This window comes from Anabaena sp. UHCC 0399 (genome assembly GCF_034931465.1).
Lineage (GTDB): Bacteria > Cyanobacteriota > Cyanobacteriia > Cyanobacteriales > Nostocaceae > Trichormus > Trichormus minutissimus.
The window spans coordinates 101,481-159,151 of sequence record NZ_JAYGGZ010000007.1; the positions used below are offsets into that span (position 1 = coordinate 101,481).

General features: G+C 40.0%; 44 protein-coding genes (1 of these 44 only partly in view). 29 read left to right on the forward strand and 15 right to left on the reverse strand.

Annotated features, from left to right (window positions below):
• Positions 1–191 (forward strand): tetratricopeptide repeat protein (locus VB693_RS06000; RefSeq protein WP_323265451.1); only part of this gene is annotated, 191 nt, incomplete at its 5' end.
• Here VB693_RS06000 and VB693_RS06005 read toward each other — a convergent pair.
• Positions 177–353, reverse strand: coding sequence for a hypothetical protein (locus VB693_RS06005; protein WP_323265452.1), 177 nt, complete (start codon positions 351–353; stop codon positions 177–179). The two genes, VB693_RS06000 and VB693_RS06005, sit on opposite strands and share 15 nt — an antisense overlap.
• 594 nt (positions 354–947) lie before the next feature.
• Entirely contained in the window at positions 948–2,486 is a 1,539-nt protein-coding gene (gene purH / locus VB693_RS06015; RefSeq protein ID WP_323265453.1) for a bifunctional phosphoribosylaminoimidazolecarboxamide formyltransferase/IMP cyclohydrolase, read from the reverse strand.
• A 208-nt stretch (positions 2,487–2,694) separates the two neighbouring features.
• Here purH and VB693_RS06020 point away from each other — a divergent pair, with 208 nt between their 5' ends.
• From VB693_RS06020 to VB693_RS06040, 5 genes are all read left to right on the forward strand, one after another.
• Complete coding sequence (locus VB693_RS06020; protein ID WP_323265454.1) at positions 2,695–3,507, forward strand: DUF4351 domain-containing protein; 813 nt, start codon at positions 2,695–2,697, stop codon at positions 3,505–3,507.
• Positions 3,508–3,697: 190 nt separating this feature from the next.
• Positions 3,698–4,309 (forward strand): alpha/beta hydrolase, encoded by a 612-nt coding sequence (locus VB693_RS06025; RefSeq protein WP_323265455.1) that lies wholly within the window; start codon positions 3,698–3,700, stop codon positions 4,307–4,309.
• 155 nt (positions 4,310–4,464) lie between these two features.
• Entirely contained in the window at positions 4,465–4,677 is a 213-nt protein-coding gene (locus VB693_RS06030) for a DUF2555 domain-containing protein (protein ID WP_190706429.1), read from the forward strand.
• 196 nt (positions 4,678–4,873) lie between these two features.
• On the forward strand, positions 4,874–6,130 hold the full coding sequence (gene coaBC, locus VB693_RS06035) for a bifunctional phosphopantothenoylcysteine decarboxylase/phosphopantothenate--cysteine ligase CoaBC (RefSeq protein ID WP_323265456.1): 1,257 nt from the start codon (positions 4,874–4,876) through the stop codon (positions 6,128–6,130).
• Between the two features lie 503 nt (positions 6,131–6,633).
• The gene (locus VB693_RS06040; protein ID WP_323265457.1) at positions 6,634–8,607 is read left to right on the forward strand and encodes a tetratricopeptide repeat protein; all 1,974 of its coding nucleotides are present in this window, start codon (positions 6,634–6,636) and stop codon (positions 8,605–8,607) included.
• 182 nt (positions 8,608–8,789) lie between these two features.
• Here VB693_RS06040 and VB693_RS06045 read toward each other — a convergent pair whose 3' ends face one another.
• The 6 genes from VB693_RS06045 to VB693_RS06070 form a co-directional block, all read right to left on the reverse strand.
• Positions 8,790–9,101, reverse strand: a complete 312-nt coding sequence (locus tag VB693_RS06045) for a protein kinase domain-containing protein (RefSeq protein ID WP_416233368.1) — start codon at positions 9,099–9,101, stop codon at positions 8,790–8,792.
• Positions 9,102–9,210: 109 nt separating this feature from the next.
• Positions 9,211–9,438, reverse strand: coding sequence for a hypothetical protein (locus VB693_RS06050; protein WP_190706438.1), 228 nt, complete (start codon positions 9,436–9,438; stop codon positions 9,211–9,213).
• A 255-nt stretch (positions 9,439–9,693) separates the two neighbouring features.
• Complete coding sequence (locus VB693_RS06055) at positions 9,694–10,491, reverse strand: alpha/beta fold hydrolase (RefSeq protein WP_190706440.1); 798 nt, start codon at positions 10,489–10,491, stop codon at positions 9,694–9,696.
• Positions 10,492–10,576: 85 nt separating this feature from the next.
• The gene (locus VB693_RS06060; RefSeq protein ID WP_323265458.1) at positions 10,577–11,281 is read right to left on the reverse strand and encodes a DevA family ABC transporter ATP-binding protein; all 705 of its coding nucleotides are present in this window, start codon (positions 11,279–11,281) and stop codon (positions 10,577–10,579) included.
• 17 nt (positions 11,282–11,298) lie between these two features.
• Positions 11,299–12,471 (reverse strand): ABC transporter permease DevC, encoded by a 1,173-nt coding sequence (gene devC, locus VB693_RS06065; protein WP_323265459.1) that lies wholly within the window; start codon positions 12,469–12,471, stop codon positions 11,299–11,301.
• Between the two features lie 82 nt (positions 12,472–12,553).
• Complete coding sequence (locus VB693_RS06070; protein ID WP_323265460.1) at positions 12,554–13,747, reverse strand: ABC exporter membrane fusion protein; 1,194 nt, start codon at positions 13,745–13,747, stop codon at positions 12,554–12,556.
• Between the two features lie 796 nt (positions 13,748–14,543).
• On the opposite strand from VB693_RS06070, the gene VB693_RS06075 reads away from it, so the two are divergent.
• The 16 genes from VB693_RS06075 to VB693_RS06150 all read left to right on the forward strand — a co-directional run bounded on the left by VB693_RS06075 (position 14,544) and on the right by VB693_RS06150 (position 41,710).
• Positions 14,544–14,894 carry a hypothetical protein gene (locus VB693_RS06075; protein ID WP_416233369.1) on the forward strand — a complete coding sequence of 117 codons (351 nt, stop codon included), beginning with the start codon at positions 14,544–14,546 and terminating at the stop codon, positions 14,892–14,894.
• Positions 14,895–15,288: 394 nt separating this feature from the next.
• Positions 15,289–20,649 carry a polyketide synthase gene (locus tag VB693_RS06080; protein WP_323265461.1) on the forward strand — a complete coding sequence of 1,787 codons (5,361 nt, stop codon included), beginning with the start codon at positions 15,289–15,291 and terminating at the stop codon, positions 20,647–20,649.
• A gap of 83 nt (positions 20,650–20,732) precedes the next feature.
• On the forward strand, positions 20,733–22,436 hold the full coding sequence (locus VB693_RS06085) for an SDR family NAD(P)-dependent oxidoreductase (protein ID WP_323265462.1): 1,704 nt from the start codon (positions 20,733–20,735) through the stop codon (positions 22,434–22,436).
• Positions 22,437–22,489: 53 nt separating this feature from the next.
• A complete protein-coding gene (locus VB693_RS06090; protein WP_323265463.1) occupies positions 22,490–25,795 on the forward strand; it encodes a type I polyketide synthase in 3,306 nt (1,101 codons plus the stop codon).
• A gap of 4 nt (positions 25,796–25,799) precedes the next feature.
• Positions 25,800–27,464: a PfaD family polyunsaturated fatty acid/polyketide biosynthesis protein gene (locus VB693_RS06095; RefSeq protein WP_323265464.1), complete on the forward strand. Its 1,665-nt coding sequence runs from the start codon at positions 25,800–25,802 to the stop codon at positions 27,462–27,464.
• Between the two features lie 160 nt (positions 27,465–27,624).
• Positions 27,625–28,989: a phthiocerol/phthiodiolone dimycocerosyl transferase family protein gene (locus tag VB693_RS06100; protein ID WP_323265465.1), complete on the forward strand. Its 1,365-nt coding sequence runs from the start codon at positions 27,625–27,627 to the stop codon at positions 28,987–28,989.
• 123 nt (positions 28,990–29,112) lie between these two features.
• Complete coding sequence (locus tag VB693_RS06105) at positions 29,113–29,421, forward strand: acyl carrier protein (RefSeq protein WP_323265466.1); 309 nt, start codon at positions 29,113–29,115, stop codon at positions 29,419–29,421.
• 247 nt (positions 29,422–29,668) lie between these two features.
• Positions 29,669–31,546: a hypothetical protein gene (locus tag VB693_RS06110; RefSeq protein WP_323265467.1), complete on the forward strand. Its 1,878-nt coding sequence runs from the start codon at positions 29,669–29,671 to the stop codon at positions 31,544–31,546.
• A 447-nt stretch (positions 31,547–31,993) separates the two neighbouring features.
• Positions 31,994–33,139 carry a VOC family protein gene (locus VB693_RS06115; RefSeq protein ID WP_323265468.1) on the forward strand — a complete coding sequence of 382 codons (1,146 nt, stop codon included), beginning with the start codon at positions 31,994–31,996 and terminating at the stop codon, positions 33,137–33,139.
• Between the two features lie 214 nt (positions 33,140–33,353).
• Complete coding sequence (locus tag VB693_RS06120) at positions 33,354–35,051, forward strand: NAD-dependent aldehyde dehydrogenase (protein ID WP_323265469.1); 1,698 nt, start codon at positions 33,354–33,356, stop codon at positions 35,049–35,051.
• 27 nt (positions 35,052–35,078) lie between these two features.
• Complete coding sequence (locus VB693_RS06125) at positions 35,079–36,089, forward strand: TauD/TfdA family dioxygenase (protein WP_323265470.1); 1,011 nt, start codon at positions 35,079–35,081, stop codon at positions 36,087–36,089.
• 219 nt (positions 36,090–36,308) lie between these two features.
• Complete coding sequence (locus VB693_RS06130) at positions 36,309–37,313, forward strand: NAD-dependent epimerase/dehydratase family protein (RefSeq protein ID WP_323265471.1); 1,005 nt, start codon at positions 36,309–36,311, stop codon at positions 37,311–37,313.
• 166 nt (positions 37,314–37,479) lie between these two features.
• Entirely contained in the window at positions 37,480–37,716 is a 237-nt protein-coding gene (locus VB693_RS06135; protein ID WP_323265472.1) for a hypothetical protein, read from the forward strand.
• A gap of 25 nt (positions 37,717–37,741) precedes the next feature.
• Entirely contained in the window at positions 37,742–38,008 is a 267-nt protein-coding gene (locus VB693_RS06140; protein WP_323265502.1) for a hypothetical protein, read from the forward strand.
• 158 nt (positions 38,009–38,166) lie between these two features.
• Positions 38,167–39,249, forward strand: a complete 1,083-nt coding sequence (locus VB693_RS06145; protein ID WP_323265473.1) for a class I fructose-bisphosphate aldolase — start codon at positions 38,167–38,169, stop codon at positions 39,247–39,249.
• A 292-nt stretch (positions 39,250–39,541) separates the two neighbouring features.
• The gene (locus VB693_RS06150; RefSeq protein ID WP_323265474.1) at positions 39,542–41,710 is read left to right on the forward strand and encodes a GUN4 domain-containing protein; all 2,169 of its coding nucleotides are present in this window, start codon (positions 39,542–39,544) and stop codon (positions 41,708–41,710) included.
• Here VB693_RS06150 and VB693_RS06155 read toward each other — a convergent pair.
• On the reverse strand, positions 41,697–43,022 hold the full coding sequence (locus VB693_RS06155; protein ID WP_323265475.1) for an NAD(P)/FAD-dependent oxidoreductase: 1,326 nt from the start codon (positions 43,020–43,022) through the stop codon (positions 41,697–41,699). The two genes, VB693_RS06150 and VB693_RS06155, sit on opposite strands and share 14 nt — an antisense overlap.
• Before the next feature lie 410 nt (positions 43,023–43,432).
• Here VB693_RS06155 and VB693_RS06160 point away from each other — a divergent pair, with 410 nt between their 5' ends.
• Positions 43,433–44,233, forward strand: coding sequence for an RMD1 family protein (locus tag VB693_RS06160; RefSeq protein WP_323265476.1), 801 nt, complete (start codon positions 43,433–43,435; stop codon positions 44,231–44,233).
• A 3-nt stretch (positions 44,234–44,236) separates the two neighbouring features.
• Here the strand turns inward: VB693_RS06160 and VB693_RS06165 are convergent, their stop codons facing one another.
• Positions 44,237–45,007 (reverse strand): MBL fold metallo-hydrolase, encoded by a 771-nt coding sequence (locus VB693_RS06165; RefSeq protein WP_323265503.1) that lies wholly within the window; start codon positions 45,005–45,007, stop codon positions 44,237–44,239.
• 210 nt (positions 45,008–45,217) lie between these two features.
• Positions 45,218–46,015, reverse strand: coding sequence for a molybdate ABC transporter substrate-binding protein (modA, locus tag VB693_RS06170; RefSeq protein WP_323265477.1), 798 nt, complete (start codon positions 46,013–46,015; stop codon positions 45,218–45,220).
• A gap of 85 nt (positions 46,016–46,100) precedes the next feature.
• Here modA and VB693_RS06175 point away from each other — a divergent pair, with 85 nt between their 5' ends.
• Positions 46,101–46,547, forward strand: coding sequence for a molybdopterin-binding protein (locus VB693_RS06175; RefSeq protein WP_323265478.1), 447 nt, complete (start codon positions 46,101–46,103; stop codon positions 46,545–46,547).
• A 213-nt stretch (positions 46,548–46,760) separates the two neighbouring features.
• On the opposite strand, the gene VB693_RS06180 is transcribed toward VB693_RS06175, so the two are convergent.
• Complete coding sequence (locus tag VB693_RS06180; RefSeq protein WP_190706500.1) at positions 46,761–47,084, reverse strand: RNA recognition motif domain-containing protein; 324 nt, start codon at positions 47,082–47,084, stop codon at positions 46,761–46,763.
• Positions 47,085–47,778: 694 nt separating this feature from the next.
• Here VB693_RS06180 and modB point away from each other — a divergent pair.
• On the forward strand, positions 47,779–49,641 hold the full coding sequence (gene modB / locus VB693_RS06185) for a molybdate ABC transporter permease subunit (RefSeq protein ID WP_323265479.1): 1,863 nt from the start codon (positions 47,779–47,781) through the stop codon (positions 49,639–49,641).
• A 181-nt stretch (positions 49,642–49,822) separates the two neighbouring features.
• Complete coding sequence (locus tag VB693_RS06190) at positions 49,823–51,013, forward strand: MFS transporter (protein ID WP_323265480.1); 1,191 nt, start codon at positions 49,823–49,825, stop codon at positions 51,011–51,013.
• Positions 51,014–51,114: 101 nt separating this feature from the next.
• Here VB693_RS06190 and VB693_RS06195 read toward each other — a convergent pair whose 3' ends face one another.
• Positions 51,115–51,618: a 2TM domain-containing protein gene (locus VB693_RS06195; RefSeq protein WP_190706508.1), complete on the reverse strand. Its 504-nt coding sequence runs from the start codon at positions 51,616–51,618 to the stop codon at positions 51,115–51,117.
• A gap of 205 nt (positions 51,619–51,823) precedes the next feature.
• Between VB693_RS06195 and VB693_RS06200 the strand changes: the two genes are divergently transcribed.
• Positions 51,824–53,491 carry an ArnT family glycosyltransferase gene (locus VB693_RS06200; protein WP_323265481.1) on the forward strand — a complete coding sequence of 556 codons (1,668 nt, stop codon included), beginning with the start codon at positions 51,824–51,826 and terminating at the stop codon, positions 53,489–53,491.
• A 27-nt stretch (positions 53,492–53,518) separates the two neighbouring features.
• Here the strand turns inward: VB693_RS06200 and VB693_RS06205 are convergent, their stop codons facing one another.
• The gene (locus VB693_RS06205) at positions 53,519–54,316 is read right to left on the reverse strand and encodes a creatininase family protein (protein WP_323265482.1); all 798 of its coding nucleotides are present in this window, start codon (positions 54,314–54,316) and stop codon (positions 53,519–53,521) included.
• Positions 54,317–54,695: 379 nt separating this feature from the next.
• On the opposite strand from VB693_RS06205, the gene VB693_RS06210 reads away from it, so the two are divergent.
• Positions 54,696–55,403: an ROK family protein gene (locus VB693_RS06210; protein ID WP_323265483.1), complete on the forward strand. Its 708-nt coding sequence runs from the start codon at positions 54,696–54,698 to the stop codon at positions 55,401–55,403.
• Between the two features lie 281 nt (positions 55,404–55,684).
• Here the strand turns inward: VB693_RS06210 and VB693_RS06215 are convergent, their stop codons facing one another.
• A complete protein-coding gene (locus VB693_RS06215) occupies positions 55,685–57,022 on the reverse strand; it encodes a hypothetical protein (RefSeq protein WP_323265484.1) in 1,338 nt (445 codons plus the stop codon).
• A 435-nt stretch (positions 57,023–57,457) separates the two neighbouring features.
• Between VB693_RS06215 and VB693_RS06220 the strand changes: the two genes are divergently transcribed.
• Positions 57,458–57,671, forward strand: the 5' portion of a protein-coding gene (locus VB693_RS06220; RefSeq protein WP_323265485.1) for an acetyl ornithine aminotransferase family protein. 1,094 nt of this gene lie beyond the right edge of the window; 214 of the gene's 1,308 nt are visible here — the first part of the coding sequence; the start codon lies at positions 57,458–57,460; the stop codon falls past the right edge of the window.

Here is a 57,671-nt window from a genome sequence, read left to right on the forward strand (position 1 = left end):
TCAAACCCAATGATGCAACCCATCACAATAGCCTGGGAAATGCGCTGTATGCTCAGGGAAAACTAGAAGAGGCGATCGCAGAGCTAGAAATAGCTGTTCGCCTTGATCCTAATAGAACTCTCTTTCGTGAAGACTTAGAGCGTTATAAAAATAAGAAGAAAGGTTTTTTCAGGCGTTTATTTGGTAGTTAACATCACCTGTTGTTGCATAAATACTACTAGGGTTTTGGTTGAAGATGCGATCTCTACTGCAAAAATGCTGGTAAGGTTTTGTTTGGGGGTGCGATGGCGTAACCGCCCAGCGTAGCTGATCACCTGAAACTTTACAAACACCTTATAGTAGTTGTAGTTCAAAAATATTGACTTGTGCAAATTTTTATGAGCGTAGCGGATTTATTTCCCACCTTACAAAAGCTATCTCGTGCAGATAAACTTAAGGTGATGGAGTTTTTAATTCAGGAACTAGCTACTGAGTAAGAAACTTTATCGCTACAGCCAGGAGTTACTTATCATGTTTGGTCTGCCTATAATTCCCATAAAGCTGCTCATAAACTAGCTGCACTACTTGCTATCCCTGAAATTAGAGCATAGCTGATGATGCGATCGCCATCGCACGAATACAGCATGGAAATTAATCACCAGTCTTCTAGCTCAAGTCTTTTCAAGAAGACTAAGAAATATTTAAGTGGACTAAAATATTAAAAAGTGCCTGGACGTGTGACCGTGTTTCCACTCCAAGCACTCTTAATTTTCAATTTGCTCCTCACACTCCTAGAGAGTAACACTGCTTTGAAATAAAAGCTAGTGTTATTAGTGACACTTTGTAAACTGGATAGGTGACAGGGGACAGGTGACAGGGGACAGGTGACAGGTGACAGGTGACAGGTGACAAGCTAAACAGGGGAGTTAAATCAGTGAACAGTGAACAGTGATCACTGATGATGCCCACTAGTGTAAAAAGTGACGTGTACCAGTCAACACCATGACCAAACCCAGTTCGTTAGCGGCTTTGATGGAATCTTGATCACGTAAACTTCCCCCTGGTTGTACAATGGCGGTGATACCGGCGGCGGCGGCGATTCTGACGGAATCATCAAAGGGGAAAAATCCGTCACTGGCGAGAGTTGCACCTTGAGCTTTGTCTCCAGCTTGTTCTAGGGCGATTTTAGTTGAACCAACGCGGTTCATTTGCCCAGCACCGACACCTAGAGTAGTGCGATCGCTTGTGAGTACAATGGCATTAGATTTAACGTGTTTGCAAACCTTCCAAGCAAACAGCATTTCGGCTAACTCGTCGGGTGTGGGTTGGCGTTCTGTGACAACTTGCCATTTACTAGAATCTGCAATGATATCATCGGCAGCTTGGACTAAGAAACCACCTGCAATTTGTTTGACTAGAGTTTTAGCCCCACTGCTCAAATCTGCTAAAGTCAAAACCCGCACATTAGATTTTTTAGACAGAATTTTTTGAGCTTCTGCATCACAATCAGGTGCAACTACACATTCTAGAAATGTCTTAGTTAATTCGCTGGCGGTAGCTGCATCTATGGAACGGTTGAGGGCGACAATTCCACCAAACGCAGAGATAGAATCAGCATTGAAAGCCTTTTGATAGGCTTCAACAATGGTGTTTCCTAACGCTGTACCGCAGGGATTGGTATGTTTGATGATGGTAGCGGCTGGTGTATCTGGAAATTCAGTAATAATGCGCCGGGCGGCTTCTAAGTCTACCAAGTTATTGTAACTGAGTTCTTTACCTTGCAATTTCGTAGCCGCAGCCCATCCACTGGGAGTAGAGCCGGTTTGATACCAAGCAGCAGTTTGATGGGGGTTTTCACCGTAACGCAGAGATTGTAATTGTGTGCCGCTTAGGGTGTGCTGTTGGGGAAGGGATGCTGAAGATTGTTGAGAGAGGTAAGATGCGATCGCTTGATCATAACTACCAGTATGCAAAAATCCTTTTAAAGCCGCCTTCTGGCGAAACTCTAGGGATGCTTCCCCGTTATTTTGTCGTAATTCCTCTAAATATTCGTCATACTGCGCTGGGTCACATAATACCGTCAGATGAGCAAAATTTTTCGATGATGCCCGTAACATCGCCGGGCCACCAATATCAATATTTTCCACAGCTTCTGCTAATGTTACCCCTGGTTTAGCGATCGTCGCCTCAAAGGGATAAAGATTCACCACCACCAAATCAATCGGGCGAATTTGGTTATTTTCCAAATCTGTGACATCGCTAGCCACATCCCGCCGCGCCAAAATCCCGCCATGAATGCGGGGATGTAGTGTTTTGACTCGCCCACCTAAAATTTCTGGTGAACCTGTGTAATCAGAAACCTTGGTAACTGGTATTCCCGCATCTTTGAGGGCTTTCGCTGTTCCCCCACTGCTGATTAAGTCAAATGCAAATTCTTCCACCAAACTACGGGCTAGATCAATTAAACCAGTTTTGTTAGATACACTCAGCAGTGCTAGACGCGCCATGTCTCAATTCCTCAGATGCGAAAGACCCCAATTTTTACATAACCCAGGGTTCACTTCAAGACCATGTGGGATAATAGCGTTCAGTAACCCTTATGAACTGCTTACACCATAAGAGAGAAAAATGGGCATAGATATTGCTCTAAATAGTATTTTCAAGTCACCTAATCAGGGAAGAAAGCACAACCAAATATGAAAAGGAAGAAAAATTTTGAGTTTCGATAATGTTGGGAAATATTTGGCAGAACAATATCCACTAGAATTTGCTAAATGGTTACTCTCAAATGAACCAAAAAAAGTTAAAGTGCTGAAAACTGAACTTTCTATTGAGCCAATTCGTGCAGATTCAGTGATATTTCTCCAAACAGAAAGCCGCATCATCCATATAGAATTTCAAACTCTGACTAAATCTAATCCACCAGTTCCACTTCGGATACTAGATTACTATGTGAGATTGAAACGACAATATCGTACATCAGTAACACAAGTGGTAATTTTCTTACAAGAAACAGATAATGAAATTGCTTTTACTGAAGAATATACAGATGAAGTAACCATTCACCGCTACCGTGTTGTCCGTTTATGGGAACAGGATTCAGCCTTATTTCTAGAAAATCCCGCTCTTTTGCCTCTAGCGTCCCTAGCTCAGACGGATTCACCTCCAAGTTTATTGGCACAGATTGCCGAAAAAATAGCTAAAATTCAAGATAGAGTTGAAAAACAGAATATCGCTGGGTGTACTGAAATTTTGGCTGGTTTGAGATTTGGAAAAAACTTAATTCGTCAATTTTTACAGGAGGAGATTATGCAAGAATCTGTTATTTATCAAGATATTGTACAAAGTGCTGAATTTAAGTTTTTTTATCGCCTGCTAAATCGGCGTTTTGGTGCAATTGACAGTTCAATCATTGCACAAATTCGGGAATTATCTACTGAACAATTAGAGATATTAGGAGAAGCATTTTTGGATTTTTCGTCAATTGCTGATTTAGAAGCTTGGTTAGACCAAGCAACAAACAAGTAGCCAATACAGTAGGGTGAGTGGAATTTAACAAACTTCTGAGGAATAGGGAATAGGCAAATAAACCCCACTCCCTATTCTCACTTCCTTACCTATCGCGCTTGCGCTGCGCTTCCCGCACCACACAAGTAAGTTTAAAAATCAAAGCGGATTACTATAGAAGAGTTATAAATTCAGGAGTAAGCCTCTGTCTTTGCAATACATTACCGTTCCCCCTGCTAATTCGCAAACACCCGCCGGCTTAGTTGTGACATTGCATGGTTGGGGAGCTAACGCTGAGGATGTGTCATCTTTAGTACCCCATATTAATTTACCTCAGTATCAGTTTGTACTTCCTAATGCACCTTTTCCTTTTCCTCATTCTCCTCTTGGTAGAGCATGGTATGACTTGAGTGTGGAGAATATGTATCAAGGATTAGTTGAAAGTCGGCAAATATTGACAGATTTTTTGCTGTCTTTAGAGGCTAGTACAGGCGTACCTTTATCACGGACTGTTTTGAGTGGATTTTCGCAAGGGGGAGCAATGACATTAGATGTCGGCTCTAAATTGCCTTTAGCCGGCTTAGTTGTGATGAGTGGGTATTTACATCCTGATGCGATCGCAACAAATCATAATTTACCACCAATTTTAATTATGCACGGCAGGCGTGATGAGGTTGTACCATTACAGGCGGCTGTCAAGGCTAGGGAAACTGTAGCATCCTTGGGGGTTGTAGCCGAATATCATGAGTTTGACACAGGGCATGAAATTAATTTGCAAATGTTAGATGTGGCACGGAATTTCATGATCAAGACAATTGTTTAGTCAGGGTTACAAATCTTTGACAAAATATGGTATAAATCCTGAAAAATTTTAGAAAATCCATGCCATCTAGTGAGTAATATAGATTGGGTGGCACTATATTCGTGCTACTTGACCCGTGCTGGGTGCGAATGCTGCATAAGGGAGGGGCGAGCATTATGACAACTCTGAGCATTTCTAAGAAAGAAATCGCTGCTATGACCGCCGCAGAGGTGGAGGAATTGGCTAATCGTCTAGAAATGGATAATTACAGCAATGCTTTTGAGGGTTTGAATGACTGGCATCTACTGCGAGCGATCGCGTTTCAGCGTCCTGAATTAGTAGAACCCTACATCCATCTCTTAGATTTAGAACCCTACGATGAGGCGTAAGTGTTTGAGTTAAGTCTAATCTACAGCAATTCTCAATTGTTGGCAATCCATTTTGATAGAGAAAATTCACAATTAGACTAGTACAGCACGAGACAAAAACTCAAACCTGTATTCCCATAAATACATAGTACCGCCGCAGATTGTGATCCTCACTTTCTGCGGCTTCATATTAAACTATCACTCCTAACTTTTTGCTATGGCTAATTCTCAACCCCAAACTGAAAACCGCCAACCCAGAGTTTTAATTGGTGTAGGTGGTGGTATTGCTGCTTATAAAGTTTGTGAGGTGGTTTCGACGTTGTTTAAAGCAGGGGTAGAAGTTCGAGTTATCCTCACCCGTTCAGCACAGGAATTTATTACACCTCTAACTTTATCTACCCTTTCCCGCCACCAAGCCTATACAGATAATGATTTCTGGCAACCAACTCACTCTCGTCCGTTGCATATTGAGTTGGGGGAGTGGGCAGATTTGTTAGTTATTGCTCCTCTGACGGCTAATACATTGGCTAAGTTAACTTATGGTATGGCAGATAATTTACTGACTAATACTGTGTTAGCTTCCACTTGTCCAGTCTTGTTAGCACCGGCAATGAATACTGATATGTGGGAACAGTTAACGGTGCAGCGTAATTGGCAGCAGTTACTAGAAGATGGCAGATATCACGGCATGAGTACAGCATCGGGATTATTGGCGTGCGATCGCATCGGTGCTGGTAGAATGGCAGAACCTCCGGCAATTGTGACTTATATTCATTCGCTGCTACATACTAAGGGTAAGCGTGATTTAATTGGGAAGCAAGTTTTAATTAGTGCTGGCGGTACACGAGAATATCTTGATCCCGTGCGGTTTATTGGTAATCCTTCAACTGGTAAAATGGGACTAGCTTTAGCACAAGCCGCCCTGCACCGAGGGGCAAAAATAACATTAGTACATGGCGTAGCTACGTGGGATGTCCCCTTGGGAGTGCAAGCAATTCCTGTGATTACTGCTGAAGAAATGCAGCAGGTGATGCTGGAATATTTACCTAATGCAGATGTCATTGTCATGTCTGCGGCGGTAGCTGATGTCAAGCCCAAAGATTATAGCTCAGAGAAATTACCCAAGCGATCGCTCCCCCAATCTTTATCTTTAGCACCTGTCCCTGATATCGTCGCTCAGTTAGCTCAACTCAAACAACCCCATCAGTGTTTAATAGGCTTTGCAGCCCAAACTGGCGATATTGTCACACCAGCAATGGAAAAACTCCGGAGTAAAAAACTAGATGCAATTGTCGCTAATCCTATTGATCAACCTGATAGTGGTTTTGGTAGCAATAATAACCAAGCAATATTTTTAGACAGTCAAGGGCAACAAGTCAAAATCACACCCTGTTCTAAATTACAAATGGCACACCATTTATTTGATTTTGTGACAGCAGAACCGAACAAATACTTAGGGAATAGACGGGAGTAGGAATAGAACTGCGTAGGCGGAGCATCGTTATAGACATCGCCTCTAATCTACTGATCCTCCTGATTTTTCACGTTATGTGGAAATTCGGAATCATAAAGCCTGTTTCTTAACAAAAAATTCCAGTATATTTCCGGAAACTGCAAACTTGATATTGCCCCCATCCTCTATAATCATAGCAATCTGAAATTAACGCTATGTGTGACTTACTCTTGAAATCCCTCCCTGGCAAGGAGAGAGGCTTTGATTCTTGCTCCCTTTCCCTACTAGGGAATGAGTTGGGTTTAGGTTTGAAAGCAAGTTGCACACGAGGTAAATTAACATATTTTTATTTCTCTACTTTAGATATATGCAACTGAAGTTATTAAAGACCCTATTTGGAATACACCGGAAGTTTATCAAGATGGTTCTCAAAGAGAAGCCCACTTGCAAGAAATAATTACACAATCTAGTATGCCTGTACCAATTAGAAAAGAAGTGTTGCAAAATCATCAGGAGAATCAATTATGAGGGTTTTTGGTGGACTTACGGCAGTATTATTGGGTACAGCAATTGCGATCGTGCAGCCAGTAGCCACAGCGTTGACACCCTCGGAAGTTGGTGAGATTGCCAAACAAATTACAGTCCGTATTGATGGTGCAAATACTGGCTCTGGGGTAATTATTGAGCGTAATGGGAATACTTACACTGTTGTTACCTGCTGGCACGTAGTGCTACTCCCAGGCAATTACACTGTCTACACACCAGATGGGAAAAAATATACATTTAATAACAGCCAAGTCAAACGATTTCCTGGTGTTGATTTAGCGGTGTTTCAGTTTACAAGTAACCAAAATTACCGTGTTGCTGAAAAGGGTAATTCTGATCAAGTAGCATTAGGTACAAGTATTTCTGTAGCAGGTTATCCCCAAGGAACATCAGACATCGATTTTCGTAGGGGTGCTATTTCGCGTCTAGTGACAAACCCAAAAGATGGTTATGCCTTCGTTTATGATATTAGTGGTTTCCCAGGGATGAGTGGCGGAGCGATACTAGATGAGGAAGGGAAATTAATGGGGATTCACGGTCGCGTTAACACTCATCTAGATACTAATGCTACTACTGTGTATGGAATTCCGTTGAAGACTTATTTACGTTTTGCATCACTTGTGAATCCGGTGGTAACTGCTCCAACGTCAAATGAAATTAATCATCAGGATGTTGAATACTACTACAATCGGGGGATTATTTACTATGATCAAAAAAAATGGGAATTAGCTCTTGCCGATTACAACAAAGTCATTGCCATTAATCCTCGGTATGCTGATGCTTACATCTATCGGGGGCTGATTTACGAAAATCAGAAAAAATGGGAATTAGCTATTGCTGATTTTAACAAAGCCATTGCTATTAATCCTCAAGATGCCCTTGCTTACTACAATCGGGGGGTTATTTACAATTACCAGAAAAAATGGGGGCTAGCTATTGCTGATTATAAAAAAGCCATTGCCATTAATCCTCAGTACGTCCAACCTTACCTCAATCGGGGGATTATTTACTATGACCAAAAAAAATGGGAATTAGCTCTTGCTGACTATAACAAAGCCATTGCCATCAATCCTGAATATGCTCAAGCTTACATCAATCGGGGGATTATTTACTATGACCAGAAAAAATGGGAATTAGCTCTTGCTGATTATAACAAAGCCATTGCTATCAATCCTGAATATGCTCAAGCTTACCTCAATCGGGGGCTTATTTATTATGACCAAAAAAAATGGGCATTTGCTCTTGCTGATTATAACAAAGCCATTGCCATCGATCCTCAGTATGCTCTTCCTTACTACAATCGGGGGATTATTTACTATGAGCAAAAAAAATGGGAATTAGCTCTTGCTGATTACAACAAAGCCATTGCCATTAATCCTCAATATGCTCAAGCTTACATCTATCGAGGGTTGATTTATGATAACCAGAAAGAATGGGAATTAGCTCTTGCTGATTACAACAAATCTATTGCCATTAATCCTCAATATGCCCTTGCTTACTACAATCGGGGGATTATTTACAGTAACCAGAAAAAATGGGAATTAGCTCTTGCTGATTACAACAAAGCCATTGCCCTTGATCATCAGGATGCTGATGCTTACATCAATCGGGGGCTTATTTATTATGAGCAAAAAAAATGGGGATTAGCTCTTGCTGATTACAACAAAGCCATGGCCATTAATCCTCAATATGCCCTTGCGTACTACAATCGGGGGATTATTTATTATGAGCAAAAAAAATGGGAATTAGCTCTTGCTGATTACAACAAAGCCATTACCATTAATCCTCAGTACGCTCAAGCTTACATCTATCGGGGGCGGATTTACTTTGAGAAAAGGGACAAGCAAAAAGCTATTGAAGATTTACAGCAAGCAGCTAAACTTTTTTACGATCAAGATAATACTGTTGCTTATCAATATGTTATAAATATTTTAAAAGATTTAGAAAGATAATAACTAGTTTCTAGTTTCAGTAAAGATTAAGTAGATGTAGGTTGGGTTTCCTTATGTCAACCCAACACCAATATTTATGTTGAGTTTTCGAGATTCATGTTGGGTTGCGCTGCCCTTAATCCAACCTCCTTATACTACTTACACTATATAGACTACACCAAACCTTGAATTGTAGGGTGCGTTCAAGCAACGCTTAACACACCGTATAATATTAGTGCGTTACAGTTAGATATCATTGCATAAATATCACTGTGGAAAGTCGGTTGACCTTTTGTCTGTTTACTAGGCATATAACCAGGAGTACCAACAGCAACACTAAAAGTCCGTTGTCGTTGAAGATTGACAACCTGCGTGCTAACTTCTTTAACTGCACCAAAATCAATTAAAACAATTTTGCCATCAGACCGACGGCGGCGAATATTTGAGGGTTTAATATCCCGATGGATTAAGTTCTGTTGATGAACAAAAGCTAAAACTTCTAAAATATCCTGCAAAAGTTGAAACGTCCACCGAGAATTTGACCTATCATCCCAGTCGCCAATGTGTTCTGGAATTTTTATACCATTTCTCTACAGAACTTAATCAAGCAATTATACCTCTCATTTATGAGCGTGCGATCGCTAAATCACGGATCAGATTAGTTCTAGAGAACAGATAAGTATTCACAGAATTAATTTCTTCACTGGTGAGTGCTTGTTCTCTATCAAGCTGCGTCAACAGTTGGCTGACCAAATCAGGATCGCTAAGTCTTAAAAGAGTGCTACTCTGGGTTTGTTCAACCACAGACCAAATTTGACGTAATATTTTGGAATTGATAGGGTAGACCTGCATGACAACCGTTCCTTTTATTGTAAAATCATAAAAGTGCTATCGAAAATCTAAAGAAAATCTTAAGCTATCAAATCTAAAGAAAATCTTAAATATTACAAATATTTACTATTCAGTTAATATGCACCTCCTTATATCCTAAGTGTTACCGTAGTTATATTAATTGCTTTTTAACCACAGAGGCACGGAGAGCGCAGAGAAGATAGTACAGATATTGCGAGTCACCTTGAAAGGGCTAGCTTTATTCCATATCTGGAATTAATGTAACTGTGCTAGAAAATCTAGCATCGCTCTACCCACGATTTTTGGTGATTCAATAATAAAACCATGACCACCGCCATTAATAACTGACAATTTAGCACCCAGAATACCTGCTGCTAGTTGTTCAGAAAATTGGACTGGGGTGAGAATATCTTGCTTACCTGATAGCACCAAGGTAGGACAGAGAATATTTTGTAGACGATTTGTGGTATCACAACCCAGGATAGCCCGACTATGGTGATAAATGCTATGAATTTGGGGTGAAAATGGGTAATGCACAGCCCATTCAATTAGCTGTTCTATCATGTCTGCAATTGAGTAAAAATTCTCGCTAAAAATCCAGGGTAATATAACTCTTTGATAAAGCCTCATGTCTATCTTTTGAGGAAGTTCCCCCCAGATTTCAATGATGCTATTAAATCGCTCGTCACCTTTGGCTAGAGAAGATAGTAGTATCAAACTTTTAATTTTTTGGGGATATATTAATGCTAGTTCTTGGGCAATTTGCCCACCCATAGAATGACCTGCAATGTGTACTTGATCAATCCCTAGATAATCAAGTAATGCAGCCGTATCATCAGCCATTTCTTGAATACTGTAAGGAGTATCTGGTGCAGAACTCCGCCCCATACCTCGGTTATCTAAACGAATGATTTGATAGTGGGGAGTAAAATATGGCATAAGTACCGACCAGTAGGAATGATCGCACAAAAAACCAGAAATTAACAGCAAAGGTTCTCCTGTACCTTTGATTTCGTAGAATAAATCAATCCCGTTTAGTTGTACCTTGGGCATATATTTCTCTGTGTCCTTTGTGTCTCCGTGGTTCAAACTTCTTTATTTAACCACGGAGGCACGGATAATTGACAAAATATAACCATCAAGAAACTTGTTGAATCAGTCGTCCATCTTCCATGTGAATTATGCGGTCTGCGATATCTAAAATTCTGTTATCATGAGTCACCATTAAGATAGAGCAATTTTGTTCATAGGCTAATTTTTGCATCAGCGTGACAACATCTCTGCCTGTTTTACTATCTAAAGCCGCCGTAGGTTCATCAGCTAAAACTAACTTGGGGTGACTTACTAAAGCGCGTGCGATCGCTACCCGTTGTTTTTGACCACCAGAGAGATCAGATGGATAGTAATCAACTCTGTTGCCTAATTTAACAGCATTCAGCATAGCTTCTGATTTGCTACGGGCTTCACTGTTAGAAATATTTTTGTGTAATTCCAGTGACATTTGCACATTTTGTCTAACTGTTAAAAAATCTAGTAGATTGTGCGCCTGAAAAATATATCCAATATAGCGGCGTATTTGTACTAATTGTTCATTACTAGCTTCCCTAAGTTCCTGTTCTAAAAATTTAATACTTCCCTCTTGAACGGAACGTAAACCACCTATCAAAGTTAGCAAAGTTGTTTTACCAGACCCAGATGGTCCAGTCATAATCACAATTTCTCTAGCGCGAATAGAGAGATTAATGTCAAACAAGATTTGGCTTTTTAATGTTTTACTGCCAAAGTAATGATTAAGACATTGTATGTTAATAATGCAGTCTTCTGTCGTGACGTTATCAAGCATATTTGATATATTCTGAATCAAAAAATATCTGCTGGATCGACATTACGTAATTTGTTGGTAGATAAGAATCCAGAAATTAAACACATGACAACTGCAAAGCTGAATATTACAATCGCCTTATTCAAGCTCATTATGACAGGCAATTTTGTCGCATCTTTGGCGAGATCATACAAAATTATAGATATCAAAATCCCTGGAATATAACCTAGAGTGGCTAAAATTATAGCTTGTTGAAAAACTACATTTAATAAATACTTATTTTTAAATCCCATTGCTTTTAGTGTTGCATACTCAGGCAAGTGATTAGAAATATTACTATAAAGTATTTGATAAACAACAATTATGCCCACAATAAACGACATACCTACCATGAGATTAAACACAAATCCAATAGGTGTTCTCAGAGTCCAATAGCTTTTTTCTAAAGCTACAAATTCTTTGCGGGTAATAACTTTTACATCTTTGGGTAATCTATCTGATAACTTTCGTAAAATCTCTTGGAGATTAGTACCAGGTTGGAGATTAATTAAGCCTATATCTATATTTTGTGCCGAACGATCTTGGAATATACGAAGGAAAGTTGAAGAACTAACAATTAAATTTCCATCAACTCCAAAGGAAGGACCTAGGCTAAATAAGCCCCCTATTTTTACTTTGTATCCAATTAATTTATTATAGTTAAATATCTCAACTCTCACATTATTTCCTTGTGAAAATTCCTGAGAAATAGGCCCAAATTCTGGCCGAGAGGCTTTGTCAAAAAAAACTACGTTAGGAAGTTGTAGTAATCTTAAGTTATCTTGAATTTCTGGTAATTGGAAAATTGATTTTACAGGATCAAATCCTAGCACATATATGGGAAACTTCAGTCCGTCAATAGGATTTTTTAATTTAGCAAATTGTAAATATAAAGGGCTAACAGATTCTACGTTGTCAACACTTAGTGCCTGGTATAAACGCCAGCGAGGAAAGCTTTGATTAGATGTCAATGATTTATATTGTGCGCTAATTAAAACTAAATCAGCTTGGAGGTTATTATGTACTTGTGTAGCACTTTCATAGAGAGCATCTTGAAATCCAATTTGCATAAACATCAGAACTACCACAAAAGCAATTCCAGCTAATGCCACAAGAAAGCGAACTTTTTGTTTTGCTAGTTGTAACCAAGCTAGAGGGATATTGAGAATCATGTTTAAAACCTCAATTAGTCAAAATGAGAATGCTTGGTAGAATACCTTGAAAAAAAGGAAAATTTTTACAGTTAAGAAAGTGTTAAATCTGAATAAGTACCTCAACTTGTAAGTCAGTAAGGGTAGAAACTTTCTGATTATCTGCTACGCTATCAATCCGAATTCTCACATCAATAACTTTGTTATCTCTATCTGCTCCAGGATTGTTATTGAAAATATTTTGTTGACCAACTTGCAAACCAATTTCTTTGACTGTTCCCCTTAATTCTCCTGCAAAAGCATTGCTAGTAATAATAGCTGACTGGCCTAGCTGCACCTTTTGAATATCAGTTTCATAGACTTCTGCTACTACATACATTTGCTTTGTATGCCCTAAGTCAGCTATGCCTAAATTGCCAATAATTTCTCCTGCTCTTGTATGAACTTTTAAGACTTGGCCATTGATAGGAGAGCGAACAACGCTTAAATCTAGATTTGCTTGAGCCTGTTTAACTGAGGCTATTGCGGTGTCAATATCAGTTTGCGCTGCTTGCACATCAGTAGGACGGATTTCAGTAATACTATTCAGCCTGGCGTAGGCCTCGTGTAATTGCTTTTGCAGAGTTTCTACAGTTCGATTCAGAGAAGCGATCGCCTCATTGAGCTGTTGTTGCACTGTATCGACTCGTAAACGTCTAGTATCAGAGTCCGATGCTGATATTGCACCTTCTTTATATAGCTGCTGATACCGTTGATTTTCACTTTTAGCATTACGCAATTCTGCCTGTAGGCGAGCTATGGTTGCTTCCTGTGCAGATACTTCTCCCCGCAACTCTGCTTCTAAGCGAGCTATAGTTGCTTCTTGTGCAGAGATGTCTCCAGCTTTTGCACCTGCTTTTACTTGATTGAGACTAGCTTGAGCTACCGAGACTTGCTTTTGGGCTGTTTCTAAGGCTGCTAGACGCGTATTATAACTGTCAAGAATGGCAACCACTTGTCCCTGACGTACCCATGCTCCTTTTTTGACTAGAACTTGTGCAACTCGCGCACCTCCTTGGGAGTCTGCGGCTGACAGCCGAATAACTTCTCCTTGAGGCTCTAATCTTCCTAAAGCCGCAATCGCAGAGATTCTAGGATAAGTTTTTGGCTCATCTGGAACTTGCAATCGAGATTTCAACTGAGAGCGTGAAATAGTATAGAGAGAAATTAGCCCCGGAACTATTGCCATTACAAGCATCAAAACTATTGTCCACGCACCTAGCGGTTTGAGACTTGACTGTTTTTGTTTATTTACCATAATCAGGCTTTTAATTTAAAAATCATCACTTTCGGATTAATTTGCATATAGCAATTCATCAGGATTAAGCCTTTGCTCAAGAGTGAATTGAATCATTATTTTTCTTGGTTTTATACTTTCTCAAATAATGAATGCTTCTTTGGCATCAACAATAAACTGATTGATATTCAATTACAACTCATATGCAACAGAATTGATACTGAACAGTCAATACCTTTAACCATAGTGCCTATAAGGTAGTTAATTAAAATGACTAAATAAATTACCCTAGCCAGAGAATTTTATTTAGTATAATTTTAAACTAAAGTTTGTCTTGTTCTATATCTTTTGATTTTTATATTTAGGCATTTTTCTTTTATGCGATTCATGTTCAATCTTTAGATAGATGAAAAATGCACTATTTAAAATTAATTCTTGGAATATTCACCTCTATATAGACTGAATTGAATAATCTGCAATAGATTAAACATATTTTTTTGTAATGAATGATACTTGGATATTAAATGAATTGGGACATAATTGTCAAATATGATCATAATTGTTTTTAACAAAAGTAATCTTTTAAACTCACAAAGTATTGGTAACATAAGATGCCAATATTCATTTAGTCAAATAATTAATACAAAATTCCCCTGAAATTCTACTTAATTTAATATTTCCTTCGTATAATAATCCTGATCAACAAGAATATATCTGGCATCACATATGCAACTTATATGCACTTTTTGTGGAATAATTCCCTAAATTAAGTTATTAGTAAATAAGACTTTTAGTATTGGGTGACAATAATCGCCCTATGAATCTAGAGATAATGAAACTAAAGAGATTTATGCTTTCATTAACAAGCTTTGATCACCAAAGGCTAATTTTTCATGCAGAACGCCAAACTGTTCGCAAAGCTGAGATGGCTCGCCTTGCTTTACATATATGGCTTAATCAACATGATTTGGAGTTGGAAAAGTGGAAAGCCAAAAAAGCCTCAGAGCTAGGGATTAGTGTGAGTGAACTTGAGCAGCAGCTATTAGCAACTGCTGAGTGTCAGGCAATAATTGCGAAAAAAAAGGACAAACATGATTCAGAAATAAAGCCTGTAGATCCTCATTCATGTACTAAATTAAACCCAGTAAAAAACCAATTGAAAACGTAAATTTTGGTCATAGTGGAAAAAATCAGCATCAAAACCAGTGTAGACGCAATAAATTATATGCTTTTGACTGTTCTGTCACGGTACTAGCTAAAATCGTACAAACATTATTTCTGCTAGTAAAACCTATACGGTTGCACATAAGTTGCATATCAATTGCCATACTAAAATAATCAATTTAAAATAAGCGCAATTGTCAAGTGAATAGGATAAGAGAGAGTAGGATAAATTGGCTATAAAGATTACTCATGTTCAAGCCTTTTATTAACTCATATAGCAGCAATTAATTTGTTTGGCAAAAGCAGTATTTTCCCTAACCTCTAATACTCATTTACCTCATAAATAGAGGGGATCAAGTTCTCAAGCAATCTAATTTTTTACGCACATTGAAAATTAAATGATGTCTGCTTCTAGAATCGAAGCTGGCTTGACACAATTGCAAGATGAAGTGAGCAATTGTGAAAAGGCTTTGCTCAAGCTGATACAAGTGAAAAAAACTATGGTTAACAAAACCCCTCTAACTAACAATACAAATATGCAACGTCCACAGAACGATGTGGCGTTCCCACGTCCACAAACCAATATTGCGATTATTGGGATGGCTTCTATCTTCCCCGAATCGAAAAATTTGCAGGAATATTGGGAAAAGATAATTCATAAAGTAGATTGTATTACTGATGTGCCTCCTTCACGCTGGAGCATAGAAGATTACTATGATCCTAACCCTAGAACACCTGACAAAACTTACTGCAAACGTGGTGGATTTATTCCAGATATTGATTTTAATCCAATGGAATTTGGATTACCTCCTAACATTCTAGAAGTCACAGATATTTCACAGTTGCTGGGTTTAGTGGTGGCGAAAGCGGCAATGGAAGATGCTGGCTATGGTGAATCACGCCAATTTCATCGTGATATCTACGATGGACTGCGCGATCGCACTGGGGTAGTATTAGGTGTAGCCATAGGTAGACAATTGGCAGTTCCCCTAGGTACAAGATTGCAGTACCCAGTTTGGGAAAAAGCCCTCAAAAGTAGTGGTTTATCCGATGAAGAGACCCAAACAATCATCGAGAAAATCAAATCTGCATATGTGCAGTGGGACGAGAACGCCTTTCCGGGAATGCTAGCCAATGTGGTAGCTGGACGAATTGCCAACCGCCTCGATTTGGGGGGAATGAACTGTGTAGTTGATGCGGCCTGTGCTAGTTCTTTAGGTGCGATGAAAATAGCCATTAGTGAGCTAGTGGAAGGTCGAGCCGACATGATGATTACTGGCGGCGTTGACACCGACAACTCCATTTTGGCCTATATGTGTTTTAGCAAAACTCCGGCTGTTTCCCCAGGGGAGAAAGTTAAACCTTTCGATGCTGAATCTGATGGGATGATGCTGGGTGAAGGTGTCGGGATGTTAGTGTTGAAACGTCTAGAAGATGCCCAGCGAGACAATGACCGCATCTATGCAGTTATCAAAGGTATTGGCACTTCTAGCGATGGTCGCTATAAAAGCATCTATGCACCCAGTTCAGCAGGGCAAATCAAAGCCTTACGTCGTGCTTATGAAGATGCAGGATTTTCACCTGCTAGTGTAGGTTTGATGGAAGCACACGGTACAGGTACAATGGTGGGCGATCCCACTGAATTCGCCTCAATTAAAGAATTCTTTGGCGAAAATAATTCCAAAAAACAATCTATTGCCTTGGGAAGCGTTAAATCCCAGATTGGACATACAAAAGCGGCTGCGGGTGCGGCGAGTTTGATTAAAACAGTATTGGCACTACACCATAAAGTCTTACCACCGACAATTAACGTCACCAAACCCCATCCTAAACTTGACATTGATAATTCCGCATTTTATTTAAATACAGAAACTAGACCTTGGATGAGCCACGATAACCAGCCAAGACGAGCCGGAGTCAGTTCCTTTGGCTTTGGTGGGACAAATTATCATGTCGTCTTAGAAGAATACAAACAGGAACATCAGCAACCCTATCGTTTACATCAAACTGCCCAGTCCATACTTCTATTTGCATCTACACCGGAGCAGTTGTTGTCACGCTGTCACGACATCCGCAATCAATTGCAATCTGATGCTGGAGAGGGACATTATAGAGAACTGATTTCAGCGTCTCAATGTGGAGAAATTCCGGTAGCAAATGCCAGAGTGGGGTTTGTTGCTGATTCTCTCACACAGGCTAGCGAATTTTTACAAATAGCGATTGACTTACTGAAAAAGAAACCCCAGGGGGATTCCTGGGAGCATCCTCAAGGAATTTACTACCGCAAAACAGGGGTATCTCTAGGGAAAGTAGTCGCACTATTTTCTGGACAAGGTTCGCAATACTTGGAAATGGGTAGGGAACTGGCGATTAACTTCCCTTGTTTGCGCCAAACCTATGGTCAGATGGATAACCTCTTATCTCAAGATGGTTTGCAACCCATTTCAGAAGTCGTTTTCCCTGCGCCTGTATTTGATCCGGCTCAAAAAGCTGCCCAGTTAGAAAGATTACAGCTAACGGAATATGCACAGCCAGCGATTGGGGCTTTTAGTGCAGGTTTGTACAAGATATTACAGCAAGCAGGATTGAAGCCTGATTTTGTTGCTGGACATAGCTTTGGGGAATTGACAGCATTGTGGGCATCTGGGGTTTTGAGCGAAGCAGATTACTGTTTCTTAGTCAAGTCTAGGGGTCAAGCGATGGCTGCACCTAAAGATCCCCAATTTGAAGCCGGAAGTATGTTAGCGGTGAAAGGGGATGTGGATCAGATTAAAGCACTGATTAAAAATTTCCCAGAAGTCAGTATTGCAAACTTCAATTCTCATCAACAGGTGGTGTTAGCAGGGAAAAAAGCTGAAATTGCCAAAATAGAAGAGACTCTGAAAACGCAAGGCTTCTCTACCATCTTGCTTGGTGTTTCCGCAGCTTTTCACACCCAGTTGGTAGCCCATGCCCAGAAACCCTTTGCCAAAGCAATTGAGACAGTTACTTTCAACCAGCCCCAAATCCCAGTTTATAGTAATCTCACAGCCAAACCTTATCCAAGCCAGCCAAAAGAGATTCAAAATATCCTCGAAGAACACCTGATGAATCAGGTCTTGTTTAAGCAGGAGATTGAGAATATTTATGCAGAAGGTGGTGCTTGCTTTATTGAATTTGGGCCACGTAAAGTTCTTACCAACCTAGTGAAAGAGATTCTGAGCGATCGCCCCCATATAGCTGTAGCCTTAAATGGTAATCCTGCCAAAGATAGCGATCGCACTTTGCGAGAGGCTGTTGTCCAGTTGCGTGTGGCTGGGTTAGCTTTGCAAAACATCGACTCTTACCAATTAGAAAGCAAAATCCCAGAAGTTACGACTAACAAAGTCTTGAATTTCCGCTTAAATAGCACTAACTATGTTTCGGAAAAAACGAAACAAGCCTTTGAAAAATCTCTACAAATGCCAGTAACAGTCACATCGTCTGTGAGCAACGGTAATCAACAAAAAACACTAACCGAATATCACCCAGTCAGATTAACCCAGTCTTCACATTCTCAAGAGAAAAGTAACGATTTACTTACCTATAGCTCTGAAACACAAAACCGGGAATCAGTCAACAATGGAGTGAAGATGACATCTTCTCAAAATGGTCAACCGGACAAATTGCTGATTCAACCTCTGCAATCTAGTGCGGAACTATCTATGAGTTATCAAAGAATTATCGATAGCTTAGAGTACACACTCATAGAATTTAATCGTCATCAACGTAGTGTTTTACAGGTTCATGAACAATCTTTAAAACATCAAACAGAATATACCAAAACTTTCTTCCAACTAATGCAGCAACAGCAAGCATTGTGGGGAAACGCTAAATTTACCGGGGAACAAGCACAAACACAGCAACTAGCAATCTCCAGTTCCGAACGTAGCATGATGCGGTTTCACGATCATCAAGCTGAAAGTCTCCGCATCCATGAACAATATCTGAATTATCAGCAGGGATATACCAACCAATTTTTCCAGTTAATCCAGCAAAATAGTCTTGTATCACTGCTGGATGAGCCAGAAAATCTTGCTAACCACAGTGTTGTTGAGCAGCATCCGGCTTTGGTAACAAACGCATCGGTTTCTGTAGGAAGTAACGGTGTTATCACTAAATCTGAGCCATTATCGACTAATGGTCATGGTAATAGTAATGGTCATGGTAACGGTAATGGTCATGGTCATGGCACAAGTAACGGTGCAAATCATCAAGCAAAACCAGTTCTAGACGTTATCACACCTACAGAAAATCATCCTGCAACCACGACAGTAGAATCTCCATCACCAATAGTCATTGATGAAACCATCCTGAGTCAAACTCTGCTCAATGTTGTCAGTGATAAAACTGGCTATCCAATTGAGATGTTAGAGCTATCGATGGATATCGAAGCAGATTTGGGGATTGATTCAATCAAACGCGTGGAAATTCTCGGAGGATTGCTCGAACTCTACCCTGATTTACCTAAACCAAATCCCGAAGAACTAGGACAACTGCGCACTCTTGGTCAAATAGTCGAGTATATGGGGGCTTTAGCACCAGGGATTGCAGGAGATGTAGAAACAGTCAAAGATGTGGAAGTAACATCTGATTTATCTTCTACTTTGCAGGAAACTGAAGTTATCTCTTCCCAAACTTCCCCACCTTCTCTATCCTCCATTGATTTAAGCAACCTCAGTCCAACTCTACTCAACATAGTGAGTGATAAGACAGGCTATCCAACAGAGATGTTAGATATGTCGATGGATATCGAGGCTGATTTGGGGATTGATTCCATCAAACGGGTAGAAATTCTAGGAGCATTACTAGAACTATATCCCGAACTACCCAAACCGAATCCAGAAGAACTAGGACAACTGCGGACTCTGGGAGAGATTGTTGCATATATAGAGCAACAGGTTGCAGGGGCGGAAAAAAAAATGCTGGTCATAGAGACAGAGCAGAATACGTCCTCGCCACCTCAGCCTCCTGAAATGAAGGAGACGGGGGAAGAATCTGTCCCATCCCCCACCCCTAATTCATCATCTTTAATTTTTCGCAATCCCGTTAAACTCAAGTTTCTTCCCGAACCGGATGTTTTAGAGTGCGCCTTACCTGATCAACATATCGCTTTGTTGACTGATGATGGTTCACTGACAACAGCAAAACTAGCTGAGGCTCTGTGTCAGCGTGGCTGGAAAACCGTTGTCTTAACTTTTCCTCAAACTGTGATGGAGAAACAGTCCCCTTTACCTGAAGGAATCAATCGGGTAGTGCTGACAGATTGGAGTGAAGAGCATCTGCAAAAACAATTAGCTGCGATCGCTACTAATTATGGTCAAATTGGTGCATTTATCCACTTGAATCCAGCCAGCCACCCTCAAATAAGCGGTGTTCATTATCTGGAATCAGAAAAAGCCCTCCTCCGCCATGTCTTCCTCATCGCCAAACATCTCAAACAGCCATTAAACCAAGCCGCACGTTTAGGGCGCAGTTGTTTTCTCACAGTTGCTCGCCTAGATGGGGAGTTTGGATTCAAACAAAACACTAACTTTGGTGCAATTAGCGGCGGTTTGTTCGGACTGACTAAAACCGTGAACCAGGAATGGGAATCGGTATTTTGTCGAGCTATAGACCTCAGTCCTGATTTAAATGAGCAAACATCGGTAGAGTACATCCTTGCAGAACTTTACGACCCCAATAGATTGATTGTGGAAGTGGGATATAGCGCACAGGGAAGAGTGACTTTGGTTTGTTGAGTGTTAACTGGAGGATTGGGCATTAAGCTCTGCCCTCTTCCCTCCAAAAAATATTTATGGCGACCTATTTCAGCGAGTGAACAATGATTGATAATAATTCCGTTTTTCTTGTCAGTGGTGGTGCAAAAGGGATAACTGCTGAGTGCGTCATCAAACTAGCACAGCGTTATCAATGCAAATTTATTCTTCTCGGTCGTTCTACCCCAGAACCTGAACCTGTGTGGGCTGAGGGTTGCGGGAATGAGGCGGAATTGAAAAAGCGGATTATGGAGTATTTCCAAGCCCAAGGAGAAAAGCCGACACCGGCGATGGTGCAGAAAAAGTTCCAAGCGATTTCATCTCAGAGAGCAATTACCACAACTCTCAAGGCGATTGAGGAGACAGGTGGAAAAGCCGAGTATTTGAGTGTGGATGTCACTGATGCGATCGCTTTATCAGAACAGATAACTGGTGCAGTTGAGCGTCTAGGAGCAGTTACAGGAATTATTCATGGGGCTGGAAATCTTGCAGATAAGCGGATTGAGAAAAAAACAGTTCAGGATTTTGAGACTGTTTATGCTGCTAAAGTCAAAGGTTTAGCAAACTTACTGCGGTGCGTACCACCTAACCAACTGCATGATTTAATCTTATTTTCCTCTGTGGTTGGGTTTTATGGCAATGTAGGACAGGCTGATTATGCGATCGCTAATGAAATTCTCAACAAATCAGCCCATCTTGTTAAACTCAACCATCCCAGTTGTCATGTCGTCGCCATTAATTGGGGGCCTTGGGACAGTGGGATGGTATCACCAGAGTTAAAGAAAGCCTTTGCTGAACGGAATATTCACACAATTCCCATTGACATTGGCACACAAATGCTAGTTGATGAACTCGCACCCACAAACCACAACACTGTACAAGTAGTAATTGGTAGCCCCCTCACTTATACACCAGAAGCCTTAGATCCTCAGTTGAAAACCTATCGTATCCACCGACAGTTAAAATTAGCAGCAAATCCTTTTTTACAAGATCATGTAATTGCCGGTAATCCAGTTTTACCAGCTACCTGTGCCTTTTCATGGATTGCTAATAGCTGTGAACAACTATATCCAGGCTATCAATTCTTTAATTGCCTCAACTTTAAAGTTTTGAAGGGAATTATCTTAGATGGAAAACAGGCAAATGAATACATTTTAGATTTAGAAGAAATTAATAAATCTGACCCCAATGAAATTGAGTTTAAAGCTAGAATCTGGAGTGATAATTGTGGTAAAATTCGTTATCATTTCAGTGCTTGTATCAAGCTAAAGCGAAAAATTCTCTTAGCTCCGAATTATGATTTTTTTAACCAGGAGCTAACTCATCCAAATTCTGGTCAATCATTTTATCAAACCGACACATCAAGCTTATTTCATGGTGCTGCTTTTCAAGGCATTAAAAAGGTGTTCAATATTAGCCCTGAAAAGATCACTATAGAATGTCTTTTAGCTGATGTGGAAGCAAAGAAACAAGGACAATTTCCAGTACAAACATTCAATCCTTATATTGTAGACGTTCAAATTCATCCCTTATGGATATGGACACAGCATTTTTATCAACTAGCTTGTTTGCCTTCAGAGATTCAGAATTTTACACAATTTGCACCTATACCATTCGACGAAAAATTTTACATTTCCTGTGAAATAAAATCAAAAACAGAATCAGCTGTAATAGGCGATGTCATAGCACATGATTCCCAGGGAAAAATATATTCTCAAATGCTTGGTTCTAAAGGAACTATCTTACCCAAAGAATTAGTTAAAGTTTAACAGATACTTGTACCTAAAAATAGATGCTAACCAACAGTATTAGGAGCTAGGTAATGCCAGAATTTACCCAAAATAACATTCCTAAAGTAGCAATTGTGGGCATGGACTGCCATTTGGGTGGTAACTGCAAAGATTTGGATGATTTTGAACGTAGTATTTATGAAGGGAAACAACACTTTATTCCCGTCCCGACTCAAAAATGGGAAGAAAAATTTTCCACATTAGGTGCATATATTCAAGAGTCTGAAATTGATACTTTCAGCTTACAAATACCCCCAAAAGATGTAGATAATTTCCCTTCTCATGAACTTTTGATGCTCAAGGTAGCTGATAATGCCCTTAAAGATGCAGGTTTATCTCAAGGGAGCAGAATCGCAGTAGTGATAACTACTTCCAACGCACTTGCTCTGCCTCCACTGCAAAGCAATGAGCAATTAGAAACTACTAAAGGTAGTGAATATCCGATTTATCTAGAAAATAAAATTGCTGACTATATTGCCAAACTGGGCAATTTTACTGGCCCTACATTCACACTCACGGCTGAACAAAATTCTGTTTTCAAAGCTTTAGAAATTGCCCAAAAACTCCTCACAATTCAAGAAGTAGATGCTGTTTTAGTGGGTGCAGTCGATTTGCTAGAAGGTATTTCTAGTGTTGCGCTCCGAGATGAAACAGCAAAAGTCAATACAGGCATAAATACTCTTAGTTACGATCAAAATGTCAATGGCTGGATGATAGGAGAAGGTGCTGCTGCTGTGGTGTTGAAACTCCACGAAACAGCAAAACAAGATAACAATCGCATCTATGCAGTGATTGATGCTCTCAGCCTGATAGAAGATGCAAAATTCAAAATTTACTCAGTTCCTCCTACCCCAGATGCTGAAGCTGTAACACTAGCTTGTCAAAAGGCTTTTTGTTTAGCAAATATTCAACCCACAGACATCAACTATTTAGAAGTTGTGGGTAGTGGTATTCCCCAACAAGATGAGTCAGAAATTCAGGGTTTACTCCAAGCCTATCAGACAGGTGAAGCCAGTCTCAGTTGTGCAATAGGTAGTGTTAAAGCCAATATCGGCCATACCTACGCCGCATCAGGAATAGTTAGTTTAGTTAAAACAGCACTCTGTTTGTATCACCGCTACATTCCCGCAGTTCCTCAGTGGAATAGTCCCAAAATGCCAGAGGTTTGGCAGGATAGCCCATTTTATGTGGCTACTGAATCGAAACCTTGGTTTTTAGAAACAGGAGCTACCAGAAGGATAGCAGCTATTAACGGCATGGAGATGGATGGGAGTTATGCTCATTTAATTTTGTCAGAGGAAATGAGTCAAACGACTTACAGCAGCAAATATTTAGAGCAAATGCCTTATTATATGTTTGCGATCGCTGCTGATGATCAAGCAACTTTATTAGAGCAAATCCATACTCTTCAACAAACTATCGAAAATTGTTCTTCCTTAGCATCAGCCGCCAGTCTCACTTTTACAGCTTATCAACAGCGTCAGCAGTCTACTTATGCTCTAGCCATTCTCGGACGGAATCAAGATGAAATAACACGAGAAATTCAACGAGCAATTCAGGGTGTTACTGTTGCTTTCGAGACAGGTAAAGACTGGCTAACTCCTCTAGGTAGTTACTTTACAGCCCAACCATTAGGTGAACAAAGTCAAGTTAGTTTTGTTTACCCTGGTTCATTCAATTCTTATATAGGAATGGCTCGCGATCTCTTTCGCTTATTTCCTAATATTTATGATGATCCTGCCATCAGGGGTATTTACAATCGTGTCGTCAATATAGAAAAACTTTTCTATCCCAGAAGCTTGAAAAAACTTGCTAAAAAGCAACTAGAAATCCTCGAACAAGAATTAATCGATGATCCCATAACTATGCTCGAATCTGAAGTCGGTATTGCTGGACTAATGACGAGTATTTTGAGGAATTATTTCCAACTGCAACCCCGGTCTGTCTTTGGCTATAGCCTGGGTGAAAATAGCATGATGTTTGCGCAAGGTATCTGGAATGAATTCAATCAAAGTAGTGAAGGTTTAAATACCTCTCCTCTGTTTAAAAATCGGCTATCTGGCCCTAAGAATGCAGTGCGTGAATATTGGGGTATGCCCTTAATGCCAGATGATTACCAAGACCAAACATTTTGGAGTAACTATGTACTTTTATGTCCAGTAGCACGTATTCAAGAAGCTATTAAACATGAAAATCGTGTTTATTTGACTTTGATTAATACACCAGATGAGGCAGTAATTGCAGGAGAGACAGAAGCTTGTCAGAGAGTAATTCAAGCTCTAAATTGTCATGCTCACCATACTCCCATTAACCATGTGATTCATTGCCAGCCAATGCACTCTGAGTACGATGAACTCGTTAAAATCAACTCTTTAGCGGTTCAAAACGTACCCAATACTATTTTTTATTCTGCCGCAAAATACGCACCCATTACTCTTAACAGTCAGTCTATTGGTCACAATATTGCTAAAACTCTATGTGAAAATTTAGACTTTCCCAAGTTAATTAATAGTGTCTACAATGATGGCAGCAAAATATTTATTGAAGTAGGTGTTGGTAGCAACTGTTCAAGATGGATTGGTGAAACTCTTAAGCATAAATCACATCTTGCAGTTTCTCTCAATCGCAGAGGTATGGACTCTCATACTTCTATTTTAAGGGCGTTAGCCAAGCTCTTCAGCCATCGAGTGAATCTGGATTTATCACCGCTATATTCTACTCTGAATTTAGATAATTATAAAACTAGCAACACATCCTTTAAGGTCAAAAATCAGCCCATTATCGAACATAAGTTTTCCCCCTTGCTAATTAATACTGCTCCTCAACAGCAGGATAAATTACTGATATCTAGGCAGGCTGAACAAGTTAATTTTGCTGTAAATCACAACAGTATTGAATCTGTACAAACGAACTTAAAATTTAACGTGGTTTCTGAAGATATGCAAAACCAAAATTATCAGACAAATGGTAGTCAATCTCTTGGCTTATTGGAACGAGATGACCTCCGGTCGGGCGAAGACCATCGCCTACGGTGGGGCATAGCCCATCGCGATTTGGAAATCGATGATCATGCACAACACGAAGAACTATTCATAACAGCAATAAAAGATGTTTCAAATTCCGTAAATCATGGCTTAAATACAGACGAATTTGCTGATAAAAATTCTTTACTGAATCTACGTAATCTTTACTATCAAAAACTTAAGCAAAACGTTGATAGCATGACTAAATCTCATGCTACTTTCTTGCAGGCTAGACAGGAATATCTAAAACAGATTAGCACTATTATTCAGCAACAAATATCTTTATCACACAAGCTATTTCAATGCGAGGAGTAAAAGCATGGTTGTCACAAATAATTCACCAAAACACTATCACAATCTATTGAGGATAATCAACAGTGTTGATAGTAAAAACCAAGTTTGGCAAGGTTCTTTAGATACCTTAGCTTTTGATGAAATAGGCATACAATCAAAACTGCTAAATTTACAGAAACCATGTTATATTGTTAGAATCAAAGAAAAAATAGGTGTCAGCAATGACGGTTATTGGAGTGACTCCAATAATGGTAAAACAGAAGAAATAGAACTACTAATAGCTGCTCCACCTCTTACTAGTCAACAACTAGGTGATCCAAATTTCTTGAGTTTTCACAATGTGAAGTATGCTTATACTGCTGGTGCAATGGCTCATGGGATTGCTTCAGAAGAACTAGTGATTGCATTTGGAAAGGAAGGCATTTTGAGTTCTTTTGGTGCGGGTGGATTAGCTCCTGCTCGTGTTGAAACTGCTATTAACCGCATTCAACAAGCTCTACCCCAAGGGCCTTACGCTTTTAACTTACTCCACAGTCCCAGTGAACCGGCTATTGAACGCAGAGTTGTTGATTTGTATCTCCAATATCAGGTAAGAACAATAGAAGCATCGGCTTTTTTAGATTTGACTGAAAACATTGTTTACTACCGAGCGGCTGGACTAAGTTTAAATTCAGTCAATCAAATCGCCATCAATAATAAAGTTATCGCCAAAATTTCTAGGAGAGAAGTAGCAACTAAATTTTTGCAACCTGCTCCGACAAAAATTCTCAAGCAATTAGTAGAGCAAGGTCTAATTAGCGAATTACAAGCCAATCTTGCCGAAAAAGTCCCAGTTGCTGATGATGTCACTGTTGAAGCAGATTCTGGTGGACATACAGATAATCGTCCTCTGGTTTGTTTATTATCTTCCATTGTGGAATTGAGAGATAATATTCAACGCAAATATGATTATGAGCAACCAGTCAGAATTGGCGCAGGGGGAGGAATTGCAACTCCACAGTCAGCACTAGCAGCTTTTATGATGGGGGCTGGTTATGTTGTGACTGGTTCTATTAACCAATCTTGTATTGAAGCTGGTACTTCTCAACACACTAAGCAATTGTTAGCGCAAGCTGAAATGGCTGATGTGATGATGACTCCTGCCGCAGATATGTTTGAAATGGGCGTAAAAGTTCAAGTTCTCAAAAGAGGGACTTTCTTTCCTTTACGCGCCCAAAAACTGTTTGATTTATACAAAAGCTATGAATCAATTGAAGACATTCCATTAGTTGAAAGAGATAAGTTAGAAAAACAAGTTTTCCAAAAGAGTTTAGATGCAGTTTGGCAAGAGACAGTAGCTTATCTTTCCCAACGTAACCCTGTGAAACTTGCCCAAGCAAGCAATAACCCTAAATTAAAGATGGCTTTGATTTTTCGCTGGTATCTCGGTCTATCATCTCGTTGGTCTAATTCTGGTGAACCAGGTCGAGAAATGGATTATCAAATTTGGTGTGGACCAGCAATGGGTAGCTTCAATGATTGGGTAAGAGGCTCATATTTAGAAGTGCCAAGCAATCGAAAAGTAGTTGATGTTGCTCACCATATTATGACAGGTGCTGCTTTTTTATACCGCATTCAGAGTCTAAAGTTTCAAGGGCTACAAATGCCAAATAACTATAGTCAATACTTTCCGTCAGAGATGAAAGTTTAGAATTTGTCTAGGTTCACCAACAGACTTCCAATCAGGATTAATTTTCTTTAGGAATCCTAAATAATATGTGAAAAATTTTCATTAATGTAGTAAGGCAGGGTGAACAAAGTCTGTGTGTATCTCAAAAATTAAATCTGATGCTTGTAGGAGCTAAATTAATATGAGTTACGACAGAAATTTGGGGCAGCTTGAGCAAGCAATGGAAGTTTTAAATGCTCGTGCTAAAACGTGGAATGTAGTAACTATTAGTCGGATTAAGGGGTGTTTTGACGAAGATATACTGAGATCAACTATACACATTATTCAATGTCGTCACCCTAGGCTTAACTCACGGATAGTGAGCTTAAAGAATAAGCTTGCATTCCAAACCAAAGGAACTCATAAAATACCTTTGCGAGTTGTTACAATTGTAAATTGTGAACAATGGACCGAAGTATTCAATGAAGAAATGAATCATGCAATACCTAGTAGCAAATATCTGCTAAGAGTAGTTCTAGTCCATGTTTTAAGTGATACCAGAGCCAGTTTTTTAATAACAACAGCACATCATGCGATCGCAGATGCGTTATCATGTATTCAACTTCACTCAGAAATCTTAACTTACTATCAAAAAATCTCTATTGGGGAAGCAATCCAGCCGTTGATCAATTTAACTCCTCTCCCGGCAATAGAGAAACTAATACCCCAATCAAAGCAGGGTTTAAAAGGGAAGATAAGTAGCTTAATCTTCTTATTGAATGTAGCTTTTCAGAAAATTTGGTATCGACCAGAAACATTACGATTTGAAAAATACGTACCTATTAGACAACGTTATAGCCATATTGTTCACAGACAACTTAATCCACAGTTAACACAACAGTTAATAAATTGTTGTCGGCAAGAAAATACAACGGTAAATAGTGCTTTATGTGCTGCCATGATGTTTGCAGTTGCACAAAAATTAATTAAGGATAATAAAAAAAATCTTCGCCTAAGTTGCTTGACATACCTTGATTTAAGAAAGCACATTAAACCTGCTATTTCTGATGAAAATATGGCTGTTTTAGCTACATCTAACATGGGGTTATATAGCATAAATAAAACCACATCTTTTTGGCAAGTTGCACGAAAAGTAAAACAAAATTTAGACGTTAATATCAAGCAAGGTAATATCTTTAAAATGATATTAATTGCTAAATACCTTCTAGACTTTTGCTTTATCTATCCTAAACAAGTAGCTGCTACAGTATCTGTTTCCAATGTTGGTAAAGTAAACATACCCAAAGTTTATGGAGAATTAGAGCTAGAAGAAATCAGTTTTGCTGGTACTCATGCTTTATATGGAGGAGTCTTCATTATTCATACATCAACTTTTCAAGGAAAGATGTTATTAAATTTTGTCTGTTCTCGTCCTTCTATTAGTGAAGAAACAATGGAATCTCTGGTAAATAATTTTATCAGCTACATTTTGAATGTTTCTCATTCCCAGTATAATCCTTGCTTGCTTGATATTCAAGCAAGAGATTATTACCCAGTTAAACAATAATTAAGCTTTTTATCTAATATTCATGTCAGTCTAAATATTCTTATACAGACATAGGCAAGAATTTCAAGCTTAATTTAAATGCTGTTTCTATTAGCTAATTAGTTTTGTTTGAAAGGTACATTCATGAGTCAGTATATACCTAGTAGTACAACGAATAAACTAGATTACACAGCAGAAGATATTCAACTGTGGCTAGTGTCTAATATTGCTGCACAAATGGCAATTCAGTCTGATGAAATAGATATTAATGAGCCTTTAGATAGCTATGGTTTGGATTCTGTACAAGCAATTATTCTGCTGAAGAAAGCAGAAAAACTATTGGGATTTAATATTTCGCCTATGCTGCTGTGGCATTACCCCACTATTCAATTGCTGGCTGAAAGGTTAGAGGAAGAATTGGCAAGTTCAGAATCAGAAATTTTTCAAATTTAAATATATTGCACCATTATTAATAACCGTAAGGTGGACAATACCAGCAACGTAAAATAGGCATTTTATGACACTAAAAGCTTTTTCCACCCTACAAAAAGTAAGATTAAATAACTGGTGCAAGATATCAAATAGACATATCCGTAAATGAGTATCAAAGCCTTGTACAGCAAGGGTAAAAACCTAATTTTCGGATAAGTCTAATACTGAAAATTCGTTTAACTTGAAAATTTGAGGAGATTTTGCAAATATGAACGCATCAGAATTGGTAGCAAGTCTCAGTCAACAGGGTGTTCATCTGTGGGTTGATAACGACAAACTAAATATTCGTTCTCCCAAAGGAGTAATCACACCGGAAATTCAAGAAACATTGATTGCAAAAAAATCAGAAATTCTAGCTTTTGTACGGGAAATCAATGTTGCTACAAAATCTGCATATATACCTTTAACTCAAGGATTAAGTTTGCACACTATTGGATGTTTAATTGGAGGTTTTTTTGATAAATCAAGTGAAGATTATCAGCCACCAATCATTGATGCAAAAGTTATGGCTCAAAGGCTGATAGTGACATTTAAACCCTTACCTGCTAAGTACAAAAAACAAGAGGTATTAAAATTTCGTCAGGAATTGGAAAAGATACTCAAAAATTATGGAGTTAAAATTTTACCTTGGGAAGAAGCTACACAAGAATTTGCTTATGATATATCTATTCCTGTAATTAATCAAAAGAAAACTTTCAAATTGAGAGGAGTTAAAACAGCAGTTAATGCAGTTATTGATGTAGAAAATCCTCCTTCCTTGTTCAGAAAGTTAGGTATTTTGGTAGCAGAGAATTTTTATAAATTTTACTCTCAAGTAATTTTAAAAAATCGCACAATTCCTGTGATAAAAATCGCTAAGTTGAGCAGTTGGGCAGAGGAACACGCAGCAAAATATGTGGAAGACCCTACCAATACACAAGTAATAATTATTACTGAAATAGACAATAATTTTATTAACCCTGCTATATCATATAAACAAAAGATAAATATTGGGTTAAAAACTTTAGTCAGGACATTTTCAGAAATCGTTATTGGAGTCTCAAATGATAAAATTTCCATATTAAATATGAACCTTTCTGACTCTATTTTTTCAAAAAATGAGATGAAAGAGTTTGTTTTGAAATCACTAATTCCTAAAGTTTTTGTCCCAATTACCCCACTTTTACTGAGCCGATTTGAACGAGGAAAATACAATCCTCAACAATCTATTTATGCTGCAAACTTAGTAAAACTAGGACAACAACTAGCATCAACAGGTTTATTTCCATCTGGTTTTAAGCTAGACGACGTAATTAAAAGAAAATCTCATCGAGATATTGTCAATGTCATAGTCAAAGGCAGAACAGGTGTTTCTTATGGCTTTGTCGCCTATGCTGAACCTCCACAATATGTAGGAGCAACAGAAATAACAGCAATTGAATGGGAAAGTCTTTTACCTATAGAGGGGTTTAGTAGTGATGAAATCCGACAGAATGAAAATAATAGACGTTATCTTAAAATCAAAATTGGCGAAGAATATTTATTTAAGCAAATTCCTGATATTTGGTTGGTAAGTTCTCGCTCAGGTGCAAATAAAACAGATTTAAATCTTGCAAGTGATATTATCCGCATTGGTTTGAAAGAAAGGTTATTGCTAGAACTACCAGAAGGTATTCAATCAGAGGTGGTGGATATTAAACCTTCTTATGATATTTATGTCATGCTTGCTATTACTTTATCTGCTGCTTTATATACACCAGAGTTGATTAAAAATGGTGCGCCAATTGTGCATTTTCACGGCTACCCAGCATTTGAATGGTTTGCAAATAATGAATACTGCGTTGGAGTTAACAATCCTTCTGTACCTTGTGGGACTTATGAATCTGGGGTGTTCAATTTTTTAGGTATTTCTAGTTTACCTAAAAATTCTAGGAAAGCTATAGATTTAGTTGGACTAATAGAACCAGATCATGGCACAAATTTTATAGCCAGTAATATGGACTATTTACTCGAAAGATTAAAAGCTGGGTGTGCAGAAGGTCAAATTGAACTAGGAGGAAAACATTTTGCTTCTTTAAAAGCAAACTTAAATAAATGCGAATCTTAGATTAAGGTAAATCAGGGTTTACAAGTGTAAATACGAATAGCAAAACCATGAAAAAGTATAAGTAAATACCTAGAAATTGAATTGATGAATTTACAACCATTCTAGCGAGATTTGGGCTTTACTAGATGCCGTTGCATATGACTTGTAATTGAGATATCCAATTGCATAATATAAGTTAAAAATGAAACAAGATGAAATAGCACAGTGTTGAAAATAACCAGCTATATCGGCTGATAGTAGTTATTGTTTTCATGGTTGTAACCTGACATCTTGTACCAGCCCATTTTTGTCGAATGGGCAATGCTTTTAGCATTATGAAATCTAGTTTTTCATAATGCTGGTATTGCCCAGCTTACAGTTATTGATAATATTGCAAAATATGAGATGTAAATTGGAATTCATGAGAATAATCTTTTGAAAATATAGGCTCAAAAAAACAGGTAAATTATGATGCAAATCAATAAGAAAGCTCCAGCAATTTTAAATCGGTTATTTTCAAAAATTAATCAGGTATGTATAGTAACAAACAATTTTGATGAGACTATTCATAAACTTTCTAAATACCTGGGAATTGGTCCTTTTAAGTGTTGGTATCATAAGCCTCCAAGGCTTTTTAATACTAAAGTTTATGGAAAAGAAGTTCATTGGACAATGAAGGTAGCTATTGCTTGGATTGGTAACATTCAGTTAGAGGTTATTGAACCTTTAGAAGGAACTACTCTTTATAGCCAGTATCTCCAAACTAATGGTGAAGGTGTTGAACACATCCTTCTTGATACTGGTAATCTCAGTTTAGATAAGTCCATTAAACAATTAGCTAAACTTGATTGCTGCGTTATTCAAGAAGGTATGCTCAACATTCCAGTTCAGATCGGCTTTCTTAGCCTCTCTTCTATCCCTCGTTTTTTGTCAAACTTATTGATTCCAAAATTTGTGTACTTCGATACCAAAGTTATGGCAAAGGTAACGTTTGAAATGTTAAAGTTACCACCTTTATTATCATTAAAAAATGGTATTAGTATTACAAAACCAGACTATTGGATTCCAGAGGGAAATACTAATATTAATAGCTCATTATCCAATAGTTTTATCAATCAAATATTTAAGATTGGAATTTTAACTTATGACCTTGATAAAACCCTACGTAATTATGTTGAAATTCTAGGGATTGGTCCTTGGAAAATATATCATCTCCAAGAACCAAGGCTTTCACAAACTAAACTGCGCGGAAAAAAAGTCAATTTATCTGTGCAAATAGCAGTCGCGTATGTTGGCAATACCTTATTGGAAATTGTCCAGCCCTTGGATGGTTCAAGTATATATCATGAATTACTTGATAAACAGGGTGAAGGTGTTCATTACATTGGAGTTAGTAGCGACAAGCTCAACTTTTCTGAATTACTACAACATTTTAGTAAATTAGGTTGTTCCATTGCTATGGAAGGAACTTTAGAAAATACATATCAGTTTGCCTATGTAGACACAAAGTCTTTAGCGAAGATGATGATGGAAGTAGTATCGATTCCTGTCCAGAAAATTCCTTTGGCTCTGGAAAGTCTTAAGCCAGATAAAATATATCCTAATTTAGGCTAATTAATGTCATTTTTTTGTAAAATTTAGTATCTTCAATCTGAACGAAAACTTGATTGAAAATCTTTGATCTTTTATAGTTTTTCTTAGTTAAATGAGGTACACAATGACCTAATTAACCATAAATCAATATAGATTGAAGAAAAAAATTGTATCGCAACAGATTAGAAAATACTAAATAAACCTGAGTATTTAATAGCTGGATGTAAGCTTAACAATGACAGAAACAATTAATAATAAACCTTTCCCATCTATTAGGGCTACTTCCTTTGAGAGTGCTGACGCGCTTATCTCTCGGCTGGCTAAGTCCAAAAACGCCTGGATTCAGATTGGAATTCCAGAGCGGATTACTTATCTACGCCGTTGCTTAGAGGATGTTCAGAAAGTAGCTGCAAGGTCAGTGGAAGTTACTTGTCGAGCAAAAGGAATTGATCCAAGTGAGCCTTTGGCCGGTGAAGAATGGATGTCTGGTCCAATGGTTGTCATGCGAAATTTGCGCTTGCTCATCCAAACTTTAGAGGCTGGTAGTCAACCCAAGCCTAAGCGTTGGCGTACTCGTCCTGATGGACAGTTGGTTGCTCAGGTACTTCCTGACAGCTTAATAGACAAAATTATATGGAGAGGGTTTACTGGCGAGGTATGGATAGAACCGGGTAAGCCAACTACTCAAGGAGCAATCTACAGAGAAAAACATAGTGCTGGAGGTTTGGCACTGATATTGGAAGCAGGAAACAACTGGTCGCTTAGTCTGACAGATACCTTATATAAGTTGTTTGTCGAAGATCAAGTTGTGATTCTCAAGATGAGTCAGATTAATGACTATGATACTCCATTCGTTGAACAAGCCTTCCAGTCACTAGTAGAGCATGGGTTCTTGGGCGTGGTTTGTGGTGATGCTCAACTAGGTAACTACCTTTGCCATCATCCTGAAGTAGATACTATCCATGTGACGGGATCGGATCGCACCCATGATGCAATTGTTTGGGGAAAGACCCTAGAAGAGCAATTGCAACGTAAAGAAGTAAATCAACCTTTGCTGAAGAAGCCGATAACCTCACAGCTAGGATGTGTTACTCCTGTTTTCGTTGTTCCGGGTTTGTGGTCTAAATCTGATCTGCTTTTTCAGGCTCGTCATGTGGCCAGCATGGTAACTCATAATGGCAGCTTCAACTGTGATGCTGCCAAAGTGTTAGTGACTGCCAAAGGCTGGAAACAGCGCGATACTTTTTTGACTCTCTTACACCAAGAGTTAGCAGCTATTCCTAATCGTCAAGCATATTATCCAGGTGCTAAAGAAAGATATCAAGCCTTTTTAAACCATTATCCGCAAGCTCAAGCATTGACCTGTGCTGATCAAGAGAGTATACCCTGGACAGTAATTCCTGATATATCTCCAAGGCTAGGAGAATATGCTCTCAACCACGAAGCATTTTGTGGATTATTAGCAGAGGTTGCCCTAGATGCTCATGAGCCTGGAGAATTTTTAGCCAAAGCCGTTAATTTTGCCAACCAGAAAGTTAAGGGGACGCTTTCTTGCGTATTATTGGTGCATCCTGCAACCGAAAAAGCCTATTCTACTGAGATAGAGCAAGCGATCGCCGATCTACGCTACGGTGCTATTGGGGTTAATGTTTGGTCAGGAATTATCTATGCACTAGGGTCAACAACTTGGGGAGCTTTTCCAGGTAATCCTTTAACAAATATTGGCTCTGGTCGTGGGGTAGTTCACAATACTTATCTGTTTGATCATCCACAAAAATCAGTTGTGCGTTCACCATTTCGCATCTTTCCGACACCAGGTTGGTTTACAACCAATAAAAACTTATTAGAGCTTGGTAAACGAATTACTGCTTTCGAGGCCAATCCTCAATGGTACAAACTTCCAGGCCTGATTTTGGCAGCACTGCAAGGATGACAAATTTTCAATTTCCCGTTCAAACGCATGAAAATTATCAAAAGCACTTTATTAGGTTATCAATCTCCTTGCGTAATTAGCCCTACAGTTGAAAGTGAAAATGCTCATTTAAATGAGATAGTATCTTGGTTGTCTGAAGAACGGCGATCGCTAGAAAAAGAACTCCAACGTAAAGGTGCTATCCTCTTGCGTGGCTTCAAAGCGATTCAAGGAGCAGAAGCATTTGAAACTGTTATTTCCGCATTTTCTTCACAAAATGCCACTGATGAGGGTAGCACATCACCTCGGACGTTAGTTCAAAACCAGATTTATACTTCCACAAATGCCCCTTCTTATTTGCCAATTGAACTACACCAAGAGAGGAGTTTTCATACCGAGTTCCCCGACAAAATCGCTTTTTTCTGTGATGTTGCTCCTAGTCAAGATGGAGAAACTCCCATAGCAGATATGCGAGCAGTCTATCAAGCCCTGCCTTTAAGCCTCATCAAGCGATTTGAAGAGAAGGGTATCAAGCTGCGTCGGAGACTACCTACAAAGAATTGGACGAGGAATAAGGCAGTTATAACCTGGCAAGAAACCTTTGACACCGATAATCGCCATGAAGTTGAGAGTATTGTAGAAAAACTAGGCTGGCAACTGAAATGGAATCGATTTTCTTTGGAAGTTGATAACTGTGTATGTCCTGCTTCCATCACCCATCCCCTGACTGGGGATAGAGTTTGGTTTAACCAAGCCCATGTCTTGCACAAAACTAATTTATTACATTGGGCGAAGCGTTACGGAAGCTTTCAGCTTTGGACTATTGCCCTGCTTGCACCGATATTTACGCAGTTTTATTACTATCACCACGTTTTCGGGGACAACTCAGAGATTAACAGTGCAGACCTAGATACTATTCGACAAGCAATTTCCAGTCAGGAAATTCGGTTTTGCTGGCAGCAGGGCGATATTTTATTACTTGATAACATCATCATGGCTCACGGCAGGCGAATATTTAATGGAAGAAGACGGATACTAGTAACGCTCATCAAGGGGTAATCACCGAAGTTGACCGATGCCCATTTTGGATTTTGGATTTTTTTTCGGTACAAGCCCAACAAGAAAGTGGGTAGAACAAATCTAAAATCATCAATCTAAAATACTCGCTGCGCTGCGTCTGCTACCTTCGCGGAACGTCTCGTAGATAAGGCAGCAAATCTAAAATCCAAAATTGATTGACCCCAAAAGGAAAGGTTGCTAAAACCCTATAGATAATTTATGAAACTATCGGATTGCACACTGCTAATTTCTGGAATTGATAATTTCATTGGTTTCCGAACTGCTGAACTTGCCATAGCACAGGGAATGAAAGTTCGCGGATTGCAAATTTCCGCAGATAATGCCAAAAAAACACAAAATTTAGGTGCTGAGGTAATTTTTGGTAATATTACTGATCCTGTGATTGCTCAAAAAGCTTGTCAGGGAGTAGATATTGTTTTACATACGGCTGAACTTGCCGAAGAAGTTGGCTCAATTAAGAAGTTTCGAGAGATAAATGTTGATGGCACTATTAATATTTTTAAAGCTGCTAAAAACGCTGGAGTTAAAACATTTGTACATCTTTCTAGTGTAATGGTTTATGGCTTTAACTATCCTAACTATGTCACAGAAAAATTCCCTCTTTCTGCCAATAAAAATCCTTACTGTCAAACAAAAATAGAAGCTGAAGAAGAATTATTAAAATTAAATACATCCCCAGATGTTGGCATGATTATTATTAGACCAGGGGATGTTTATGGGACAGGAAGCATTCCTTGGGTAATTCGACCATTACAGTTGATGCGCCAAAAATTATTTGCCTATATCAATGATGGGAAGGGAGTCTGTAACCACGTATATATAGATAACTTGATTGATGCCATATTTCTCGCCATAGAAAAAGAAGCACATGGAGAGATTTTTAATATTACTGATGGTAGAGAAACTTCTTGGAAAGATTATTTTACTTATTTGGCAGAAATTGCAGGTTTACCTGTCGATTATCCTTGTTTGCCAAAGGATGAACTTAAAATGCTAGTAAAAATACGCCACCAAGGGCAGAAACTGTTTGGGAAAAAAGCCGATATTGTCCCAGAATCTCTAGATTTTATCAGTCGCCCTTATGCTTATTCTATTGCTAAAGCAAAAGCAATGTTGAATTATCAACCTAAGATTGATCTGCAAGAAGGTATGCGACGCACTCAGGAATGGTTGCAGAAAACGGACATACCACATTGTAGGTAATTTCATCTCTTAGCTATGGGACATCTCCAAAAAACAATAAGAGAGCCGGAGCGATGCTTCGGCTCTCTTATTGTAATTGTGTTGATTGATTAACTTCTTTCAAAAAATTAGGCACAAACAAGGAAAACGTGCAAATATAAAGAAAAGCTTAAGAGGTTAGAGACTCATGATCACTACCAAAATGATGCAACAGCTTTGGGCTGTAATCGAGTCTACTAATGTCACCACATTACTCCAGTTTGATGATATGGCTCTAGTACAATTGCTTCTCCAGCAATTAAAAGCCAAGCAGGGAATTGACACACAGTCAGATAGTAGCATTAATACCTACATAAAATCTAAACTGCCTCTAATTCGAGACACGGCTGAAAGCCGATTGTGTTTAGAGCCAGAGAATCATTAACGCAAAATTTGCCCAATAAAATATGATGAATCACTGGCTAAGTATTGCCCTTGTAGCTTATCTAATTGGAGCGGCGATTGAGGGGGTAAGTACAGCCGGCCAGCTATCTCATTCATTGCCGGAATTAACCAAAGATACGCAAAACCAGGCATCAGAGCCTGCTAATCCACTGAAGGAGAACTGGCGTGTTTTTGTTGCCATTGCCTCCGTAAGTATCTGTGGGGCGTGCTTTTGGCCTTGTCGCCTACTCCACCGTTTAATTAAAGGAAACAGTTCATCGGAAGACGCATAAATTTTGATATTCCTTTCTCCGAGTAACTTATATACTTATACATAAATTTCTCAGTAAGATTATTTAGATGCCTGATTACTAGATGTGGGGCTTCTGTCGGTTCTAGCTAAATGCTATCTTAAGGGCAAAGTCATTTGCTCAAATGAGAGGAAACCGCTATGACTGCAACGCTCTTAGAAACTACTTCTATCGAGTCATTGCTAGGGGAAGAAGCCGAAAACCTGCTCACATACAAAGCTAAAGTTTCCCAAGATTTACTGCATTTACCGGGGTCTGACTTTATAGATCGAGTTTGGTTGCATAGCGATCGCAATCCGCAAGTATTGCGGAATCTCCAGCAACTTTATTCCACAGGTCGTTTAGCAAATACAGGTTATCTCTCAATTCTCCCAGTAGACCAAGGCATTGAACACTCCGCCGGTGCTTCATTTGCAGCCAATCCAATTTACTTTGACCCAGAAAATATTATCAGATTGGCGATCGCCTCAGGTTGTAATGCTGTAGCTACTACTTTAGGCGTATTGGGTAGCGTATCGCGTAAATATGCCCACAAAATCCCGCTTATAGCCAAAATAAATCATAATGAACTGTTGACGGCTCCTAATCAATTTGACCAAATATTGTTTGCTGATGTCGAACAAGCTTGGAATTTAGGCGCAATAGCAGTAGGCGCAACCATTTATTTTGGTTCAGAGCAGTCTACCAGACAAATTCAAGAAATTAGCCAAGCTTTTAAATACGCCCATGAATTGGGAATGGTGACAATTCTCTGGTGTTATTTGCGGAATAATGCTTTTAAACAAGATAAAGATTATCACGTTGCAGCTGATCTAACGGGACAGGCGAATCATTTGGGTGTGACAATTGAAGCCGACATTATTAAGCAAAAACTCCCAGAAAATAATCGTGGCTACGAAGCAGTTGCTAAAGCCACGGGTCAAAGTTATGGCAAAATTGATCAACGGATGTACACAGAATTAACAACTGATCACCCCATTGATTTAACCCGTTATCAAGTATTAAATTGTTACTGCGGACGTGCAGGTTTAATTAATTCTGGGGGTGCGTCTGGGAAGAATGATGTTGCAGAAGCAGTTCGTACCGCCGTTATTAATAAACGTGCTGGTGGTACAGGCTTAATTTCTGGGAGAAAGACTTTCCAAAAACCCTTTGAAGAAGGAGTAAAATTATTTCACACCATTCAGGATGTTTATTTGTCTCCAGATGTGACCATAGCTTGATAAGAGCGCAGGGGTAGAGGGTAGAGGAGAAAGTACAAACCTCGCTCCTTATAGGCGAAAAAGCACCCTTCCCCCTGTTCTTCTACGGTGTACACACAAGTCTGATAAACTTATCCGGTATCTTTATGATCCCCCCTAACCCCTTAAAAAAGGGGGAACTAGAATCAAAGTCCCCCTTTTGAAGAGGGATTTAGGGGGATAAAACCATAGATGTGTGTACACCGTAACCCTGTTCTCCCCTGCTCTTTCGTTGGGGAGTAGGGGTAGTTCACTTTTAATATTTTAAATATGTATGTGTCCGATCGGTGTGCGTACCAGTCACTCAACTAATGCCCTAGAAACGGGTGTGGCCAAGCTTTGGCTATTGTTGGTAGGAGTGAATCAATACCAGGATGAGCAAATACCTTGTTTGCGTTACCCTGCTGTAGATTGTCAGGGTTTGGGAGCAGCATTAGATGCAGCAACCCTGGGATTTCCCCAAAGAGAGTTAAAAATTTACCACGATTTTGGTGAGCAGCCTTTATTAGAGAATGTGCGTGTCACCCTCAAAACAATGGCTGCTGCGACTAAACCGAGTGACACCATTCTGGTTTATTTTTCTGGACATGGGATACTTGACTCAATGAGTCAAGAGGTGGTGTTGTGTCTCCAAGATACTCAAAAAGATAACTTAATTAATACTGGGTTAAAGTTACAAGAATTATTACAGTTGTTGGCAGATTGTGATGCTGGTCAACAATTAGTCTGGCTAGATGCTTGTCATAGTGGTAATTTGACATTTTTGGGAGCGAGAGGAGAAATATCTCCGGAACTTAACCCTACGCCAGAATTAGTGGAAGTTTTGCGGCAACGTGCAGCCAAACAAAAGGGATTTTACGCTTTATTATCTTGCGATCGCAATCAGCAATCTTGGGAATTTCCTCAGTTAGGACATGGTGTATTTACTTACTATTTAATTAGGGGATTGCGCGGTGAAGCGGCAGACTCCCAAGGTATCATCGCAGCTGATGGACTTTACCGCTATGTTTATCACCAGACTTTAGCTTACATAAATAAAGCTAATCAACAGTTACGTGTGATTAATCAGCTAAAAAAAGGTCGTGGCGAAAGTTCTATTCATTCCGAATATCCCTCCCAAACCCCCAAGCGCATTGTTGAAGGGGTGGGGGACGTAATTTTAGGTATCAAACCCAATTCTAAAGGATCAACAAGACATCCCCGACAAGCACTAATTGTAGAAGGACTCCCCAAAAGCAAAACAGCCTCAGCTTTACTCAACATTCTCAGCACGGCGGGGAGTTTTGCCACTAACTATTGGACTGTGCGGGGTGACAACGCCAGCTCAGATATTCACAAAGCTATCCAAAAGTGTTTGCTGTCAGAATCTTTTGCTGCATCACCCCAAGATGTTGCAGTAGACAGCGCAACTGTATTTTTATATCTGCGAGGACAAATTCAGGAAACAGCCACAGGTGAAGCAGTATTAGTTTTAGCTGATGATGTAACTATCAGTCGTTCCTGGTTGAGAAAACAATTACGTCGTTGCAGTTCCCAACAGATTCTAATTTTAGATTGTCCTGCCCAAGCGGCGATCGCTGTTACATCGGTGCGGGAGTGGGTAGAAGAATTGCAACTAGGAATAGAAACAGGCCAATGTTTAATTGCTTGTGCTACACCACCTGATAACCATGAACAATTTGCTGCTACTGTGTTGGCGATTCTCAATCAAGCAACTCCACCCTTGGGACTAACCGCAGCCGGATTAATCACCCAATTACAACTAGATTTAGCAGCCACCGACAATCAACTATATTTCTGGTTATCTGGTTCGCAGGGAATCATTGAAGTTTTGTCAGAAAACACCTTGGTAGTTAGTGAGAGTGCTAACCAAAATGATGAAGATATAGATGATTTAAGTTCCTCTGTTGGTGTAGATTACACACTACTAAAAGACTTATTAAAAGCTGGGAGATGGTTAGAGGCGGATGGGGAAACCACAAACCTGATGCTGAAGGTTGCCAATAGAGAACAACAATGCCACTTAGACGTAGAAAGTGTAGTCAATTTTCCTCGTACTGACTTATCTACTATTGACAAACTTTGGGTGAAATATAGTCAAGGACGCTTTGGTTTCAGTGTTCAGCAACGCATCTGGCAAAGCATCAAAGGAACTGCGGCGACTGATCCGCTAATGGCTTTGATGATTGGGAATGAACAAGCCGCCGCCGCCGAAACCTGCATTGATTTTGGTAATCGTGTCGGGTGGCGGTGGAAAGATGCTTGGGTGAATTATCCAGACCTCATCCCCGACGACAGCGCACCCGCAGGATATCTACCATATTTCGGCTTTTTTGAGCAGGTTTGGCGAGTAAAAGTTTTAGGTATTTGGGAATGGCACAGTGCGATCGCTACAGCATCTTGGTGGCGATTGTGTGAAGCTTTATTCGTTAGCTTAAACTAGTGTTAACAGTTTTTGGTTCTACAAAAGCTTGTCGACCTGTAATTAATCTAGAGCGACGATTACGAGTGATATAATTCCAAGCCCACTGAAATACTACTAGTAATTTCGTATCAAATTCGATTAAGAAGTAGATGTGAATTAATAGCCAAAATACCCAAGCAACGAAACCTTGGAGTTTGATTAAGCCTAAATCTACAACAGCTAAATTTTGCCCAATCATCGCCAAACTACCTACGTCATTGTAACGAAATTGTGGCAAAGTATGACCTTTAAGCCGTCGTTTAATGAGTTTAGCTACATACTCTCCTTGTTGTGTGGCTACGGGTGCAACACCAGGTAAGGGTTTACCATTTTGATGGGAGAAGTTGCCTAAATCTCCCACTACAAAAATGTTTTTATAATCCCTAATAGTCAAGTCCGGTTCTACAATCACACGTCCGGCGTGATCGCACTCTACACCTGTACGATCTGCTAGGACTTGTCCCATTGGTGAAGCTTTGACACCTGCTGCCCACAATATAGTTTTTGAGGGAATTTCTTTTACTTCATCGCCTTTCTTGAAAGTAACGATGTCATTTTCAATATTTGTCACCCGCGTTTTAGTTTGGATTACCGCACCCAACTTTTCTAACGATTCTGCTGCTACTTGCGATAACTCTGGCGCAATGTGTGGGAGGATGCGATCGCCCCCTTGCAATAGTAAAATTTTTGTTTCTGAGGTGTTGATGCTGCGGAAATCTTCTTTGAGGGTTTTGTATGCCAATTCGGCGATCGCACCAGCTAATTCTACACCAGTTGGTCCACCCCCTACAATCACAAAAGTCAACCAAGCACGGCGTTTTTCGGGGTCATTTTCGCTTTCTGCTGCTTCAAATGCACCAAATATCCGGCGACGCATTTCTATCGCATCTTCAACAGTTTTCAAGCCAGGCGCAACGTCTTTCCAGTGATCTTTGCCAAAATAAGAATGGTTAGCACCTGTGGCAACAATTAATGTATCGTATGGTACTACTTTATCATCCAAAATAACTTGTTGCGCTTTGGGATTAATATCCTTTACTTCTCCCAGTAACACTTGTGTATTCTTGCTTTTGCTGAATACAGCTCGTAATGGTGAGGAAATGTCACCAGGTGATAGCGTACCTGTCGCAACTTGATATAAAAGCGGCTGAAATAGGTGAAAGTTGCGTTTATCGATCAGAGTAATGCTGACATTCGCTCTACCAAGAGTCTTTGCTGTATACAGTCCACCAAAGCCACCACCAATGATTACAACCTGATGTGGTGCATTCTTCTCAAGTGAAACTACCATAAAACATATTTCCTTTTGTTAAGAGGGTTGTAACTTTTCTTAACAAAGATGTAGCAGAATTATGATGTAGCTTGCCGTTTATTTAGAACAATTGAAAAAATAATGAAAGTAATGAAGAGTGCTGAGTTGAAAGACCACCCACTTTCTTGTGGGGTATAACCCCTAGTAGGTTATCAAATTTGAATTGAGGGATAAGCTTTTTTTGTAGTATTCGCGTAGCGTCTCGTAGAGAGGACTTTAGTCCCTAGAAAAATCAGGACTAAAGTCCTTACTACGAACCGTCAAAACTAACTGCGTACTCTTTTTCTTACTCAGCACTCAGTATGGTCAAAGTTAGCTAGTTTGCAATATGTGATACAATTATAGGCTTTTGGAAAATCTATACAGACAAAATATAGTGTAGGGCGACAATGCAAAAACTCCTTTTTTATAATAGAGATAGCTTCAGAGCGCAGGCACTATTCCTTGGGAAGAAGATTAACCTACAAAGTTTAGAGAATTACGTTTGTTTGGCAACAATGCCATTAATAGTTACAGTAGGTGAACATGGCTGTGCAGTGCTACTGGGCTATGGGGCAGTTGTTCTGTTTAACCTTGAGCCTGCGGAAAAGGCAGCCTTTTTGAGCAAACTATCCTCACAAGTTAGTGACTCTTTTACCGACCCCGAAACAGAAGAAGTAGAAGTGCATCTCAATATTGTGGAAAGTGAGCGAGTTAAGGAAGGAAAAATTTTCCTCCATGAATTTAGTGTAGAACGTTTACAAATAGTGGCTGATATTCTTGCTAAAAGTGTTGTTCTTTCTCATTATGAAACAAGCCTCGCAACTGTATTTGATCAAATTGAACCTTTTGCAGCTAGTCTTCAGAGTGACAACAGGAGTAAACGCAAGAGTCGGGAATTATTGCGTCAACTTGGGACTACCCTGTTAGTTCAACATAAGATTGTGGGTCGAGTAGAGATTATCGATAAGCCAGAGTTGCTGTGGGAGTCCCCACAACTAGAAAATTTATATCTGCGTTTAGAGGATGAATACGAAATCCGTGAGCGTCACAATGCCTTAGAACGAAAACTAGAGCTAATTTCCCAAACGGCACAGACCGTGCTGGAGTTTATGCAGCATAGCAGTAGCCAGCGAGTAGAGTGGTATGTGGTGATTCTGATTGTGGTGGAGATTCTGCTGTCACTTTACGACATCATTTTCAAAGGCTAACACTTAGTGGCGTTTTTGTAATGGTAATTCAAAGCGATCGCCTGGGCGTGGTTCAATGATCTGAGTCGAGAGTTGCTGTTTTGCTAACTGCGATCGCATTTCATCCCCACTTCCCACAGCCTTGAGAAACTTCACCAGCAATCCCTCATACATCACATCACCAGGGGATGCAGTAGGAAGCATAACTTGCGGTTGCAACCACTCTGCTACTTCTAAAGCCTTCTGTTGTCCTCTAATAATCGCCCCCACCACAGGCAAACTTAAATCAGTTATGGGGGTAATAACTACATCTATAGGGGCAAACTGTTTCAATTGGGGAGAGTGATAGCCGTGAGGCTCATAGTACAGCTTTAACCCCGTTGCTAGCTCTTGGAAAACATAACCATTTTCTATTAACGTTGGGCCAATTGGAGAACCAGGAACAGCAGTAATTTCCACTTGCTGATTTAAATTGTCAGTTTCCCCATGAGCCAGAGTTGTCACAGCAGTATAACCCAACTCCCGTACTACCTTCGCCCCATTAGGAGAAGCCACCACCGGAATATTCCGGTCAAGTTGCTTCAGTGTTGGTGGGTGAGCATGGTCTTCCAAACCTTGGGACAGCACGATTAAATCAATATTATCTGGGATAGGACGTTCTTGAGTCAGTGAACCTTTGAATAGCCAATCTACGTTAGCAAAGGTTAGCGAACCAACCAACCAAGGATCTATAAGTATTCTTTGTTGACCGATTTCCAGTAGCCAACTGTTGCTGTCTAACCAAGTTAAATACATAGTCACAGATATAAATATAACACCTGCCTTTATTGTGACATTATCGGGAATTGGGAATTGGAAATTGGGCAATTCAATGAGTAGATTTTGGATTGATGATTTTGGATTGGGATTTAATCTAAAATCTAAAATTCTTTTCCCACTCAGTACAGGCTAAACGCCTTGCTACCGCTCTAAGCGCAGCTATGCCCGCAGGGCTTTACAGCACTTTCAAGGCAAAATAAACCCGTACTTCCGCAGTACAGCCTTAACTTGATTGTCAGTGGTTAAAAACTGAACAAACTCCTTAGCCGCATTAGAGTTTTTACTGCTTTTGACCACAGCTAACGGATAAATAATCGGCGAATGGTATTTTTCATCAGCAGCCACTACAACCTTTACTTTGTCAGATATCTTGGCATCGGTTGAGTAAACTAGACCGGCATCCGCATTACCACTTTCTACCACAGCTAAAACCTGACGCACATTATTGCCATAGACTAATTTTGGCTGAATCTGTGGTAATAACTTGAGCTTCTGCAACACTTGTTGAGCGTATTGTCCTGCGGGTACGCTCCTCGGTTCACCCATCGCCACCCGCCTAATATTGGCATCTCTCAAATTATAGAAGCTAGTAACACCAGTCCTGTTCTTAGGAACAACCAAGACTAGGCGATTCTTTGCTAGGATAGCTCTTGTACCTGGAAGCAACAGCCCTTTCTGCTCTAAAGCATCTACTTGTCTTTTAGCCGCAGAAATAAACACATCTGCTGGCGCACCTTGTTCAATCTGTTGTTGCAAAGCACCAGACGCACCAAAGTTATAACTAATATTGATATTAGGATTATTCTTTTGATAGAGAGGTTTAATATCTTCTAGTGCATCTTTCATACTGGCAGCAGCAGAAACCAGTAGATTGACATTAGATTGCGCTAATACAGGGGATGGTGTCATAAAAGGCCAACCAACCGCTATCAAACAGCTAACAACTGCCGCACTAAGAAAAGCAATAATTTGTCTTCGTTTCATAGGAAAATCAGGTTTAGATAGAATTAAGGCTTGGTAGGATCGTACCTGTATAAATTCGATACTTACCAACTAAATTGGTAACATTATGCCACGAAAAGAACAAGGATGGATCACTTTTCAAACATCGGAAGACGAGCGCAAACTTTTAGAAGACTTCTGTCAGCAGTCTCAGCGCACGAAAACTGAGATATTGCGGGAACTTGTGCGTGGTCTTCATCAGCAACCCGCACCACCAAAATCATTACCAACCACAGAGGAAGACAAGGTAGAAAAAAAAGATACTCAGAATTTGGAATTAGAAGTTAATGCTCCTAAAAAACTCTTAAAAGTTAGCTCCCGCAATATTCTTAAGGGTGTGGTGAAAAAAGTTGTCCCTGGTGCTGTGAATAGTGAAGTGACTCTAGAGATTGTTCACAGAGTAGAGTTAACCTCTATTATTACCAGAATGTCAGCTGAAGAATTAGAACTGGTTGAAGGTGTAGAAGCCTATGCAGTAATTAAATCAAATGATATTGTGATTGCCAGAGAATAAAGGAAAAGTTAAAAGTGCTGTACCCTACCAAGCTAACAGCACTTTTAACTAAGCACTCACCGTGTTTACGAATTACGTAAAGCCTGCGGCATAGCTGCGCTTAGAGCGTAACGGGGCGGAGCATCGTTATGAATTACAAACTCTACCACCAAACAAGAAATGCTCAAGCAGCATTGCTTAAGCATTCACTCAATTCAATTTATTCTATTGAACTTAGTAACGGTTACGGTTGTAGCCACCACCACCGCCGCCGCCGCGATTACCACCGCCGCCACCACCAAATGAACCTCTGTCTTCTTTGGGTCTGGCCTTGTTCACTTTAAGATCACGACCCATCCATTCAGCACCGTCAAGAGCATCAATGGCTGCTGTTTCTTCAGCTTCAGATTCCATTTCTACAAAGGCAAAGCCACGTAAGCGACCTGTTTCGCGATCAGTAGGGATTTGAACCCGCTTTACAGTCCCGTATTCTGCGAAAACAGCAGTGAGGGTATCTTGTGTCACTTCGTAAGAGAGATTGCCTACATAAATTGACATTTATATGTCTCCAAAATCATCAGATCAGTTTGTAGAGATTTAGATTTCGGAGAGAGTCTGCAAATACCAAAAGGGAAAAGCCTGTCAATACTAAAAACAAACACTATAACCGAATGTAATTCTCAGAGCATATCCTAGCACATACAGTTTGTTATGAGGGAGAAACTTGAGAAAATGTTATATAAATACACATTAACACTGATATCTATAGAGAAATATGTAGTTAATAATACTGAATTATAACTTGTTTAGTATTAGTTTAAACGAATGTTTGACCGCAAAGATAAAAAATATTTTCCATTCAGGTAAGCATAAATCAAATCTTGTTTAGTAGTAAACGATTTATCGCTCAGAACTAGTAGTTCATCAAGTTTGAATTGATGGATAAGCAAGTTTGTAGTAAGGACTTTAGTCCTGATTTTTCTAAGGACTAAAGTCCTTACTACAAACCATCAAAACTAACTTGACACAGTAATAGGATGAACAGAAATAAAGTCTTTACTACAAATAACAAACCAACTTTGCTGCATTATTCAGTAAATTGTTGTGATATACCAACTTTATCATGATAAAGTTGGTATATTTTTAATTATCAACAAATAGCCCTGCTGGATAAGGCTTTTTTGAGTAGCCAACACTAGACTCAATCACGCCCAAGCCAATACTTTCACATTAACTCTTGTCTAGAATTATCATGCCACTGGATTTTTCACCCCTCTGGATATCCCTCAAAACCTCATTATTTGCCACAGTTATCACGTTCTTTTTGGGAATTGCGGCTGCTTATTGGATGTTGGGATATCGTGGCAAGGCTAAATCTTTAATTGAAGGGGTTTTTGTAGCTCCCTTGATTTTACCCCCTACCGTTGTGGGCTTTTTGTTACTGCTGTTTTTCGGGAAAAATGGCCCGATGGGGAAACTCATGCAGCCTTTTGATTTAAGTATAGTATTTACTTGGTATGGGGCAGCGATCGCAGCTACAGTTGTCTCTTTCCCGTTAATGTATAAAACTGCGCTGGGGGCTTTTGAACAGATTGATGGTAGTCTCCTCCAGGTAGCTAGAACCCTTGGTGCGAATGAGGCTAAAATTTTTTGGCGCATCAGTTTACCTCTAGCATTCCCTGGGATTTTAGCAGGTGCATCTCTGGCGTTTGCCCGTGCGCTGGGTGAATTCGGTGCAACGTTGATGTTAGCGGGTAATATTCCTGGGCAAACCCAGACAATCCCAATGGCAATTTATTTTGCTGTGGAAGCCGGCGCGACAGATGAGGCTTGGTTTTGGTCGCTGGCGATTATGATTGTCTCGCTATCAGCGATTATTGCTGTCAACTTTTGGCAGGAATTAAGGGGAAGGGGAGGGAAGACGCAGGGGAGCAGGAAGAGAAGTTGCCAGGAGGGTTTCCCTCCAAGCAAACTTCGGGGAACAGGGGAGCAGGGGGGTGAAATTTCGGTGTTGTCGGCTGCGACTGCAAAAGTGAAACTGTTTGTAGATATTGAGAAGCGATTGCCGAGTTTTAACCTGAAGGTGGCATTTAATACCGATGAGCAACCCTTGGGATTGTTGGGGGGTTCAGGAGCTGGTAAAAGTATGATTTTGCGCTGTATTGCAGGAATTGAGACACCCACGAAAGGGCGCATAGTTTTAAATGACAGAGTGTTGTTTGATTCAGAAAAAGGCATTAATCTACCTAGTCGCGATCGCCAAGTTGGGTTTTTAGTGCAGAATTATGCACTGTTCCCGAATATGACAGTGGCGCAAAACATCGGTTTTGGCTTACCCAAAGAAATTTCCAATGGGAAAGTGCGATCGCAAATCGAAGAGTTACTAATATCCATGCAATTAAAAGGATTAGGCGAACGATACCCACACCAACTTTCTGGCGGACAGCAACAACGAGTAGCTTTAGCCAGAGCCTTAGCAAGTTTTCCAGAAACCTTACTTTTAGATGAACCTTTTTCTGCACTTGATACACATCTGCGTAGTCAACTAGAACAACAAATGACCGAAACTCTAGCTGAATACCAAGGTGTGACACTATTTGTCACCCATAATATGGAAGAAGCTTATCGCGTTTGTCCTAATTTATTGGTGATGGAGCATGGTAGAGCCGTACATCATGGTTCTAAATACGAAATATTCGAGCATCCGGCTACTGTGAGTGTTGCCCAAATCACAGGGTGTAAGAATTTCTCTAGTGCGATTGTTCACTCATCGCAAGAGTTAGAAGCAGTTGATTGGGGTTGTCGGTTGCAAGTGAACGAACAAATTACCCCAGCAATCTCCCATGTTGGCATCCGCGCCCATCATATTATATTTACCAAAGACCCAGCACAAGCCAACACCTTTCCTTGCTGGTTAGCAAGAACCAGTGAAACACCTCACCGCATGACACTATTTTTAAAACTTAATTCTCCCGCCAATTATTCACAAGACTATCACCTGCAAGCAGAAGTCTTCAAGGAGAAATGGGTAACGATCAAAGACCAACCCTTTCCTTGGTATGTGCGTTTAGATCCCCTCCGCCTGATTTTGATGGATAGTCAAAATAATTCGTAATTCGTAATGGACTGCGTCCCGCTACGCTAACGTAATTCGTAATTGTCATTAGTTTTTCTCCCCCTGTCCCCTGTCCCCTGTCACCTGTCCCCTGTCCCCTGTCCCCTGTCCCCTGTCACCTATTCCCACTCCCCAAATCCTGTGTTTCAATATGAAAGCAATTTTAATGATGTGATGGAGTATGCCACAGAAAGCAGCCGCTTTGAGGTTTGTAATTTTGCTAGGTTTTGTTAGCCTCTGTGCCGATGCTACCTATGAAGGAGCGCGTAGTATAACGGGGGCTTATTTAGAAGTTTTGGGAGCTAGCGGCACTGTGGTGGGCTTGGTAGCTGGGTTTGGAGAACTTATTGGCTATGGCTTTCGCTTAGTAATTGGTTATCTCAGCGACCAAACAGGTAAATATTGGGGAATCACAACTTTGGGTTACTTTATCAATACCGCCGTTGTGCCACTGTTAGCCTTAGCTGGTAGGTGGGAAGTAGCCGCAGGTTTAATGATGGTTGAACGCACTGGTAAAGCCATTCGTACTCCCCCACGAGATGCGTTGCTTTCCCACGGTGTAAGTCAAATTGGCAGAGGCTTTGGCTTCGGTTTACATGAGGCAATGGATCAAACTGGTGCTGTCATGGGGCCTTTAGCTGTGGCGGCAATGGTATATTTTCAGGGCGAATATCGCAACGCCTTTACAGTATTAATTGTGCCTGCGGTTTTAGGATTAATTGTGTTAGGAGTTTTGCAATTTATCTATCCCAATCCGAGTGATTTTGAAGAAGAAACTGAAGAGAGTCCCAAAGAGGAAAAATTACCGCGCATATTTTGGATTTATCTGGGTGCAGTCGCCATTATCGCCGCAGGTTATGCAGATTTCCCTTTAATTGCTTTTCATTTTCAAAAACAAGGTATTGCGACGGGGCAAACCATACCTCTGTTCTATGCCTTGGCGATGGGAGTAGATGCCGTAGCAGCGTTAATATTTGGCTATTTCTTTGACCGCATTGGCATTTTTGTGTTGATGATTGCTGCTTTGCTATCATCTTTATTTGCGCCATTAGTCTTTTTAGGAAATACCCAACTTGCGCTTTTAGGCATAGCCTTTTGGGGCATTGGCATGGGGGCGCAAGAATCAGTTTTAAAAGCTGCGATCGCAGGCATAGTTCCCAAGTACAAACGCGCCACAGCCTACGGTATTTTCAGCACTGGTTATGGTCTAGCTTGGTTTTTAGGTAGTACATTGATGGGTGTTTTATATGACCACGCAATAAATATACTGATAGTCTTTTCTTCAGCAACTCAACTATTAGCAATAGTCTTTTTTGCCTGGGTAAAACTGCAAGCTGATAGTAACAATATAGTGCTGACCAAAGAAGGATAATAGTAGGATGAATTGAGGCCAGCAGGGGAGGTAGGGGTGCAGGGGAAGCAGAGGGGCAGAAGTTATTCAATGCGTGAATTTTGAATTTTTATGCCCAATTACTAAACCTGTAAGGCTTTAAACCACTTATTAACAAAGGTATTAATAGTTTGTTTAATTTGATGTTTGCGATTCCATCTCTGGAAAGCCATTTCATACTCTTCACCTTTAGTCAGAAAAATATTCCAAACATCAAGCCCAACGGCTAAACCACAGAATAGTAACAGGTACAGCGACCAAGAAATAGTACCGCCACCTAAAAAATCTACCGAGATGAAAAAAGCATTAACAATGCTGTAATTACCCAAACGTTTCTTAAATCGTGTGAGACGGTAAGTATTAAATGCTTGGCGTTGCTGAATTTCGCGGTTTTGCGATCGCCAGTCTTTCTCTGCTAAGTTGACAGTCTCAGGTGATATATCTAACTCCTGGGCTATTTCTAAGATTTGCTCATAGCTAAACTCTTTATCTTGATCATCAGCTTGCCGGGCGATCGCTAGCTGTAAAATCCTTTGTATATCGTCTTGGCTATAAAAACGGTTGTTTTGAGTCTCAAAGTCCGTCATAGTGTCATCTCTTAGGTATTTTCTTAATCAAGATTGATCACCCGCTAGCTATAAGCTAGGTTGCATCGTTCCAGCTGTTGCACTACCCCTACACTAACAAATATTTAATGGAGTACGTGACATATTTCCCGCGCCGCACTCCGGGTTAGACTAGTTCGCGGTGCGAAACCCAAAAGCCCACAATAAAGGATCAAAATTCGAGTAAATGCAAAAAGTCCAGAAATGGTCGGCTCAAAAAAATAATCAGTTAGTGCTGATATTGCTAGTTGGGGGATTGCTGTTTCGCGCAATAATTGCTTTCTGTATGTACCCCACCTTTGATGAAGCTTATTACTACCTCTACAGTCTGCATCTAGACTGGAGCTATTTTGATCATCCAGTTTTTGTGGCTCTGACAACTGGTTTTGGCCCGTGGTTAACTGGAAATGTGTCCCAATTCACAATTCGCCTGGGAACGCTGATTTTATATACAGGCAGTTTGCTGCTATTGTATCTAACTAGCAATAGACTATTCTCTCCTAGAACAGCCTGCCTGACTTTAGCCATTGCCACCATCAGTCCGATTTTTCAAGTTGGCTTTGGCATCCTAAGTCTGCCTGATAGTCCACTGATGTTTTTTTGGTCAGCTAGTTTATATTGTGCCGTCAACGAATTTTTTCGGCAGCCAGGAAATCAAAAGCATGGCCTTTGGAAGAATGAGTCCGGCTCATCTAATTTATATGTCCCTAGTTACCGCTTGAGCTACCTTGGTATCCTGGTGGGATTAGCCTGCAATAGCAAATATCATGGGTTTGTTTTAGGACTGGGACTAATTGGTTTTTGTTTAACGAGTCCACCTCATCGTTGTGTTGTGCGTTCCCCTTGGGCGTGGCTAGGGTTAGGCTTATTTGTTATCACGATCTTCCCGATTTTGTTTTGGAATATGCAGCACGATTGGGTGTCTTTTCGTTTTCAATCAGAGCGAGCGATACCAAGGGGTGGCTACAATCTGCTGAGTGTAGCTGCTGTCTATTTAGCCGGAGTAGCTTATCTGTTCCCAACCATAGGATTGCCACTTTGGTGGGTGAGTTTACGACCATTGGTGTTAAGAACAATGCCACTTTTTTCTCACAAATCACTAACCTTTAAGGGAGATTTAGATGGGACTAAATTATTGAATTTATGGCTATCTCTGCCTTTAACTTTAGGGTTTACTCTCATCGGAGGATATCGGCAAATTTTGCCAGCTTGGTCGATGCCTGGATTTTGGACAGCAACTTTGTTATTAGGGCAACAGGCAACGCTCTGGGAGCAGCATCAGCGACGTTGGGTGCGGCGATGGCTCTTAGGTTCGGGAATTATGGTTGCTAGCATTTTACTTATTACTCTGCTGCAAGTGACAACAGGAATACTGCAAAAGCCTAGTCAATACGCTTTAATGGGAGGGTTCTTATCTCCCAAGGACGACCCTTCTACAGAACTAATTGATATTCAGCAAATGCGGCGTGGCTTTGCTTCTTCTCCTATCTTGAGTGCAGCCCTAGAGAACTCTAGTTTTATATTTACCAATCGCTATTATTTAGGTGGGCCAATTGCTATGTCCCTGAAACCTCTAGCGAACGTCCCGATTACTTGCTTTGACATTGGCAAGGATTTGCGTGGGTTTGCTTTTTGGTCAAAAGCGGATCAATGGTTAGGGGAAAACGCATTGTACATTACTACTGCCCCCTTTAAGAATAGAAAAGATTTAATGGCTAATTATCGAACTTACTTTAGTAGCTTGACTGAGATTGAAACAATACCAATTAGAAGAGGTGGGGTGGTAATCAATATTATTTATGTCTATCAGGCTAAAACACTTTTAAAGCCCTACCCCCGGTCTTACGGAATTTGACGGTTAATCTCATCGCACCCCATACTTTTAACTAGGCTGACGAAATGCGTAAATTTCTTTAATCACGGCTACCCAACCATCAGAGACAGATTCTAAAATGCGATCGCCTTTTTCTTTGGTAGCTGTGGTAGGATCACCAATTACACCACTTTTACTAATATCTTTTGTCACCCACGCCACAGGTAACTTACCTTCCCAACTCAGTAAGCTACCTTCTGGCTGTTCTGGCGGATACTCAGCCACAGCTTGATCTAACTTCACCTGATCTGGTAAAATCGCCAACATAATACTAGTTTCAGCATCCCCAGCGTGCATTCCTTGAGTTGCTTCTTTCGGTGTCAGCAATTCTTTAGTGATATGAGGCACACGCCAAGTAAAAAGCGGAAATACTGAAAAGTCACTATACTTAACGTGCAAATCCCGCGCCGCCATTTGCATAACTTGGGGTTGCCCCCCGTGGGAATTCATCAATACCAGCTTTCTAAATCCAGCACGGTAGATACTTTCTGCCACTTCCATAATTGTGGCTGTGAGTGTTTCTGTGCTGAGGGTAATCGTACCGGGAAAGTGCCAGTGTTCGTTAGATTTACCATAATATAAAGTCGGTAAAGCATAGGCGGGAATATTAGCATCCAACTTAGACAAAGCCTTGCCTAAAACTCCTACACTAATAGCAGCATCAACAATCAATGGTAGATGAGGCCCGTGCTGTTCAATTGCCCCCACTGGTTGGATGATGACTACATTTTCCTTATTTGGCATACCCTGAATCTCAGTCCAGGTGAGGTAGGGAAAAAACCGTTCTGGGGGAATAAAACTGTGCATTTTTATGGAAGGGAACAGGGAACAGGTGACAGGTGACAGGGGACAGGTGACAGAAAATAGGAAATAGGAAATAGAAAATAGAAAATAGGAAATAGGAAATAAGAAATAGGAAATAGGAATTGATACCTTTCACCTTTGCCATTTTACCTTTTTACTTCCCAATCCCCAATCCCCTATCACCTGTCCCCTATCACCTGTCCCCTATCACCTATCACCTGTCCCCTGTCCCCTGTCCCCTATCACCTGTCCCCTATCACCTATCACCTATCACCTGTCCCCTGTCCCCTGTCACCTGTCACCTATAACCTGTCCTCTAGCCCTTAACCCCTAATTCAGCGCATAATAACCAAATCTTAAACATTCACCAGGAGGATAATCAATGGTTGAAGATAATGGTTCAATTCGTACTTTATCCGTTGATATTGGCGGTAGTGGTGTGAAAGCGATGGTGTTGGATATCGCGGGAAACCCTCTGACAGAAAGGGCGCGTGTGGATACACCCCAACCTGCAACACCGGAGGTAGTGATCAATGCCATTATGGTATTAGCAGCTGCCCAAGGTGATTTTCATCGGGTTTCTGTAGGGTTTCCTGGTGTAGTGCGCTGTGGTGTAACTGAAACAGCCGTCAACTTACATTCATATTGGATTGGGTTTGACTTAGAAACAGCATTGTTACAACAACTAAATAAACCTGTGCGGGTGATTAACGATGCGGATATGCAAGGCTTTGGGGCAATTAAAGGTAAGGGTGTGGAATTGGTGATTACTTTAGGTACAGGCTTTGGTTCAGCTTTATTTGTGGATGGTAAATTAGTGCCGAACATGGAAATGGGACATCATCAGTTTCGGAAGGATGAAACTTACGAAGAACAGCTAGGAAGGGCGACGTTAGAGAAAGTTGGGCAAAAAAAATGGAATCGTCGTTTAGAAAAGGCGATCGCATCTTTGCAAAAGCTGTTTAATTATGATTATCTCTATATTGGTGGTGGTGAAGCGGTAAAAGTAAATTTTCAGCTACCTTTAAATGTCCGACTCATTCCTAATGTTAGTGGTTTATTAGGTGGTATTGCTTTGTGGCGGGAGTAGAGAGAGGTGACAGGTGACAGGTGACAGGTGACAGGTGACAGGTGACAGGTGACAGGTGACAGGTGACAGGTGACAGGTGACAGGTGACAAATGATTTGGCGGTCTTCCCTGCGGGACGCTACTCGTTCGCGTAGCGTCCCGCAGGGAACAATTAGTGGTGAGTAGCCTACGGCAAGCAAGCTACAAGTTCCCACTAATTGTCTTTAATTTTGAATTTTGTAGCTTGCTTCCCGATAGGGTATTTTGAATTTTGAATTGATTAGCCCCATACCCCATTCGCATTACTTCTTAATTAAAAAATACGCGTTAGCATATTCCGGTAGTTTACTGATAGATTGCCGGAATGATTGTTGATTGGGGAAAATACCTGCTAAATAATCTAGTTGGTACAGGTTGGGTAAAAATGCTCCGCCTGTATCTGCAATTACACCCATTTGTAGCTGTTTGCGTCCGCCTTGAGTATGTTCCATAACAACGACTCTGCCTAAACCAATATTTAAGACATCGCCAGCAAAAGTTACTCCTGGTTTAATAGAAATTTTGGCATCTATTTTATATCCATAACCTTTAATGGCATCAACTTGTCTAAAATACCAATAACGCTTTTGGGCTGTTGCCTTTAAACCTCGGATGTAAGACATTCCATTATTTCTATCAACGTTAAAAAATGCTTGAGAACCATCTATAAAATTAATCAGGATTGTTCCTTGCATCAAGGCCTCTTCTAAACCATTACGGGTTAAATAAGCTAAGGGTGCAACTTTGCCAAATTCTTTGCCCCCTGGCTCATAAATTCCTGATATAACATCTTGTTTGGTATATTTTGTGTAGAATTTATCTGTGACTGCATTATCTTTTAAACTGTAGATAGGTGTATTGTAGGTTGATGTTTTTTTACGTGTGCCTGGATGGGTAAATACAGCATATTTAGTAATCCGTAATTGCTTTTGTTTTGGGGCTTCTGGTTTATAGGCTGTCCATCGAATAACCCGAAAATTTTTATTGATAAAATCGGGATTTTGTAACCGTGTAGTGCGCTTATTAGCAATATCCTCCCTAAGAACTACAATCATGAAATCTAGAGTTTTTAGGATATCTGCTGTAGTAACTTTTTGCGTACTTAGCAATCCCGGTCTTAAAATATCTGGATCTGCTGCACCGTGTTCTTGAAAATATTTTCTCGTATTCACGAGTACACTTAATAAATCTGACTGATGAAATTTAACGTTAGTGGTTGGTAGTTTTGCTGCTGATAAAACTTGATTACCATTGACACTATATTTATATTTTCGCCATTCATCAACAATTGGATAACTGACAGATGTGTCCGCCAAATTTTGGTCAGACTTGGATATATTATATTGATTTACTTGCTCATCATTTCTCTGCAAAAAATTGACATTAACAGACGTAGATTGCAGAGAAGTCTGAGAAATGCGTGATGCACTAATAGGATTATTTAATTGTTGGTTTACAGATAAACTTTCAACATCCTGAGATTGTTTAGCTAGCTCTTGATTTTTGGTGTGATTATATAGATGACTACCAGTTAAACCTACCAGTAACAATGCAGCAATCCCTACTGTCACCCTGAGTTTTTGGCTGAATAGAATACTCATAATTTAAAAAATTTCGCAATCTATATTTCTGTCACGTATTAATAGCACATTTGACAGGGCATTAAACTTCTTCCAGTATTTGGGAGAAACTCAGCCTAACAGTGCATTATAACCTGCACTCCCATCCACTAAACTAAGGAGTAGGGAGTAGCACTTTTTCAAAATACAACACAAATACCCCTAATAAAACCTCCGCGCTCCTCTCCACCTCCGCGCCCCTCTGCGTTAAAAAATGAAATTAAAAATTATCACAGCATCTGAAAAAAAATCCTCCTAGGGATTCATGAAAAAATATCTGTATTTTTCCACAATCTCTAACACATATTATTGCTACTCTGTCAATGCGTAAGTTATATACGAATAGAATCAAATGCTACTGTTAACATTTACACATTGCAGTTTAATTATCCGTATTCAGAAAAACCATTAAACAAAATGTTAAGTATCCCCACCAATAAATCTTTACCTCGTGCGCCGCAATTGGTGACATCCCTACCAGGAAAGAAAGCTTTAGCTATTGTAGAACGCGATCGCACTGTAACTTCCCCTTCTTACACCCGCGACTATCCCCTAGTGGTGGCTCGTGGCGAGGGTTGTATGCTAGAAGACGTAGACGGCAATGTATTTCTAGATATGACCGCAGGTATTG

Coding starts and splice junctions, on each gene's coding strand:
- VB693_RS06040 (WP_323265457.1), top strand. CDS start 6,634: ATGAGGGTTTTTGGTGGACTTACGGCAGTATTATTGGGTACAGCAATT.
- VB693_RS06030 (WP_190706429.1), top strand. CDS start 4,465: ATGACAACTCTGAGCATTTCTAAGAAAGAAATCGCTGCTATGACCGCC.
- VB693_RS06145 (WP_323265473.1), top strand. CDS start 38,167: ATGACTGCAACGCTCTTAGAAACTACTTCTATCGAGTCATTGCTAGGG.
- VB693_RS06075 (WP_416233369.1), top strand. CDS start 14,544: ATGAATCTAGAGATAATGAAACTAAAGAGATTTATGCTTTCATTAACA.
- VB693_RS06090 (WP_323265463.1), top strand. CDS start 22,490: ATGCCAGAATTTACCCAAAATAACATTCCTAAAGTAGCAATTGTGGGC.
- purH (WP_323265453.1), bottom strand. CDS start 2,486: ATGGCGCGTCTAGCACTGCTGAGTGTATCTAACAAAACTGGTTTAATT.
- VB693_RS06115 (WP_323265468.1), top strand. CDS start 31,994: ATGATGCAAATCAATAAGAAAGCTCCAGCAATTTTAAATCGGTTATTT.
- VB693_RS06070 (WP_323265460.1), bottom strand. CDS start 13,747: ATGGTAAATAAACAAAAACAGTCAAGTCTCAAACCGCTAGGTGCGTGG.
- VB693_RS06080 (WP_323265461.1), top strand. CDS start 15,289: ATGATGTCTGCTTCTAGAATCGAAGCTGGCTTGACACAATTGCAAGAT.
- VB693_RS06105 (WP_323265466.1), top strand. CDS start 29,113: ATGAGTCAGTATATACCTAGTAGTACAACGAATAAACTAGATTACACA.
- VB693_RS06165 (WP_323265503.1), bottom strand. CDS start 45,007: ATGTATTTAACTTGGTTAGACAGCAACAGTTGGCTACTGGAAATCGGT.
- VB693_RS06210 (WP_323265483.1), top strand. CDS start 54,696: ATGGTTGAAGATAATGGTTCAATTCGTACTTTATCCGTTGATATTGGC.
- VB693_RS06060 (WP_323265458.1), bottom strand. CDS start 11,281: ATGCTTGATAACGTCACGACAGAAGACTGCATTATTAACATACAATGT.
- VB693_RS06125 (WP_323265470.1), top strand. CDS start 35,079: ATGAAAATTATCAAAAGCACTTTATTAGGTTATCAATCTCCTTGCGTA.
- VB693_RS06155 (WP_323265475.1), bottom strand. CDS start 43,022: ATGGTAGTTTCACTTGAGAAGAATGCACCACATCAGGTTGTAATCATT.
- VB693_RS06160 (WP_323265476.1), top strand. CDS start 43,433: ATGCAAAAACTCCTTTTTTATAATAGAGATAGCTTCAGAGCGCAGGCA.
- VB693_RS06190 (WP_323265480.1), top strand. CDS start 49,823: ATGCCACAGAAAGCAGCCGCTTTGAGGTTTGTAATTTTGCTAGGTTTT.
- VB693_RS06120 (WP_323265469.1), top strand. CDS start 33,354: ATGACAGAAACAATTAATAATAAACCTTTCCCATCTATTAGGGCTACT.
- modB (WP_323265479.1), top strand. CDS start 47,779: ATGCCACTGGATTTTTCACCCCTCTGGATATCCCTCAAAACCTCATTA.
- VB693_RS06055 (WP_190706440.1), bottom strand. CDS start 10,491: ATGCCCAAGGTACAACTAAACGGGATTGATTTATTCTACGAAATCAAA.
- VB693_RS06130 (WP_323265471.1), top strand. CDS start 36,309: ATGAAACTATCGGATTGCACACTGCTAATTTCTGGAATTGATAATTTC.
- VB693_RS06150 (WP_323265474.1), top strand. CDS start 39,542: ATGTGTCCGATCGGTGTGCGTACCAGTCACTCAACTAATGCCCTAGAA.
- VB693_RS06205 (WP_323265482.1), bottom strand. CDS start 54,316: ATGCACAGTTTTATTCCCCCAGAACGGTTTTTTCCCTACCTCACCTGG.
- VB693_RS06110 (WP_323265467.1), top strand. CDS start 29,669: ATGAACGCATCAGAATTGGTAGCAAGTCTCAGTCAACAGGGTGTTCAT.
- coaBC (WP_323265456.1), top strand. CDS start 4,874: ATGGCTAATTCTCAACCCCAAACTGAAAACCGCCAACCCAGAGTTTTA.
- VB693_RS06195 (WP_190706508.1), bottom strand. CDS start 51,618: ATGACGGACTTTGAGACTCAAAACAACCGTTTTTATAGCCAAGACGAT.
- VB693_RS06085 (WP_323265462.1), top strand. CDS start 20,733: ATGATTGATAATAATTCCGTTTTTCTTGTCAGTGGTGGTGCAAAAGGG.
- VB693_RS06100 (WP_323265465.1), top strand. CDS start 27,625: ATGAGTTACGACAGAAATTTGGGGCAGCTTGAGCAAGCAATGGAAGTT.
- modA (WP_323265477.1), bottom strand. CDS start 46,015: ATGAAACGAAGACAAATTATTGCTTTTCTTAGTGCGGCAGTTGTTAGC.
- VB693_RS06180 (WP_190706500.1), bottom strand. CDS start 47,084: ATGTCAATTTATGTAGGCAATCTCTCTTACGAAGTGACACAAGATACC.
- VB693_RS06200 (WP_323265481.1), top strand. CDS start 51,824: ATGCAAAAAGTCCAGAAATGGTCGGCTCAAAAAAATAATCAGTTAGTG.
- VB693_RS06050 (WP_190706438.1), bottom strand. CDS start 9,438: ATGCAGGTCTACCCTATCAATTCCAAAATATTACGTCAAATTTGGTCT.
- VB693_RS06095 (WP_323265464.1), top strand. CDS start 25,800: ATGGTTGTCACAAATAATTCACCAAAACACTATCACAATCTATTGAGG.
- VB693_RS06175 (WP_323265478.1), top strand. CDS start 46,101: ATGCCACGAAAAGAACAAGGATGGATCACTTTTCAAACATCGGAAGAC.
- VB693_RS06215 (WP_323265484.1), bottom strand. CDS start 57,022: ATGAGTATTCTATTCAGCCAAAAACTCAGGGTGACAGTAGGGATTGCT.
- devC (WP_323265459.1), bottom strand. CDS start 12,471: ATGATTCTCAATATCCCTCTAGCTTGGTTACAACTAGCAAAACAAAAA.
- VB693_RS06135 (WP_323265472.1), top strand. CDS start 37,480: ATGATCACTACCAAAATGATGCAACAGCTTTGGGCTGTAATCGAGTCT.
- VB693_RS06140 (WP_323265502.1), top strand. CDS start 37,742: ATGAATCACTGGCTAAGTATTGCCCTTGTAGCTTATCTAATTGGAGCG.